This is a genomic window from Corynebacterium sp. HMSC08D02 (assembly GCF_001807505.1).
GTDB lineage: Bacteria > Actinomycetota > Actinomycetes > Mycobacteriales > Mycobacteriaceae > Corynebacterium > Corynebacterium pseudogenitalium.
Map to the genome: position 1 here is coordinate 1 of NZ_KV789255.1, position 54,427 is coordinate 54,427.

56 protein-coding genes, 1 tRNA gene, 1 pseudogene and 1 riboswitch (1 of these 59 cut by a window edge) are annotated in these 54,427 nt (G+C 62.1%); of the genes and pseudogenes, 23 read left to right on the forward strand and 35 right to left on the reverse strand.

From position 1 onward, the window contains the following. Positions 1-99: 99 nt before the first annotated feature. From HMPREF3170_RS08925 to HMPREF3170_RS08940, 4 genes are all read right to left on the reverse strand, one after another. On the reverse strand, positions 100-606 hold the full coding sequence (locus HMPREF3170_RS08925; protein WP_070479206.1) for a GNAT family N-acetyltransferase: 507 nt from the start codon (positions 604-606) through the stop codon (positions 100-102). 129 nt (positions 607-735) lie between these two features. Then, on the reverse strand, positions 736-1,386 hold the full coding sequence (locus tag HMPREF3170_RS08930; protein WP_070479208.1) for a DUF3239 domain-containing protein: 651 nt from the start codon (positions 1,384-1,386) through the stop codon (positions 736-738). Positions 1,387-1,396: 10 nt separating this feature from the next. Further along, positions 1,397-3,049 carry a DNA repair helicase XPB gene (locus HMPREF3170_RS08935; protein ID WP_070479209.1) on the reverse strand — a complete coding sequence of 551 codons (1,653 nt, stop codon included), beginning with the start codon at positions 3,047-3,049 and terminating at the stop codon, positions 1,397-1,399. A 16-nt stretch (positions 3,050-3,065) separates the two neighbouring features. Then, the gene (locus tag HMPREF3170_RS08940; RefSeq protein WP_070479211.1) at positions 3,066-5,141 is read right to left on the reverse strand and encodes a helicase-associated domain-containing protein; all 2,076 of its coding nucleotides are present in this window, start codon (positions 5,139-5,141) and stop codon (positions 3,066-3,068) included. A 53-nt stretch (positions 5,142-5,194) separates the two neighbouring features. On the opposite strand from HMPREF3170_RS08940, the gene HMPREF3170_RS08945 reads away from it, so the two are divergent. Beyond that, positions 5,195-5,389 carry a hypothetical protein gene (locus HMPREF3170_RS08945; protein ID WP_070362866.1) on the forward strand — a complete coding sequence of 65 codons (195 nt, stop codon included), beginning with the start codon at positions 5,195-5,197 and terminating at the stop codon, positions 5,387-5,389. Positions 5,390-5,509: 120 nt separating this feature from the next. Here the strand turns inward: HMPREF3170_RS08945 and HMPREF3170_RS08950 are convergent, their stop codons facing one another. Next, positions 5,510-6,160: a resuscitation-promoting factor Rpf1 domain-containing protein gene (locus HMPREF3170_RS08950; RefSeq protein WP_070479212.1), complete on the reverse strand. Its 651-nt coding sequence runs from the start codon at positions 6,158-6,160 to the stop codon at positions 5,510-5,512. 9 nt (positions 6,161-6,169) lie between these two features. Further along, positions 6,170-6,347, reverse strand: a riboswitch (cyclic di-AMP (ydaO/yuaA leader). A gap of 237 nt (positions 6,348-6,584) precedes the next feature. Between HMPREF3170_RS08950 and HMPREF3170_RS08955 the strand changes: the two genes are divergently transcribed. Then, positions 6,585-6,968, forward strand: coding sequence for a cold-shock protein (locus tag HMPREF3170_RS08955; RefSeq protein WP_070362863.1), 384 nt, complete (start codon positions 6,585-6,587; stop codon positions 6,966-6,968). A gap of 3 nt (positions 6,969-6,971) precedes the next feature. On the opposite strand, the gene HMPREF3170_RS08960 is transcribed toward HMPREF3170_RS08955, so the two are convergent. Further along, positions 6,972-7,478: a DUF2771 domain-containing protein gene (locus HMPREF3170_RS08960; RefSeq protein ID WP_070479214.1), complete on the reverse strand. Its 507-nt coding sequence runs from the start codon at positions 7,476-7,478 to the stop codon at positions 6,972-6,974. A 10-nt stretch (positions 7,479-7,488) separates the two neighbouring features. After that, positions 7,489-8,274, reverse strand: a complete 786-nt coding sequence (locus tag HMPREF3170_RS08965; RefSeq protein ID WP_070363560.1) for a glutaminyl-peptide cyclotransferase — start codon at positions 8,272-8,274, stop codon at positions 7,489-7,491. Between the two features lie 47 nt (positions 8,275-8,321). Between HMPREF3170_RS08965 and HMPREF3170_RS08970 the strand changes: the two genes are divergently transcribed. After that, complete coding sequence (locus HMPREF3170_RS08970; protein ID WP_369822037.1) at positions 8,322-8,993, forward strand: DUF3027 domain-containing protein; 672 nt, start codon at positions 8,322-8,324, stop codon at positions 8,991-8,993. Between the two features lie 4 nt (positions 8,994-8,997). Here HMPREF3170_RS08970 and HMPREF3170_RS08975 read toward each other — a convergent pair whose 3' ends face one another. Continuing rightward, complete coding sequence (locus HMPREF3170_RS08975; RefSeq protein ID WP_141742260.1) at positions 8,998-9,699, reverse strand: hypothetical protein; 702 nt, start codon at positions 9,697-9,699, stop codon at positions 8,998-9,000. A 135-nt stretch (positions 9,700-9,834) separates the two neighbouring features. Between HMPREF3170_RS08975 and HMPREF3170_RS08980 the strand changes: the two genes are divergently transcribed. Both HMPREF3170_RS08980 and HMPREF3170_RS08985 read left to right on the forward strand, forming a co-directional pair. After that, entirely contained in the window at positions 9,835-11,292 is a 1,458-nt protein-coding gene (locus HMPREF3170_RS08980; RefSeq protein ID WP_240492729.1) for an NCS2 family permease, read from the forward strand. Between the two features lie 9 nt (positions 11,293-11,301). Beyond that, positions 11,302-12,141 (forward strand): TrmH family RNA methyltransferase, encoded by an 840-nt coding sequence (locus HMPREF3170_RS08985; RefSeq protein ID WP_070479343.1) that lies wholly within the window; start codon positions 11,302-11,304, stop codon positions 12,139-12,141. Here HMPREF3170_RS08985 and HMPREF3170_RS08990 read toward each other — a convergent pair. Genes HMPREF3170_RS08990 through serC form a run of 3 tightly spaced genes read right to left on the reverse strand, consistent with a single transcriptional unit; the run spans position 12,101 to position 15,067 of the window. Next, the gene (locus HMPREF3170_RS08990) at positions 12,101-12,949 is read right to left on the reverse strand and encodes a DUF6928 family protein (protein WP_070479217.1); all 849 of its coding nucleotides are present in this window, start codon (positions 12,947-12,949) and stop codon (positions 12,101-12,103) included. The genes HMPREF3170_RS08985 and HMPREF3170_RS08990 overlap by 41 nt on opposite strands. A gap of 9 nt (positions 12,950-12,958) precedes the next feature. Beyond that, positions 12,959-13,885, reverse strand: coding sequence for a septation protein SepH (gene sepH, locus HMPREF3170_RS08995; protein ID WP_070479219.1), 927 nt, complete (start codon positions 13,883-13,885; stop codon positions 12,959-12,961). A gap of 54 nt (positions 13,886-13,939) precedes the next feature. Next, positions 13,940-15,067 carry a phosphoserine transaminase gene (gene serC / locus HMPREF3170_RS09000; protein ID WP_070479220.1) on the reverse strand — a complete coding sequence of 376 codons (1,128 nt, stop codon included), beginning with the start codon at positions 15,065-15,067 and terminating at the stop codon, positions 13,940-13,942. 269 nt (positions 15,068-15,336) lie between these two features. Between serC and HMPREF3170_RS09005 the strand changes: the two genes are divergently transcribed. The 3 genes from HMPREF3170_RS09005 to HMPREF3170_RS09015 all read left to right on the forward strand — a co-directional run bounded on the left by HMPREF3170_RS09005 (position 15,337) and on the right by HMPREF3170_RS09015 (position 17,937). Beyond that, entirely contained in the window at positions 15,337-16,632 is a 1,296-nt protein-coding gene (locus HMPREF3170_RS09005) for a citrate synthase (RefSeq protein WP_070362855.1), read from the forward strand. Positions 16,633-16,731: 99 nt separating this feature from the next. Further along, on the forward strand, positions 16,732-17,091 hold the full coding sequence (locus HMPREF3170_RS09010) for an FKBP-type peptidyl-prolyl cis-trans isomerase (RefSeq protein WP_070362854.1): 360 nt from the start codon (positions 16,732-16,734) through the stop codon (positions 17,089-17,091). A 9-nt stretch (positions 17,092-17,100) separates the two neighbouring features. Then, positions 17,101-17,937, forward strand: a complete 837-nt coding sequence (locus tag HMPREF3170_RS09015) for an aldo/keto reductase (protein ID WP_070362853.1) — start codon at positions 17,101-17,103, stop codon at positions 17,935-17,937. An 88-nt stretch (positions 17,938-18,025) separates the two neighbouring features. On the opposite strand, the gene HMPREF3170_RS09020 is transcribed toward HMPREF3170_RS09015, so the two are convergent. The 5 genes and pseudogenes from HMPREF3170_RS09020 to HMPREF3170_RS09040 all read right to left on the reverse strand — a co-directional run bounded on the left by HMPREF3170_RS09020 (position 18,026) and on the right by HMPREF3170_RS09040 (position 22,853). Beyond that, entirely contained in the window at positions 18,026-18,832 is an 807-nt protein-coding gene (locus tag HMPREF3170_RS09020; protein ID WP_070479222.1) for a DUF1906 domain-containing protein, read from the reverse strand. A 19-nt stretch (positions 18,833-18,851) separates the two neighbouring features. Continuing rightward, the gene (locus tag HMPREF3170_RS09025) at positions 18,852-20,018 is read right to left on the reverse strand and encodes a YibE/F family protein (protein WP_070479223.1); all 1,167 of its coding nucleotides are present in this window, start codon (positions 20,016-20,018) and stop codon (positions 18,852-18,854) included. Positions 20,019-20,068: 50 nt separating this feature from the next. After that, a pseudogene (locus tag HMPREF3170_RS09030) lies at positions 20,069-21,558 on the reverse strand (gluconokinase). 21 nt (positions 21,559-21,579) lie between these two features. After that, positions 21,580-22,119: a YceI family protein gene (locus tag HMPREF3170_RS09035; protein WP_070479225.1), complete on the reverse strand. Its 540-nt coding sequence runs from the start codon at positions 22,117-22,119 to the stop codon at positions 21,580-21,582. A gap of 95 nt (positions 22,120-22,214) precedes the next feature. Continuing rightward, on the reverse strand, positions 22,215-22,853 hold the full coding sequence (locus tag HMPREF3170_RS09040; protein WP_070479227.1) for an esterase/lipase family protein: 639 nt from the start codon (positions 22,851-22,853) through the stop codon (positions 22,215-22,217). 20 nt (positions 22,854-22,873) lie between these two features. On the opposite strand from HMPREF3170_RS09040, the gene HMPREF3170_RS09045 reads away from it, so the two are divergent. Continuing rightward, on the forward strand, positions 22,874-24,091 hold the full coding sequence (locus tag HMPREF3170_RS09045) for an alpha/beta hydrolase (protein WP_070479228.1): 1,218 nt from the start codon (positions 22,874-22,876) through the stop codon (positions 24,089-24,091). Between the two features lie 50 nt (positions 24,092-24,141). Then, on the forward strand, positions 24,142-26,517 hold the full coding sequence (locus HMPREF3170_RS09050) for a bifunctional lysylphosphatidylglycerol flippase/synthetase MprF (protein ID WP_168161640.1): 2,376 nt from the start codon (positions 24,142-24,144) through the stop codon (positions 26,515-26,517). Between the two features lie 69 nt (positions 26,518-26,586). On the opposite strand, the gene HMPREF3170_RS09055 is transcribed toward HMPREF3170_RS09050, so the two are convergent. From HMPREF3170_RS09055 to HMPREF3170_RS09075, 5 genes are all read right to left on the reverse strand, one after another. Beyond that, positions 26,587-26,659 (reverse strand) — tRNA-Arg (locus tag HMPREF3170_RS09055). 80 nt (positions 26,660-26,739) lie between these two features. After that, positions 26,740-27,021, reverse strand: coding sequence for a mycoredoxin (locus HMPREF3170_RS09060; protein WP_070362845.1), 282 nt, complete (start codon positions 27,019-27,021; stop codon positions 26,740-26,742). After that, on the reverse strand, positions 27,018-27,509 hold the full coding sequence (locus HMPREF3170_RS09065; protein ID WP_070362844.1) for a dihydrofolate reductase: 492 nt from the start codon (positions 27,507-27,509) through the stop codon (positions 27,018-27,020). Before HMPREF3170_RS09065 ends, HMPREF3170_RS09060 begins: the two co-directional genes overlap by 4 nt. Then, complete coding sequence (locus tag HMPREF3170_RS09070) at positions 27,509-28,309, reverse strand: thymidylate synthase (protein ID WP_070362843.1); 801 nt, start codon at positions 28,307-28,309, stop codon at positions 27,509-27,511. Before HMPREF3170_RS09070 ends, HMPREF3170_RS09065 begins: the two co-directional genes overlap by 1 nt. Further along, entirely contained in the window at positions 28,306-29,082 is a 777-nt protein-coding gene (locus tag HMPREF3170_RS09075) for a 3'(2'),5'-bisphosphate nucleotidase CysQ (protein ID WP_070362842.1), read from the reverse strand. Before HMPREF3170_RS09075 ends, HMPREF3170_RS09070 begins: the two co-directional genes overlap by 4 nt. 77 nt (positions 29,083-29,159) lie before the next feature. Between HMPREF3170_RS09075 and HMPREF3170_RS09080 the strand changes: the two genes are divergently transcribed. Next, complete coding sequence (locus HMPREF3170_RS09080; RefSeq protein WP_070479232.1) at positions 29,160-33,791, forward strand: ATP-dependent helicase; 4,632 nt, start codon at positions 29,160-29,162, stop codon at positions 33,789-33,791. A 14-nt stretch (positions 33,792-33,805) separates the two neighbouring features. Here the strand turns inward: HMPREF3170_RS09080 and HMPREF3170_RS09085 are convergent, their stop codons facing one another. Together HMPREF3170_RS09085 and HMPREF3170_RS09090 are read right to left on the reverse strand one after the other, a co-directional pair. Beyond that, a complete protein-coding gene (locus HMPREF3170_RS09085; protein ID WP_070479233.1) occupies positions 33,806-35,236 on the reverse strand; it encodes an HNH endonuclease signature motif containing protein in 1,431 nt (476 codons plus the stop codon). A gap of 75 nt (positions 35,237-35,311) precedes the next feature. Next, positions 35,312-35,539, reverse strand: a complete 228-nt coding sequence (locus HMPREF3170_RS09090; protein WP_070479235.1) for a hypothetical protein — start codon at positions 35,537-35,539, stop codon at positions 35,312-35,314. A gap of 10 nt (positions 35,540-35,549) precedes the next feature. Here HMPREF3170_RS09090 and HMPREF3170_RS09095 point away from each other — a divergent pair, with 10 nt between their 5' ends. Then, positions 35,550-36,377 carry a DNA-formamidopyrimidine glycosylase family protein gene (locus HMPREF3170_RS09095; RefSeq protein WP_070479345.1) on the forward strand — a complete coding sequence of 276 codons (828 nt, stop codon included), beginning with the start codon at positions 35,550-35,552 and terminating at the stop codon, positions 36,375-36,377. Here the strand turns inward: HMPREF3170_RS09095 and HMPREF3170_RS09100 are convergent. The 3 genes from HMPREF3170_RS09100 to HMPREF3170_RS09110 form a co-directional block, all read right to left on the reverse strand. Continuing rightward, the gene (locus tag HMPREF3170_RS09100) at positions 36,322-36,960 is read right to left on the reverse strand and encodes a DedA family protein (RefSeq protein ID WP_141742262.1); all 639 of its coding nucleotides are present in this window, start codon (positions 36,958-36,960) and stop codon (positions 36,322-36,324) included. The genes HMPREF3170_RS09095 and HMPREF3170_RS09100 overlap by 56 nt on opposite strands. Before the next feature lie 67 nt (positions 36,961-37,027). Next, positions 37,028-38,668, reverse strand: a complete 1,641-nt coding sequence (pgi, locus tag HMPREF3170_RS09105) for a glucose-6-phosphate isomerase (RefSeq protein WP_070479237.1) — start codon at positions 38,666-38,668, stop codon at positions 37,028-37,030. A gap of 72 nt (positions 38,669-38,740) precedes the next feature. After that, complete coding sequence (locus tag HMPREF3170_RS09110; protein WP_070362837.1) at positions 38,741-39,034, reverse strand: chorismate mutase; 294 nt, start codon at positions 39,032-39,034, stop codon at positions 38,741-38,743. 61 nt (positions 39,035-39,095) lie between these two features. Between HMPREF3170_RS09110 and pcrA the strand changes: the two genes are divergently transcribed. Next, the gene (gene pcrA, locus HMPREF3170_RS09115) at positions 39,096-41,426 is read left to right on the forward strand and encodes a DNA helicase PcrA (protein WP_070479238.1); all 2,331 of its coding nucleotides are present in this window, start codon (positions 39,096-39,098) and stop codon (positions 41,424-41,426) included. Here pcrA and HMPREF3170_RS09120 read toward each other — a convergent pair whose 3' ends face one another. Both HMPREF3170_RS09120 and HMPREF3170_RS09125 read right to left on the reverse strand, forming a co-directional pair. Next, complete coding sequence (locus HMPREF3170_RS09120; RefSeq protein WP_070362835.1) at positions 41,427-42,116, reverse strand: M23 family metallopeptidase; 690 nt, start codon at positions 42,114-42,116, stop codon at positions 41,427-41,429. It abuts the gene before it with no gap. Between the two features lie 307 nt (positions 42,117-42,423). After that, a complete protein-coding gene (locus HMPREF3170_RS09125) occupies positions 42,424-43,140 on the reverse strand; it encodes a M23 family metallopeptidase (RefSeq protein WP_070479240.1) in 717 nt (238 codons plus the stop codon). Positions 43,141-43,372: 232 nt separating this feature from the next. Between HMPREF3170_RS09125 and HMPREF3170_RS09130 the strand changes: the two genes are divergently transcribed. From HMPREF3170_RS09130 to purH, 3 genes are read left to right on the forward strand one after another with little or no spacing between them, the layout of a single operon-like run. Further along, positions 43,373-44,638: a cell division protein PerM gene (locus tag HMPREF3170_RS09130; protein WP_141742263.1), complete on the forward strand. Its 1,266-nt coding sequence runs from the start codon at positions 43,373-43,375 to the stop codon at positions 44,636-44,638. Positions 44,639-44,653: 15 nt separating this feature from the next. After that, a complete protein-coding gene (purN, locus tag HMPREF3170_RS09135; RefSeq protein WP_070479243.1) occupies positions 44,654-45,247 on the forward strand; it encodes a phosphoribosylglycinamide formyltransferase in 594 nt (197 codons plus the stop codon). Beyond that, positions 45,244-46,770, forward strand: coding sequence for a bifunctional phosphoribosylaminoimidazolecarboxamide formyltransferase/IMP cyclohydrolase (purH, locus tag HMPREF3170_RS09140; RefSeq protein ID WP_070479245.1), 1,527 nt, complete (start codon positions 45,244-45,246; stop codon positions 46,768-46,770). The genes purN and purH overlap by 4 nt, the downstream gene beginning before the upstream one ends. 158 nt (positions 46,771-46,928) lie before the next feature. Here the strand turns inward: purH and rpsR are convergent, their stop codons facing one another. Genes rpsR through rpmB form a run of 4 tightly spaced genes read right to left on the reverse strand, consistent with a single transcriptional unit; the run spans position 46,929 to position 47,902 of the window. Beyond that, complete coding sequence (rpsR, locus tag HMPREF3170_RS09145) at positions 46,929-47,180, reverse strand: 30S ribosomal protein S18 (RefSeq protein ID WP_070362830.1); 252 nt, start codon at positions 47,178-47,180, stop codon at positions 46,929-46,931. 12 nt (positions 47,181-47,192) lie between these two features. Further along, entirely contained in the window at positions 47,193-47,498 is a 306-nt protein-coding gene (gene rpsN, locus HMPREF3170_RS09150; RefSeq protein ID WP_070362829.1) for a 30S ribosomal protein S14, read from the reverse strand. 3 nt (positions 47,499-47,501) lie between these two features. Next, positions 47,502-47,666 (reverse strand): 50S ribosomal protein L33, encoded by a 165-nt coding sequence (gene rpmG, locus HMPREF3170_RS09155; RefSeq protein ID WP_070362828.1) that lies wholly within the window; start codon positions 47,664-47,666, stop codon positions 47,502-47,504. Further along, the gene (gene rpmB, locus HMPREF3170_RS09160) at positions 47,666-47,902 is read right to left on the reverse strand and encodes a 50S ribosomal protein L28 (RefSeq protein WP_070479247.1); all 237 of its coding nucleotides are present in this window, start codon (positions 47,900-47,902) and stop codon (positions 47,666-47,668) included. Before rpmB ends, rpmG begins: the two co-directional genes overlap by 1 nt. Before the next feature lie 374 nt (positions 47,903-48,276). Between rpmB and HMPREF3170_RS09165 the strand changes: the two genes are divergently transcribed. From HMPREF3170_RS09165 to HMPREF3170_RS09195, 7 genes are all read left to right on the forward strand, one after another. Continuing rightward, positions 48,277-48,549: a type B 50S ribosomal protein L31 gene (locus HMPREF3170_RS09165; protein WP_038589209.1), complete on the forward strand. Its 273-nt coding sequence runs from the start codon at positions 48,277-48,279 to the stop codon at positions 48,547-48,549. Between the two features lie 19 nt (positions 48,550-48,568). Next, positions 48,569-48,742, forward strand: coding sequence for a 50S ribosomal protein L32 (gene rpmF / locus HMPREF3170_RS09170; RefSeq protein WP_070362826.1), 174 nt, complete (start codon positions 48,569-48,571; stop codon positions 48,740-48,742). Between the two features lie 102 nt (positions 48,743-48,844). Further along, positions 48,845-49,543, forward strand: a complete 699-nt coding sequence (locus tag HMPREF3170_RS09175) for a response regulator transcription factor (RefSeq protein ID WP_070362825.1) — start codon at positions 48,845-48,847, stop codon at positions 49,541-49,543. After that, positions 49,540-51,123 carry a HAMP domain-containing sensor histidine kinase gene (locus tag HMPREF3170_RS09180; protein WP_070479248.1) on the forward strand — a complete coding sequence of 528 codons (1,584 nt, stop codon included), beginning with the start codon at positions 49,540-49,542 and terminating at the stop codon, positions 51,121-51,123. Before HMPREF3170_RS09175 ends, HMPREF3170_RS09180 begins: the two co-directional genes overlap by 4 nt. 83 nt (positions 51,124-51,206) lie before the next feature. Beyond that, complete coding sequence (locus HMPREF3170_RS09185; protein ID WP_083290956.1) at positions 51,207-52,415, forward strand: S1C family serine protease; 1,209 nt, start codon at positions 51,207-51,209, stop codon at positions 52,413-52,415. A gap of 64 nt (positions 52,416-52,479) precedes the next feature. Next, positions 52,480-53,049, forward strand: a complete 570-nt coding sequence (locus HMPREF3170_RS09190) for a MogA/MoaB family molybdenum cofactor biosynthesis protein (RefSeq protein ID WP_070362823.1) — start codon at positions 52,480-52,482, stop codon at positions 53,047-53,049. A gap of 48 nt (positions 53,050-53,097) precedes the next feature. After that, complete coding sequence (locus HMPREF3170_RS09195) at positions 53,098-53,283, forward strand: hypothetical protein (protein WP_141742264.1); 186 nt, start codon at positions 53,098-53,100, stop codon at positions 53,281-53,283. Positions 53,284-53,288: 5 nt separating this feature from the next. Here HMPREF3170_RS09195 and mscL read toward each other — a convergent pair whose 3' ends face one another. The 3 genes in view from mscL to HMPREF3170_RS09210 are tightly spaced (at most 53 nt apart) and all read right to left on the reverse strand, a layout consistent with a single transcriptional unit that may run on beyond the window. Further along, complete coding sequence (gene mscL / locus HMPREF3170_RS09200) at positions 53,289-53,693, reverse strand: large-conductance mechanosensitive channel protein MscL (protein ID WP_070362822.1); 405 nt, start codon at positions 53,691-53,693, stop codon at positions 53,289-53,291. Positions 53,694-53,746: 53 nt separating this feature from the next. After that, the gene (locus HMPREF3170_RS09205; protein WP_070362821.1) at positions 53,747-54,352 is read right to left on the reverse strand and encodes an SAF domain-containing protein; all 606 of its coding nucleotides are present in this window, start codon (positions 54,350-54,352) and stop codon (positions 53,747-53,749) included. A 35-nt stretch (positions 54,353-54,387) separates the two neighbouring features. After that, on the reverse strand, positions 54,388-54,427 hold the 3' portion of the coding sequence (locus HMPREF3170_RS09210; RefSeq protein ID WP_070479252.1) for a 5-formyltetrahydrofolate cyclo-ligase. It continues 536 nt past the right edge of the window; 40 of the gene's 576 nt are visible here — the last part of the coding sequence; its start codon lies beyond the right edge, outside the window — the gene reads right to left on this strand; the stop codon is at positions 54,388-54,390.

Consider the following 54,427-nt stretch of genomic DNA (forward strand, 5'->3'; position numbering starts at 1 on the left):
TGGTACCCACCGCACTCTTTTTTGTGCACCCACAACAAACAAACGGGGATGTATCTAGAGAGGCTCGCGTCGAGAACCCCGCCGCGTTGAGTTGAGAAGTCAGGAGAGGCGGTATACCTCGTAATCGTTCGGTACACCCGCACCATGGACGTGCTGGAATCCGAGCCTCAATGCTAAACCGATCGATGCCTCATTAGTGGGGTCGATGATAGCGATGACTGGAAGCTGCGGGAAACGTTCCTGTGCATTGGCAATCGCCGCAGATGCAGCCTCCTTTGCGTATCCCTGGCCCTGAGATTCAGGGGCGAATCGGTAATAGAGGTTGAGTACCTGTTCACCGGCTTCCTCACTGTGGCGTACTCCAGTAAACCCGATGGTTGTTCCGTCAATCGTGGACACTACGTAGTAGCCAAGACCCTGTTCATCCCAGTTTTCTTGCCATGTGCGCGCCAACTTCTCTGCCTCTTTGCGGTTTTTCATCGCGAGGTCGGGACGGTGTTGATAGGTGCGGGCGTCGGCGTGGATCCTAAAAATGGCGTCTATATCTTGGTCCGTGGGAGGAGTGAGGATAAGGCGAGGGGTGCGAAGGGGAAAAGCATCGTTCATCTTGGGTCTCCGTTCAAAGTGTTAGGCCTCTCAGGCTACCTGGCCTCAATGGCTGAGGCATGGTGCAAGCAATACGCCCCAGGGGACATAAGCATTCCCTGGGGCGTACGCAGAGGCGAGGATGTCGGCCTAAAAAGCTATGAGCTCATTTCTAGACTTCTTGACTAGATCCTCGTCGCGGATAGCTTGCTTGAGGGCGCGCCACTGATCGTCGGGGATGTAGTCCGTGGCTTGTTTGATAACTTCCTCTGAAGGGGTGCCCCACGCGATTGGCATCGGAGTAATCGTTGCCCAGTGTGCCTTGTCGCGGGATGTGCGCTGGCCTCCCACAGCGACGCACGGAACTGCAGCGCCAACCTTAGGAGTGACGCCGGGGATCCGTTGCACCACAGTTGAGGTGAGCGCCCACTCGGCAGGGGACTGCTGGTCAACGACTGTGTTTACTAACGCGGTGAGGGTAACTGTGGTGCCCTTGTCATCGGTGATGACAGCGGGAGAGAGGGGGTTGGCGTCGTAAATTGCTTGGGTACGTGGAACCGCGCGAGGAATAGCAAGACCGACGATCAGCATGATGGTGCCGAAAAAGATAAGGGAGAGGGATCCGAGTAGGCGCCAGGGGGAGGTCGGGTCGACGAGGAACCAGACTATGACGCCCGCGATGAGGCAGACGACGAACAGAGCGATGCTTGAGGTAACGAGGTTCTTGGTATTTCGAATAAGTTCGTTGTGTTCTTTGGCGTATTCTTCGTCGACGTTGAAGCGGAATGGTTGTTCAGTCATAGGCCACAGTCTATAGGCCGCGTTTGAGGTCTGAGGCATCCATGATGCGATAAGCGTAGCCCTGTTCGGCGAGGAAGCGTTGGCGGTGCATGGCGTACTCGGCGTCCAGGGTGTCTCGTGTGACCACGGTGTAGAACAAGACCTCACTGCTGTCCGGCTTGGGTCGAAGGAGTCGGCCGAGGCGCTGGGCCTCTTCCTGGCGGGAACCGAACGTGCCTGAGACCTGGATTCCCACGGCTGCCTGGGGGAGGTCGATGGAGAAGTTCGCCACCTTCGATACGACGAGGGTGCGGATTTCGCCCTGGCGGAAGCGCTCGAAGGCTTCTTCGCGGGCTTTGGTGCTGGTGCGGCCGTCGATGAGTGGGGCGTCGATCTGCTGCGCGATGTGGCGCAGGTGATCGACGTAAGCTCCGATGATGAGCGTCGGTTCGCCCTCGTGGCGGGCGAGAATGTCCTTGACCGTCGAGAGCTTGGCTGATGCGGTGGCGGCCAGGCGGTAGCGCTCGCGTGCGGAGGCCGTCGCGTAGCTGAGGCGCTCTTCTTCCGTGAGCGTGGTGCGGGCCTCGATGCATTCGGCGGTGGCGATGAAGCCTGCCATTTCGAGTTCTTTCCAGGGGGCGTCGTAACGCTTGGGGCCGATGAGGGAGAAGACGTCGTCCTCGCGGCCGTCCTCGCGGATGAGCGTTGCGGTCAGGCCGAGACGGCGGCGGGACTGGAGGTCGGCCGCCATACGGAAAACGGGGGCAGGGAGGAGGTGGACTTCGTCGTAGATGATGAGGCCCCAGTCGGTGGTGTCGAAAAGCTCGAGGGCGCGGTATTCGCCTTTCGTTTTCCGGGTGACGACCTGGTAGGTCGCGATGGTGACCGGGCGGATCTCCTTCTTTTCGCCGGAGTACTCACCGATTTCTTCCGGGGTGAGCGTGGTGCGGCGCAGCAGCTCATCGCGCCACTGCCGCCCGGCGACAGTGTTGGTAACGAGGATGAGCGTGGTCGTCTCTGCCTGCGCCATCGCGGCGGCGCCAACGATGGTTTTGCCCGCACCGCACGGCAGGACCACCACGCCTGAGCCGCCCTCCCAGAATGCTTGGGCGGCGTACTGTTGATAGTCGCGAAGCTCCCAACCGTCAAAGTCGAGCGCGATTGGGTGGGATTCGCCGTCGACGTATCCGGCGTGGTCCGCCACCGGCCAGCCCGTCTTGATCAGTTCTTGTTTGATGCGCCCGCGCGCGGACGGGTGTACGCCTACCGTGTGCTCGTCGAAGCGCTGGCCAAGAAACAGGATGATGTTCTTGTTGCGCGTAATCTCATCCAGGATTGGGGGCTCTTCCGTGGTGAGGATGAGCCCGCGTTGTGGATCATTGAGTAGGCTGACGCGCCCGTAGCGCGCCATCGTCTCCGCAATGTCGATGAGGAGCGACTGGGGGACGGGGAACCGGGAATAGCGCTCGAGGACATCGATTGCGGTCTCGGCGTCGAAGCCGGTGGCGCGGGCATTCCACAGCGCAAGTGGGGTGATGCGGTAGGTATGGACGTGCTCGGGGGCGCGCTCGAGTTCAGCGAATGGGGAAAGCGCTGCGCGTGCTTTCGCTGCGTCCGGGTGCGCGATTTCAAGCAGTACGGTTTTATCGGACTGCACGATCAGTGGGCCGTCCCCAAACGTCATTGTTGGACCTTTCTTTCTACACCAGCGTCACAGTCGTGACGCGCCGCAGTGGTATGCGGATCACGCGCTGCGTGGCCGTGTCCTGCGCATCAATGACGCCGACACTCACCGTCAACGGGATGACCGTTAGGGTGTGCTGCGCGCCCTGCGAGTCCGCGTACTCAACCTTGACGCGGCGACGGGCGCGGGCTGCTGCACGAAGCATATCAGTCGTTGACGTTTCGCTGACCCCGGAAGGTTGGCTCGTATCCGAGTTGAGGGCGGCAACAATCTTATCGACGTCCCCTTCGCTCAGAGAGGCGGTTCGGGGAAGCGAGGACGGTGTTGCTCGCACCAGTGTTGGTTCCTCCGCAAGCGTGATGGAGGCGCCGTGGTCGTCTTCGGCGGTTGGCTGCAGGCCCGCGGCTTGCAACTCGTGGAGCAAGCGTGGCAGCGGAAGCGGGCTGACGGCGACGGTCGGCGCCAGGATCCGTAGATCGGCGTGCTCGGCCGCCACGGCGAGGAGGGCAGGGTCGGCGCAGCGGATGTAGCTCAGCGCGCTGCCGGCGCGGATTGCGCCGTGGGTGCGGGAGAGATCATCGATAAGGAAGGTGATGGCCTGCGGAACCTCGCCCATGATGTGCTGTTTCAACCATGTGTGCAGTGAGTCGGCGTCGTGCCCACGGTCGAGGGCGCGCTTCAGGGAGGCGTCGCTGATGCGCCACATGCTGGCAAGGCCCGGCGATTCAAGGTCGGCGATATCTTCGACGACGGCGGCGGTCGCCGCATCGAGCGGCCCCGGGGCGAGCAGTGTCATGTCGCCCTGCGCGATGAGCTGCGAGACCTCCGCGGGGACGAGCTGCTTCGTGGCCTCGACGACGTCGCCGTCGTTGAGAAGTGCAAGCAGCGGTGTCGACGGCGAGCTCCCCACGCCGCCAATCGCGCCGACGAATGCGGCTTCGGCGATGGTGGCGTCGATAAGTTGGGGCGAGAAATTCGCTGCCATGAGCGGTACGTGGAACAGTAATCGGGCCTCTTGGTCGGGGCCCGCGTACTCGACGATGCGCCTCCGGGCGTGCCTGACGTCGGGGTTGTGGGTGGGCTCGGAAAGGAGGCGGTGCTCCGGCGTCTTGTCGGTGCGCCAGGGCGAGGCGAGCCAGCCGGCGAGGAGGATAGCCCACTGGTCGGCGAGCGTGGCGTCCAACCAGGAAAGAGCGTCGTGGGTGGCCGCGAGTACGTCGGCCTCGTCGGTGCTTCCACGGCCGAGAAGGCCGGCGGATTCGCCCGTGGTAATGAGGAGCGCAGGATCGAAACCGAGGGCCTGCGTTAACCCCGCATGTGCGCGGACTCCCAGGGAGCCGTCCTTGTTCAGTGCGACCGGGGACTCAAGTAACAGGAGCAGCAGCTGGCGGAGCTTGCGCACCGCGTCGAGGCCCGCGCCAGTCGCGTTGCGGTCGATCGTCGGCTGATCTGGATCGTTGACGGCAGGGGCGTGCTCGGGGAACTCGCGCGGTGGCAGGCCACGGAGGACGTCGCGGACGGGGCGAGGTAGGCGGACCGTTGTGGCGTCGACGCGGATGAGCAGCCCTTTCGCAATGAGTGTTGCAACTGGCGTCGTGGGATCCGCGTCCGCCGCGGCGGCCCTCGTCGTGCCGACGGAACCTGACGCCGCTAGCGTATCCAGCACTGAGCGCTCGCGGGCGCTGAGTCCTTCCAGCAGCCCGTCGAGGTTCGGTGGGGCCTGGTCCCCGAGGCGCCAGCCCGACGGCAGCGCGGAAAGTGCCCCTGGTGCGACCTGTACAGCAGTATCCGGGCCATAGATGAGCGCCATCGCACGGAGACGCTCGGCGGCCCCGGGAACACGCGCTGCTGGGACACTGTTGGTGTCGACGGGAGAGAGCTCGGCGCCGACGTCCCCGAGCGCTTCCAGAAGTCGCAACTCGGCAGCGTTGAGACGGCGTAACGCTCGTGCTGCAGACCCAGCCAGCGACAGCCGCGTCCCCAGCGAACCCCAGGATGGCGGGGTGGGGTAAAAGGCGTCTGGCCTGAGATAAATGAGCTCCCGGAGTTGTTCGGGGCGCATCGTGCGGAGCGCTTCCTGGAACGTAGTCATAGCGTTGGCTAGTGTACGTGCGATTTTTGCCCAGGCGTGAAAGAATAGTACGCATGGCTAAAGACGTAGAGAAGATCGGTCGCGCGAACCCGGCGTGGCCCACCAACACCCCTGGTAATGGTTCGCCTGTCACCGAGCTGTCCTCGCAGCTTACCGGTGCATCTAGCCCGTTTGGGGACGAGCTCGTGCTCCCACTCCCAGCGGAAGAAATCGGGTACGTCCACCCAACGACGCGAATCAACCGCTAAGTGTTCAACCTTTCGGCCAGCCCTGAAAGAGTGGGCTGGCCAGTCCCTATGCCCCTTTCATAAAGCAAAACAAACGTGCCCGCCACAAGCTTTCTGCGGCGGGCACGTTCTATTGAGTGCTTAGCGGTTCAGCAGTGCTGCGCCGATAGCGGCGAGATCGCCCGAGCGAACAGCGTTGATCAGTGCAGCGTTCTGGCTGTAGAACGCATCGTAGTTCGCGCGGTTCGCAGCGTAGGACTGCTGGATGTGCGCCGGAATCGCGAAACCATAGTTGCTCAGGGAGCTGCCGAGCTGACGGTACAGGGCGTCAACTGGGTTCTCTGCCTGGCGCTGGGCTGCGTCCGGGGATGCAACGGCAGCGCGTGCAGGAGCAGGTGCCGGTGAGACAGCCTGTGCGTCGCGATTTGTCGCAGCGGAGTTCAGTCCAAGGCGAGCGGAGCATGCAGGCCATGCGCCCCAACCCTGCTGTGCCAGGGTGCGCTCTGCAACGATGATCTGCTGCTCACGGGATGCCAGGTTCGCGGTTGGAGCGAACTGGCCGCCACCGAATGCCTGCCAGGTGGACGCGGAGAACTGCAGGCCGCCGTGGTAGCCGTTGCCGGTGTTGATTGCCCAGTTGCCGCCGGACTCGCACTGTGCGAGACGGTCCCAGTCGGAGTCAGGCGCTGCCGTGGCCTCTGGGGCCATCAGTCCAGCGAACGCCGCGGTTGCGGCTGCGCCGGCGAGTGCCTTCTTGGTCAGGGAAGTGGTCTGCTTGGAATGGCGTCCCATGAAAATACGATGTCCTCTCTTGTTGTCGCTTGCGAAGTAAGCTGTCGGGTTCGGGCTGAGGTGCCCCGGTTGCAGTAGCAACTTCACCCCAAGGAAGCTCCGGGAGGGGAGTTTCCGAAGGTTGGGTCCTCCGCTTCTGTTCTTTGTGTAATTGTGCGAGGCGAACAGAACTCAGCGTGCCTCGTTTTCTTGCTGCGGGACAGCCTAACGCTTTATAACGATTTAGTCACGCTCCGGGCACTTTTTGGGGTCGGTGTCGCGGATGTGGGGAGGCAGGTAGGGCCGTTTGGCCTGTTCACGAGCAAAATTAGCGCGAATGTGATTTGTGGCACTTTCTTTCGTGTTGGGGCTCGAACGGGCGATACGACTATGATGGATAGCCACTGCTGAGTCTGCATAGAGAACAGAGAAGGAACGAAGACTAATGCCAATTGGAAAGGTGAAGTGGTTCGACGCCGACAAGGGCTTCGGCTTCGCATCCAACCCTGGAGACGACGACGTATTTATTTCTAAGTCGGTGCTCCCGGATGGTGTGGATGAGCTTGTGCCTGGACAGCGCATCGAGTTCGACTTTGCCGCAGGCCGAAAGGGCCCGCAGGCGCTGCGCGTCGCCATCTTGGAGACGCCGAAGCGTCGCCCCGTGCACCGTAGGAAGCCAGAAGAACTCGGAAGCATGCTTGCCGATGTGATGACGCTCATCGAGTCCGACGTGCAACCGGCGTTGACGGCTGGGCGCTACCCTGAGCGCAAAGAGGCTCGACAGGTTGCGGGCATCCTGCGCGCAGTGGCGAAGGAGCTTGACGCCTAAGCGTTATTCAAACGCGACCGACCATGTGGCGACCACCGGGATTTCTTCCCCGTGGTCGTCATTTTTTACGGCCAGCGTCGAGACTTCAGCAACGAGGAGTTTTGCCCCGCCTTCTTTGACGGCAGGAGCGGTCTCTTCGGTGGTCTCGCCAGCCTGGTGGAGGCGCTCCTCGTTGGCGGAGGGGTCGTCGTAAATGAGGAGGAGGCGCCAGCTGCCCGCAGCGATGTCTGGGTCGATGCGGAATTTGAGTTCGTCGGAGCCACCACGTGTGAGTGCCGGTGGCTCACCGCCGTCACATTGTTCATCGAGGGGGCAGAGCGTGTAGGGGGCGATCTCGTGCTCGCCGTCGGATGCAGTGACGTGAATCCGAAGGTCTTCTACGGGAAGACCTGGCTGCGAGCGCTGCCAGGTCATGAACGCGTACACCCCAGCGAGCAGGATAGCGACGGCGAGAACTGTCGCACCGAGTTGGAGTGCAAGGCGAGAGGAAGCACGGCGGGAAGCAGTCATGAGCGAAATTCTACTGGGACGGGACCAGCCGGACGCGGTAGAGGTCAGGCCAACGCTTGCCGGTGAGGTAAAACTCGTCGGTGCCAGGGATATGCGCGATCCCGTTGAGCACATTGTTTATGTCTTCGTCGGCGTTGTTGGGAAGAGACGACGCATCGATCCTGGCCGTGACGTGGCCGGAGGTGGCGTCGATACGCACGATGTCGGTGGTTGTGAAGATGTTTGCGTAGACGTCGTCGCCGACGCACTCCAACTCGTTGAGACCCTCGACGGGTTTGCCTTGGTCGGTGACTTCGAACCGCGCAAGCTCGGCGAGCGTGTCCGGGTCCATGCGGCGCAGCTCGGCGGAACCGTCGGAGAAAATAAGTGCATCATCGGTGGCGCACAGCCCCCACCCTTCGCCGTCGTAGTGGGCGGTATCGACAGTTGCTAGGGACGCTGCATCGCGGCGAAACGCGGTGCCCTCCTGCCACGTCAGCTGCCAAACCGAATCTCCGACGCGGGTCATGCCTTCGCCGAAGAACACGTCCGGCAAGGCAACCTCGCCCAACACGTCGCCTTCTGTCGTGAGCCGATACATGCCGGACGCTCCATATTGGCCGGTACTGACGAGGAGCGTGCCGTCCTCATCGACTTCGAGGCCCTGGGTGAACAGGGCAGGGTCGTAGTCGTAGCGTTGTACGATTTCGGGTTTCAGCTGCTCCACCTCGGTGGCAGCTTCATCGCAACCACTCACGGTGAGCAGCACCAAAGGACACATCAGGATGGACCAAAACCGTCGGGAGTGAACACGCATACGTCCATCATGCAGCATTTCCCCAGAAATGGGCCATAATGGAGAGCGTGTCTCAGAACAAGAACTCTTCACCACTGCTGAGCGACAAAGCAATTGAGGTCGCGCGAGAGGCCATCCTCGAGATCGCGGAAGGCGAGGTCGGCGCGCACATCGGTGTCGCTGGGCTCTCGAGCAACGTGGCCACGCACCGCTTCGAAGCGAGCGTGCCTGGCTACAACGGGTGGGAATGGAACGCGGTCGTCGCGTGTGCCACGGGCTCAACATGGGTGACCGTCAACGAGGTCGCGCTCATGCCGGCTCGCGACGCGCTGCAGGCGCCGGACTGGGTGCCGTACTCCGAGCGTCTTCGCCCCGGCGACCTCGGCCCCGGCGACATCATGGAGCCAGCGCCTGACGACGAGCGCCTGACCACAGACTCCTTTGCAAAGGATGCAGTGACGTTCCCAGGCAGGGAAACTGACCACTACCTCACGCAAGAAGGCCTCAATGCGGCGAAGACGCGGTGGCGGAAGGGCAAGTTTGGCCCTAATTCTGCGTTCGCCGAGCAGGCAACGCTGCACTGCCGGACCTGCGCGTTCTACATTCCAATGGAGCACCCAGTGGGGGAGAACTTCGGAGTGTGCACCAACGAATACTCAGCTGATGGCCGCATCGTCGCTGCATCCTACGGCTGCGGTGCACACGCGGATACCAAGGCGCCGCGCCACGACGGGAAGTAACCCGCTAGAGCAGTGATGCCCGCAGCTGCCGGGTTTCATTGATCTCGCGGTGCGTCGGCAGTAAACCGCGCGAAATCATTCGGGGGCCAGGTTTGGGTGTGCCGTACTCCTGCCATTGCTCGACAAGCCGGGCACCCTGCACAGCATCGACGGCCCACGTCTCCTGGTGCATCAGGTCGAAGAGTGAGAAGCCGTCGTGCGCCTCATGCGTTTCGACGCCCGCCTCCTCCAACACACGCACAACCCCCTCCAGCGCGTATGATCCAGCGGTAGCAGGGTGCCCGGAGAAGACCGCCTGCGTGGCGCTTGGAAATGTGATCAGTGGTTGGAGGAGTGCGGAGATGATGCGGCCGCTGGCGTCGGCAAGCAATCCGTCGTTGGTGCCCAGCGTTGCCGATGCGTGCAACTGCCACCCGAGGTCCGGCCCGTGCCTGTTCGGCTGCGCGCGCTGATCCCGGATTGGCTCCGCGAACATGGTGATCTCCGTGGAGGGCGCAGGCGCCGGGCGAAGCGTCAAGGACACATGGTCTCCCCTGACGTGGACGACTGCTTTGCGAGGGCCCATAACCTGGCTGACCGTAACGCGGAGGCGTTCAAACTCCGAGTGCGGGATGCCGCAGCCGCGAAGCTTCGAAGTGAGCAGATCCGCATCTGCAACCATGCCTTGCGAAATGACAAAGCTGAATACATCCACTTTGGGCTCCAAGTCGAAATTATTAGGAAGTGTGTGCACTAAGGTAAAAGTCTATTGCAGGCTTTTGGCAGATAGATTTCAGCCGATGCATGCAACAACTTTGCTCTCTTTCATAACTTCCTCAACGAACTAAAGGGGATCTTCGCAGTGAGTATTCCAAGCGAATCTTCAACGAAGCAGCCCGCTAGCGGGCTTGATAAATTCTTCCATATCAGTGAGCGAGGCTCGAGCGTCGGCCGCGAAATCCGCGCCGGTATCGTGACCTTCTTTGCGATGGCGTACATCGTGCTCCTGAATCCTTTGATCCTGGGCACGAGCCCCGACCGCGAAGGTGTCGTGCTTGGTATCCCGCAGGTAGCTGCGGTGACGGCCCTTGCCGCCGGTGTGATGTGTATCTTGTTCGGCGTTATTGCTAAATATCCGTTTGGTATTGCTGCGGGCCTTGGCCTGAACACACTCGTTGCAGTGACACTCGTTGGGCAACAGGGCCTGACCTGGCCAGAGGCCATGGGCCTCATCGTGATTGACGGTATTATCATCTGCATTCTTGCGATTTCCGGGTTCCGTACCGCCGTCTTTGAGGCCATCCCGAACTCGATGAAGGTGGCAATGAGTGTCGGCATCGGCATGTTCATCGCGATGATCGGCTTGGTGGACGCCGGGTTCGTGCGCCGCATCCCTGACGAGGCACACACCACTGTCCCGGTGCAGCTGGGCTTCGGTGGTTCGATCGCCTCGTGGCCGACGGCTGTGTTTGTCATCGGCCTGCTCATCTGTGGCTTCATGGTGATCCGGAACATTCCGGGTGGGCTGTTCATCGGCATCGTCGCGACGACGATCATCTCGATGATTGTGGAGTCCTTCGTCGGTGCAGGCTCGTCCGCTGAGAATGACCACGGCTGGTCGCTCGCGGTCCCTGCGCTTCCGGATTCTTTGGGTGGCATCCCGGATCTGTCCCTCGTGGGCAAAATCGACATGGTTGGTGCCTTCGTTGAGGTCGGTGTCGTCGCCGCCAGCCTCCTGGTCTTCACCCTCGTGTTGGCGAACTTCTTCGACGCAATGGGCACCATGACGGCGCTAGGCCGCCAGGCCGGCCTGACCGACGAGAACGACAACCTGCCAGGCATGAAGAAAGCCCTTGTTGTTGAAGGCTTCGGCGCAGTAGTCGGTGGCGCGTTTTCTGGTTCCTCGAACACGGTGTTCGTGGACTCGTCCGCCGGCATTGCTGACGGCGCCCGCACCGGCCTCGCAAACGTGGTCACCGGCATCCTGTTCCTGCTGGCGATGTTCCTCACCCCGCTGTACGAAATCGTCCCAATCGAGGCCGCCGCACCGGTCCTCGTCGTGGTTGGCGCGCTGATGATGATGCAGGTCAGCAACATCGACTGGACCCGTTTCGACGTTGCCTTCCCGGCCTTCTTGACCATCATCATGATGCCGCTGACCTACTCGATTGCCAACGGCATCGGCGTCGGCTTCATCGCGTTTACCGTGATGGCGCTCTTCGCTGGCAAACGCAAGGACATTCACTGGATCATGTGGCTGATTTCTGCGCTGTTCCTGATCTATTTCGCACAAGGACCGTTGATGTCGCTAATCTCGTAAAGCGTGAGCATAGTTATCGACGACCCCTCCGACCCCCGGCTTGACGATATCCGCGACCTGAAGCACTCAGACCGCGAGAAAGGCCTGGTGTTTGCGGAGGGGCCTCTTGTTGCGGGACGCCTTGTGGAGTCCCGCTTTCCTGTCCGCGCGGTGTTCGGCTTCGGTGGCCGCCTCCAATCTTTTTTGGAGCAGTACGGCGAGCGCCTCAAAGCGGAAGGAATACCGGTCTACGAGATCAGCCGCGCAGTGATGGGGGAGGTCGCCGGCTACGACATGCACCGTGGGCTGTTAGTCTCCGCGGATAAACCCGAACCGCTGAGCGTCGAAGACGTCGTGGCAGATGCCCGCACCCTGGTAATTCTTGAGGGAGTAGGGGACCACGAGAACATCGGCTCCATCTTCCGCAACGCCGCCGGCATGGGCGTTGATGGCGTGCTGTTCGGTGCCGCCACCGCCGACCCGCTCTACCGGCGCAGCGTCCGCGTATCGATGGGCCATGTGCTTCGCACCCCGTTTGCGCACTTTGGCGGCACCCCAACCACGTGGCAGCGCGAGCTCGCACAGCTGCAGGAACAGGGCTGGTGGCTGGTGTCACTGACCCCTGCGGACGATGCCGTGTACCTCTCAGAGGCACTTAACGATCACGAGAAGGTGGCATTTCTCGTCGGCGGGGAAGGCCCTGGGCTCACGCAGCACGCAATGCGTGCGACCGATGTGCGCGCGAAAATCCCCATGGCGCCCGGAACGGATTCACTCAACGTGGCCACGGCTGCGGCGATTGCGTTCTACGAGCGCCAGCGCGACCTCATCAGCCGCGGTCTGCGTGGCGGATTTTCTCCGCAATCGTAGCCTTCAGATCGCGGGCGCGGCGACGTAGCCCGCGGCCAACGCGCTTTGCTGCTGCGACGGAGGCGTCGGCAAGCTCGGAAAACTCGTCACGCTCTGCCTCTTCGTCGTGCTGCTCGTAATCGTCGTACGTGTTGGTCTGCTCGGCGAACTTCGCCGCTACCTCGTTGACAGTCTTGGTGCGTGGGGCAGGTGCCTCGACCTTCGGCTCCGGGCGGCCATCCACCGCGTAGCCGATGATGTGCACATCCGGACCGCCCTCGCCGACCTCGATACCCAACCACGCGCGCTCAGCCTCGCGCATCAGCGCTGGCGGCTCGAACGGTAGCGAAATGCCGCCGAGCTGGGGTGCGGTTTCCCCGGCCCAGTACGGGGCCTCGAACGGGTCCGGCAAGCCGACGTCCTCGAAGACGTGGTCGCGGGTGGCAGAGAACGCGCGGCGCAGCGTCTCACCCTGGTAGTGGGCGATCGCCGCGTAATCCGAATCGGTGCCTTCCGCGTAGACGTAGGTGTCAGCGCTAGGCAGTGCGGTGCGTAGCGCCTTGGCGGTTTCGCTGATGCGCTCGGCGTCCGTGACAAAGAAACGGACAACCGCAACTCCCGGGTACCCCGCAATGTAATACTCGTCCACACCAGGAACCGAGGAACGATTCAGCGGGAACTGGCCAATCGGGGTAATAGGCCACGCCGGGTTAACCTGTGCGAGCAGCTTCCGGCCGAACCCACGGTCCGCCTTCGGCTCGCCCTCGAGCACCTCCTCCGGGTGTGCGACGTTGACAAACCAGCAGGTAACCACGGCGTTATAAGACATAGCGGGGCCCTACTTTCGCGGCCGCTTCGTGTTTGTTCGGACCCCCAACAGGACATCTTCCCAGTGCGGAGTTACAGCTTTTCGACGCCTCTTCTGCGGCTGCGGTGCCTCATCCGGGTGCTGCAAGAAGTCACCGGTCGCGATTGCATCCTCGTCCGAAGCAGCGGGGGCATCGGTGGCGTCTTCGCCCTCATCGACGTCTTGATCGATAGCCGTGAGTGAACGAACTGGCTGCACAAAATCCGGGTCTGTGAGGTCTGCAGCGATGGAGTTTCGCGCCTCCGTCGTCGGTGCGGAACCCATCTGACGGTGGAAGGACCACAGGGCCTCGTTTTCGCTCAAGCCTGCCTGCCACCGGACATGCACCACCCAATCATCGCCGGGCTCACGGGTTGCGTCCCAGGTGGCATCGCTAAGCGAATGCCCGCGGGCAGCGAAAGCGGTGGCGAGGATTTCGAACAGCGTCAGCTTCGCTGGGCCGTCCTCGCGCATCGGGTGCGACTGCTTTGCGGCCTCGGCAACCTGCGAGCGCTCCAGGAGCACCGGGTGGGCGTACGGGTCGATCCGGCTTTCAGCTACCCCCATCTCCTCAGCCAATTCGGACGGCTGGGTGCCGGAGCGGATGCGCGCCTGGATCTGGTTCGGGCGCATCGAAAGCGGGGTGGAGTACAGCGGGTCCGGTTCCGGCAGGCTGCGGGGCTTCTCCTCGGAGGCTGTCTCTGTAGCGTCCTCGGAGTGCTCATCACCGTGTGCATTGTCAGCGTCTGCGGATGGTTCCTGCGCGTCCGGTGCAACCTCAAGCTCAGGCTTGGTGGATTCCTCCTCAGCCACGGCCTGCATCTCGGAACGCGCGAGCTGGTAACGGATGCCCTCGTCATCTCGGAGGACGAAAAAAGTCTCCGTGGACTCCTCATCCATGAGGTACAACTCGCGCATGTGGCTCCTTTCCGCTGACAAATACCTCCACCAGCTTAGCCCATTTGTTCTGGACTACTTCTGGCCCACGCCCTGTTCGATTAGATAGTCAATAGACTTGGTCAGGTGCTTGACGTCCTCGGACTTGATTGCAGGGAACAGACCGATGCGCAACTGGTTGCGGCCAAGCTTGCGGTACGGCTCCGTATCCAGGTAACCATTCTGGCGAAGCGCCTTAGCCAGCTCAGCTGCGTCGATGCGCTCGTCGAAATCGATCGTACCGACGACCTTGGAACGGGCAGCAGGGTCCTCGACGAACGGCGTTGCAAACTCGTGGTTGTCAGCCCACTTGTACAGCAAGGAGGACGAAGCCGTCGTGCGAGCAACCATCGCATCCAACCCGCCGAGCTCGTTCATCCAACGAACCTGCTCCGCCAGCATCAACAGAGGGCTGATTGCCGGGGTGTTGTACGTCTGGTTCTTCCGTGAGTTATCGACGGCCGTCTGCAAGTTCAGGAACGCGGGGATGAAGCGGCCAGACGCCTGGATCTTTTCAATGCGCTCCAGGGCGGCTGGGCTCATCACGGCGAACCACATGCCGCCGTCAGAAGCGAAGCACTTCTGCGGCGAGAAGTAGTAGACGTCCGCCTCGTGTACATTGACGGGGAGGCCGCCGGCGCCGGAGGTAGCGTCGATAACTACGAGTGCATCGGTGTCCGGGCGGCGAACAGGGACCATCGCGCCGGTGGAAGTCTCGTTGTGTGCCCACGCAACGACGTCGGCGTCGGCGCCGTCGAGCTCGTGCGGCGAAGGTGCGGTGCCGGGTGCGGAATCCACGATCTGCGGATCAGCCAGCCATGGAGCGGCGGCCGAGGCCTTCGCAAACTTTCCAGAAAACTCGCCGAACGTCAGGTGTGCAGACTTCGTCTCGATGAGGCCGAAGGTAGCGGCGTCCCAAAAGGCGGTCGCACCTCCGAGCGAAAACACGATTTCGTAGCCTTCCGGAAGGCTGAAGAAGTCGTGCAAACTTTGGCGGACCTCACCCACAAGATTCTTCACAGCTGGCTGGCGGTGAGAGGTACCAATGATGTCCGCGCCCTTCGCGATAGCCTCGAGCTGCTCCGGGCGAACCTTTGAAGGGCCGCAGCCAAAACGCCCATCGCTAGGAAGCAGAGCTGGGGGAAGAACCGGAAATGTTTGCATGACAGCCTTTCCTGTAACAGGGGGTAGAGAAACTTGACGACGCCACTCGCGTCTCACTGCATCTTATTACCCAACGACGCGCCCGGGGCGCCTTTCGCCAGCTCTTTTCCGGATACTTGAAAATCGAACAAATGGGGGTGTGGTGGTCAATAGATTTATTGAGTTGTGTCGGGCGAGTCACATTTTTTGCTAGCATTGCGGGAGTAAATTGCAACCTCCTTGCATCCCGCAAGGAATAGGGTTTCCGAAACTTCTGAGAAAGGTTTGCTATGGCTTCTGAAGGTCAAGACAAAGCTGTACTTCACTACCCAGGTGGCGAATTCGAAATGGACATCAAGTCCGCCACCGAGGGCAACGACGGAGTGGTGCTAGGCAACCTCCTCGGGGAGACTGGGCTTGTCACCTTCGATCCGGGCTACGTGTCCACTGGCTCGACCGAGTCGAAGATCACCTACATCGATGGCGCCAACGGCATTCTGCGTTACCGCGGCTACGACATCGCTGAACTGGCGCAGAATGCAACGTTCAACGAGGTGTCGTACCTCCTCATCAATGGCGAGCTTCCAACGACGGATGAGTACAAGAAGTTCAACTCCGAGATTCGTCACCACACGCTTCTCGACGAAGACTTCAAGGCCGCGTTCAACGTCTTCCCGCGCAACGCACACCCAATGGCGGTGCTGGCGTCGTCCGTGAACATTCTTTCTGCTTACTACCAGGACCAGCTGGATCCGCTCGACGAGGAGCAGCTGGACAAGGCAACCGTTCGCCTGATGGCGAAGGTGCCGATGCTGGCGGCGTACGCATACCGTGCATCCCGCGGTAAGCCGTACATGTACCCAGACAACTCGCTGAACGCACGCGAGAACTTCCTCCGCATGATGTTCGGCTACCCAACCGAGCCGTACGAGGTTGACCCGATCCTGGTGAAGGCTCTGGACAAGCTGCTGATTCTGCACGCAGACCACGAGCAGAACTGCTCCACCTCCACGGTCCGCATGATTGCTTCCGCGCAGGCGAACATGTTCGTCTCCATTGCAGGCGGCATCAACGCGCTGGCAGGCCCGCTGCACGGTGGTGCAAACCAGGCTGTGCTCGAGATGCTCGAGGACATTAAGGACAACCACGGCGGCGACGCCACCGACTTCATGAACCGCGTGAAGAACAAGGAAAAGGGCGTCCGCCTGATGGGCTTCGGCCACCGCGTGTACAAGAACTACGACCCACGCGCAGCGATCGTCAAGGAGACCGCACACGAGGTGCTGGAGCACCTCGGTGGCGACGAGCTCCTGGACCTGGCGATGAAGCTTGAGGAGATCGCGCTGAAGGACGACTACTTCATCTCGCGCAAGCTCTACCCGAACGTAGACTTCTACACCGGTCTGATCTACCGCGCGATGGGCTTCCCGACGGACTTCTTCACCGTGCTCTTCGCCATTGGCCGTCTCCCGGGCTGGATCGCACAGTACCGCGAGCAGCTGGCGATGAACTCCAAGATCAACCGTCCACGCCAGATCTACACCGGCTACACGAAGCGCGACTTTGTGCCACGTGACCAGCGATAATCTCTAGCGTTCACCGCCGGGTACGTATCTTCCTTTATACTTTGGGGATATGTACCCGGCGGTTTCGCCATGAATGAACGACGCAAGGAGTATTCACGTATGGAAAAGCCCACGATTGAGGTACCTGAAGCACCTGCCCCAACGGACCTTGTCATCGAGGATCTCGTAGTCGGCGACGGAGCCGAAGCTGTAGCAGGCGGTTATGTGCAGGTGCACTACCTGGGTGTTGACTATGCAACCGGTGAAGAGTTCGACTCTTCGTGGGACCGCGGCGAGGCCGCGGAGTTCCCGTTGGCTGGCCTCATCGCGGGTTGGCAAGAGGGCATCCCGGGGATGAAGGTTGGCGGTCGCCGCAAGCTGACGATTCCGCCGGAGAAGGCGTACGGCCCTGCTGGTGGCGGCCACCCGCTCTCCGGCCTGACGCTGGTGTTCATTATCGACCTGCTTGACGCGCGCTAAGGATTCGATATGCGCATTCCAGTGACAACACTCAACGACGGTTATGATTTTCCGCTGCTAGGTCTGGGCACTTACAAGCTGCAAGGTGAAGACTGCGTCAACATCGTGCGGCGAGCTATTGAGTTGGGCTACCGCCACATCGACACTGCCTCCTTTTACGGCAATGAGGAGCAGGTTGGGCGCGCGGTCGCCGACGCGATTGCGGCCGGTGATGTGACTCGCGAAGAGCTATTCATCACCTCGAAGCTATGGAACGATGACCAGACTCGTGCAGCGGAAGCCTACGAGGAGTCGCTGCAGCGGATGGGGCTCGAGTTTATCGATCTCTTCCTCGTGCACTGGCCGTGGCCGCAGCACGGGACCTTCGTGCAAGCGTACGAATCTTTGGTGCAGCTGCAGGGCATGGGCCGGTTGCAGTCGGTAGGCGTGGCGAACTTCTATGAAGAGGTGCTCGATGAGATCATCGCGCACACCGGCGTCGCGCCAGTGCTCAACCAGGTGGAGCTGCACGCAGGGTTTACTCAGCAGGAGCTGCGCGCCTATCACCAGGAAAAGGGGATTGTCACCGAGGCGTGGGCGCCGCTCGCGCGAGGCGCGAACCTTGACGATCCGGTGTTTACTCGCCTCGCCGAGAAGCACGGCCGGACCCCGGCGCAGATTGCGCTCGCGTACGTGATGAGCCTGGGATGCTCGGTTGTGCCGAAGACGGCGAATCCAGTTCGCCTCGAGGAGAATCTCGGGGCGGTCGAGGTCGAGCTTTCGCAGGAAGATATCGCAGCGCTCGACGCGTTGAGCGGCGAGCGGATGTCGAATGACCCGCGCGAGTTCCCGGGAGACCCTAGCTAGCACAAACGCAAAGACCCCGGTGCGGCGAGCCTTTACGCTCTGTGCACCGGGGTTTTGCCATGTCCTGGTGACGCTACTTTGCGTGATGCTACTTCGGCAGCAGCGCGCGCCAATCAAAGCGTGATGAAAGCTGGGAGCTGCCCAGGTCGCCAAGGGTGAAGCCGGGGCCACGTCGCCCAGGGGTCCACTGGCCCCAATCGGCGCTGTAGACGTTGTTGATGTCCACCGTGACGCCGTCGATCACTCCGGTCCACTTTGCTTTCTGGTGGATGTTTGCGCGCGGGTGCAGTTTGCCGCCGGAGCCCCAGTCGTGCTGCCAGAAGAACGAGCCGATGCCGTCCTCGATGCACCACTGGATCACGTTGATGTTTCCGTATACACCGGTCTGGTAGCCGCCAAGCGTCAGCGCCGCGGAGAACGCCCGGAGGTAGGGGCGGATCTGGTTCAGGTACTGGGAACGCGAGGGGTTGTCGTCGATCGCGATGTAGATCGGGCGGCCGGTTGGGCCGCCGGCGGAGGCGTGGAGGCGCATCGCCTCCGGTGCGTGGCGGGCGGCAGCAGCGGCGCCGCCGAGCCAGTCGGCGGTCTCGGCACGGCCGAACTGGTAGACGGACGCCGTGGCGAGGTCGTTCGCGGCGAAGTCCTGTGTTTCGCCCAGCGTGACGGGCTTGCCCAGCATCCAGTTCGCGCCGGGGCGGCGCTCCGACACGTAGCGGACAGCGCCGAGGTGCCCGGCGGCCTTTACTGCGCGACCGGACGGAACCCCGCCCGCGTAGTCGATCACAGTGCCGAGGACGCGGCCCTGGGCGTGGGCTTGCGCGGTGAAGCCAAGGGTTGCGCTCGCAAGTGCGAGTGCGGTGGTTTGAAGGAAGCGGCGTCGATTAAAAGTAGTCACACCCGTAACTCTAGCAACATTACTGTTGGGGTTGGGGAGCTCGGATTGTCCACGCGGCAATCGCCGTGGTGATCGGCACTGCCAGGACCAACGCGATCGCGCCGATACTCGAGCGCATGATCTCGGTGGCCACCACGTCGGAGGTGAGCACCTGGGTCAGCGGCCGGTCGGCGACCTGGAGCAGCATCGACAGGGGGAGGGCAGCGCCCATGTACGCCAGGACCAGGGTGTAGACCATCGACGCAATGTGGTCGTGGCCGACCTTCATAGCGGAGGCGAACACGGCGCGGGGCCGCGCGTCGGGCGAAGTCTCGTAGAGCTCCTGCACCGTTGAAGCCTGCGCAATGGTGACGTCGGTGAGCACGCCGAGGGCACCGATGATGAATCCGGCGAGCATGATGCCTGGCACTTGCACCTGGGGGAGGTACATGTGGATGAGGAGGTTGTTTTCGTCGGCAAGGCCGCGCAGCTGCGTCGTATCGATGGCGAGGCGCGCGGCGAGCGCCGCGAGCCCCAGCGCGGTCAGGGTGCCAGCCAGGGCTGACGCGGATTTCCAATTCCTGCCGTGCACAACAAAGATGACAGGGAAGAGCACCGCGGCCCCCGTGACCAGCGAAAGTCCGACCGGACTGTAGCCGAGCAGCAGTCCGGGAACCAGGAAGCCGAAGATGACAAGCAACGTATACAGTAGGCCGAAAATCGCGCGCACCCCACGCCATGCCCCAACCACAACGACGACCAGCAGCGTGAGCGCGAGCCACAGCCCAAGCGGTATCGAGCGATCCATGTCAAGGAAGGAGTACGAAGTCTCGGGGTTGCGGTGCACCGAGAGCACCACACGGTCACCGACCGAAAGCTCCGGGGTACCCGGCTGCTGCGCTGTCTCGATCGTGGTGGTGCCTCCGGACTTGAGCTCTACGCGCAGGAAGTCGCACTCAGGGTGGTTCGGCGTTGCGACGCCACCACAGGGAGCCACCGAGTGCTCAATGACGGTTGCCTTGACGGTTTCCGCCGTTGACGTCTGGGTCTGCTCAAACCCGGGCAGGACCTCCGGTTGCTTGCCGCCCGGCCACAGTAGGGCGAGGCCCACTACCGTGGCGATGCCCGCAATCGCGAGGAACGCTACTAGCGCGCCGCGTGCCGTGCGCAGCGGAGATGGCGAGGACTGAGTTGCGTGGCGTGCCAACGGGGCTCCCTTGTGAGATCAATACTGGGACAATCAGACTGATTGTAGAGCTACTGTGCAACTAACGTGCGGTACGCAGCCTCGAAGCGGTCGCGGAGCTCCCTGAAGTACTCGGCGTGTGCATCCACGTTGCGGTGCCCTTGGCCGAACGGCGGGGTCGCTCTCTTTACTTCAGGGGCGATGTCTTCCAGCGCGATGAGCACGGTGCCGCGCAGGGTGGCGCGCTTCATCTCCAGGGGGACGACGTCGCAACCAAGCGCATCGGCGAGCACCGACAGCCACGCCGGGTGGTCGGCCGTGACGCGCCCGGAGGCGACCACGCGCTCGGGGAGTGCGCCTGCCTCCTTGAGCTGCTCGTAGACGCGAAGATACGACATCGCGATGCCTTCAAACACGCCCCGCCACAAATCGGCCGGTGTAGTTGCCGCGGTGATGCCCAAAAGCTGCGCTTGCGCGCTCGCGGCCCAGCCGGTGGAGCGCTCGCCGGTAAAGAACGGCAGCACAAGCGGGGCGCGCCCTGGCCCGGAGGAAAGCACCGCGGCGATCTCATCCGGGGCCACCGGCTGGATGGTTTCCTCGAGCCAGGTGACGGCACGCCCGACATCGTTGAGCGCGCCGCCCAAGATGGCCTTGTCTCGCGCGATGCGGTAGCACCACAGTCCCTCTGGGATGCGAGCTGGCACCTCCGGGAGGATGACGCGCATCGCGCCGGAGGTCGCCGCGGCTACCGCGATAGTGTCGGGGCCGGTCGCGCCGGGGCCGACATTGGACGGCCAGCCGTCTGGGATGCAGTGGAACCACGCAACCCCATTGAGCGCGGGCCACGCGGTGTCATCCGGGTAGTCGGGTTCGTCGGGGAAGCGCAGCGGCTGGATCATGTCGTGCGGGATGTCGATGGCGTCGAGAATCTCGGTGTCGAGCTTCCCCGTGTGCGCATTGGCGACGCCCGACCACGCCGCGGTAGAGACGGCCAGGCCATGGATGCCCGCGAGCTTGTGGTACACGTACTCGCCGATCGTCATGATCGTGGCTGCGCGTGCAAACTCGGGCAGCTGCTCCTTTGCCCAGGCGAGGCGCGCCGGGTGGTAACTCGTGTGGAGGCGCACGCCGGTGCGCTGGTGGTACTCGGCCTCGTCGATTGTGTTGCGGAGCTGCTCGACGTAGTCGCGGGATTGCGAGTCCGCGTAGGTGTACAGCGGGGTCAGGGCGTCGCCGTGGGCGTCGACAAGGAGGAGGCTCGAGGCGAACGAGTCCATGCAGATGGCCTCAATGCGCAGGTCATGCGCTGCGGCGAACGCGACGGTGTCGTCGATAACCTTGCGGACCTCGGCGACGACCTGGTCGGCGTCGATGGTGCTCGCGCCGTCAGCGGTGGTAGTAAACGCGTGCGCAACGCGCTGCTTCGCGCCCTTGACGGGGCGGCCGGTGGCGTCGTAAAGGCGCCGCGGCTCGCGGTCGAGCCGACGTCGATGCCGAGGACGTACGGCCCGCGGGAGTCCTGTACGGGGACCGACATGGTTGGGATTTTGGTAGCGCTCATACCCCGATGGTACGGCAGGGACTAGGCGCTCTGCTTGATCGTGGAGCCCTCAATTTCAATGGCGACCTTCTCACTCACGAGCATGCCGCCCGAGTTGAGCGGAGCCTGGAAATCGATACCGAAATCGGTGCGGTTAATTGACGTGCTGGCCTCGAACCCGATGCGCGTGTTACCGAACGGGTCCCCCTCGACGCCGAAGGTCTCAACCTCGAACGTGACTGGCTTCGTGGTGCCCTTGATGGTCAGATCACCCGTGACGGTGCCGTTGCCGGCATTATCTACGTTGAATGCCGTGGAGGTAAACGTCATTTCCGGGTGCTTCTCCACATCGAAGAAGTCCTCGCCGCGCACGTGTGCGTCGCGGTCCTCGTTTCGGGTATCGACGCTCGCGGTCCGGACCGTGCCCTGTGCCGTGCTTGCTGCCAGATCGTCGGTGAGCGTGATGGTGGCGTCGTGGTCGGTAAACTCGCCGCGGACCTTCGTCACCATCGCGTGGCGGACGGTGAAGCCGATGGAGGAGTGTGCCGGGTCGAGCTTGTATGTACCGGTGAGCTGAGACATGATTCCTACTTTCGTTGACGTGTCATCAATAATGATTGCAGGTGCGAGTGTAGGTGATTATTGGTGGCGTATCAACAATTTAGGGTTGTTGCTGCTCAGCTGTGGTCGGAAGGGACTACCCTGAGCGCCGCCAGGATCTCATTCGTCCGCAACGCCAGCGCCGCATGCGATACACCAGACACCTCGATCACGTCTCCCCACCGTGACGACCACGCTGGAACAATGCGGTCAGCATCCGAAACGATAGAGACGATTTCGGTACCGGAAGGGGCCACTGGCTCCTCCCGGAAATGCTCCAATTCGACGAACGCGTCGCCAACCACTGCCCGAACAAGTCCAGGCGGAAACAGACGCGCAATGCCGTGCGTGCCACGCCACGAGGCTCCGAGGCCCACGATCGTGCCGCAGCGCGCGGCGATTGCGCTCAGCTGAACAGCCCTCAGCCCGATCAGCGCGCCATACGAGTGCCCCACAACATCGACCTGCTGGGCAGCCAGGCTGTCGAGGAACGCCGCAATCTCTTGGGACGAGGCGTCGATACCTGCCGTTGCCCGATGGCCGTAGCCAGGCGCAATCAACCCAATCCCATGTTTTTCCAGTTCGTGTGCAAGGCGGCGGAAGACAAAAGGGGAGGAGCCAGTGCCATGGAGGGCCACAACGATGCGGCCTGTTGTCTGGGAGTTCGCTGTTGAAGGCGATGGAAGTATCCGTGGCACGTAGGAAAGCAACGCCATAGCGTCTTAAACTACTCGCCGTGGATGCAATCCGTTCGTTATCCGTGGTCAGCACAGGCGCGACCTGGGCGATCTACCTCTCCTTAGCTGCTTCCGTGGTTGTCGCGTTGTGGTACGGCCGTCAGCACCGGCGCATTGCACTCGCAATCGCGGCAGCGCTGCTCGCAGCAGCGTACCTGTTGCTCACGGTGTGGCCGAAGCCGTTCCCGGATGCAATTCCGTGGCACATCTACGCCAGCTGTGCAGCTGCCGTGTTCGTGGTGGCGACCATCTTCTTGGCGCCGCGGTGGCGGTGGCGCCTCGCCCCGCTCGCAGTGATTCCTTTGATGCTGGCGTACCTCGCGGTCAACCTTGTTTATGAGCAGTACCCGACCCTCGGGTCCTTCCGCCCGGTCCCGGTCACCGTGTCCATGAATTTGGATCAGTTCCGCGAAACGACGACCGCCCCGACCCTCGACGGCAGGGAAGTGGGCGCCCTAGTGACCCTGCCTGCCCCACCGCTGCGCGATGCAATTGTGTACGTTCCGCCCGCCTACTGGCATGGCGAGCACCTACCAGTCCTCGTGCTGCTCGCAGGAAGCCCCGGCAGCCCAATCCGGTGGTTTGACGAAGGCGGGGCGCAACAGACGCTCGACGACTACCAAGTTGCACACGACGGCGTAGCCCCGATTGTCGTCAGCGCGGACGGTACAGGAACAACCACCGGGAACCCCGGGTGCGTGGATGGCCCGGATCTGCAAATCCAGACCTACCTTGCCCAACAAATCCCGCAGCTGGTCAAAGAGAATTTCCGTGTGAAAGAAGACCAACGCACGTGGGCAATCGGTGGGTTAAGCTACGGCGGCACGTGCGCACTCCAAGTGATTACCAACGATCCCACGGCCTACGGGACGTTCCTCGACTATTCGGGTGAGGCGGAACCGAACCTAGGCGGGCACCAACGGACCGTCGACGTGCTGTTCGGCGGCGACGAGGCCGCGTTCCAATCCGTGAACCCGGAAACGCTCCTTCAGGAAGCAATCGGGACGGCGACCTACAAGGGAATCGCTGGCAGGTTCGCCGCCGGCAAGCGTGACCAAGAGGCTATGGCAGCGCTTCCGCACCAAAACGAGCTCGCGCAGAAAGCCGGGATGAGCACCACATTCCGCTCGCTGCCAGGTGGACACAGCTTCGAAGTGTGGCGAGTGGCGCTACGCCAAGACATTGACTTCGTTGCTCAACGCGGAGGAATTCAATGAAACACTTGATCAGCACCTGTTTGAGGAAAGTTCCAGTCACGCTCGGCCTCTTGAGTATCGCTTGGGCTGCGTATTTAGCCTGCGTATTGTCGGGTGCGGCCCCGCGGGAGGCTTTCGGATTGCGCCTTCCCGTTGATCCCGACCTTTGGCACTGGGCCACCGCAGGGCTGACCGCAGGTAACCTCGTCGGTCTCATCCTGGCCACTGTCGCAGCGCTGCTATTCGCAGTTCCAGCCGAGGTGCGACTTGGCTCTGCTCGCTTCGCGGTTGCGGCGACGGCTTCCGAGTTTGTAGCGCTTCCTTTCGGCTTCATTATCGGTAGTGCCATCGAGCGAGCAGGCTTTAACCTGTGGGGCCCAGACCTTGCCAACGAGACCTTTGTGTCTCCGGTCGCGTGGATCTTCGGGCCCGCCGCATTCGCCACTGCCTTCATGGGCGTGCTGTGGCGACGCCGCCTCCGCCTCGTGTTGCTTGCGATGATGACGACCCTTGTACTCTACGACGGCTCACTCTCAGGCGTCGTTGCACTTGTCGCCATTGTCGCAGGGACCGTCGCTGGCGTCCTTGTCACGGACACAGGTACGCCACGCAGAATGTCGCTGCGGGAAGCACGGGTCCTGGTGGCTGCCCTGTTTCTCAGTGTTGCAATCGGACCAGTTATCACGGCGATCAACCCCGCTGCACAGGGGCCTTTCGCAGGAGTGAGCAAGCTGATGTGGGAGCCGACAGTCGCAGGGCATTTAGTAGCCCAGCGGTGCGCTGACGCCACATCCGTCGCCTGCGCGGAAGCGATGGCGGTAAACAGTCAACATGGCCTCGGTCCCTTGCTGATGAATGCCTTGCCTATCGTTTTGTCAGCCATCCTTGCGCTGGGGCTCGTGCATGGCAGGAAACTGGCATGGTGGGCAGCCGTCCTCGTCAGCGTTGGATCCATTGCGGTGATCTGCTGGCAAACAATCGGTGGGGGAGCAGACGGCTCTACCGCTGTGAACACAATACTGGTAGTTCTCCCGTGGCTGGTCACCATTGCAGTCCTCATTGCCACTCGCCGCCGGTTCACGGTTCCGTCCAACTGGTACCGTGGCGCGGCGATCATAGGAGGGACGTGGTTAGCAACCGCAGCACTGTGGACCTGCGGAGCCTGGGTTGTGCGAGACGGCATCCTCGGAGGAGCGTCGATAAGCGCGCTGCTTGCTGAGCTGCCGAACAGGTACCTCCCACCCGTGGTAGCTGTGCTGGCTCCAACGCATGCGTTCCCCATCAGCTCCGTGGCGTGGATCTTCTACGAATGGGTGGGAATCATATTCTGGATTACCGCGCTGATTGCACTGTTTGAGGTGCTGTCCGCGCCGCCGTCCGAAGCACACGCGCAGGACCACCAGCGAGCCCGGGAGATTCTGGTCCATGGGTCCGGTGACCACCTCGCGTGGATGGGGCTGTGGGAAAGAAACCGCTACTTTTTCTGCGGGACGGACTCCGGCGACGGAGAAGGCGTCGTCGCGTACCGCGTCTCCTACAACGTCGCTGTCACGGTCGGAAGTCCCGTGCACCGAGGCACGATGACAGAAGAAGCCGTTGCCAGTGCGTTTGAAGAGTTCGCCGCACGTCAAGGCTGGAGAGTCGCGTGGTATTCAGTGCCCGGCACCTTTGCTCGCCCCGACTTCCGACGCATCCACGTCGCCGAAGAATCCATGTTGTTGACGGATAACATCGAGTTCAAAGGCAAGAAATTTCAAAACATCCGAACCGCGCGCAACCGCGCAGCAAAAGAGGGAGTGCGCGCCGTGTGGACTAGCTGGGCCGAAAGCCCAGTGGAAATGCGTGAGCGCATCGTCGCGCTCTCAGAACAATGGGTCGCGGATAAAGCACTTCCAGAAATGGGCTTCACCCTGGGAGGGCTCGACGAGCTCCGCGACCCGGACACCAAACTCCTCCTCGCAGTGGGCGACGACGGCAGCCTGCACGCAGTAACAAGCTGGCTGCCCGTCTACGAGGGCGGCGCCCTCGTCGGCTACACCCTTGACTTCATGCGCCGCGACGCGAACGGGTTCCGGCCAGCCATCGAATTCCTTCTCGCGGAAAGCGCCCGGATCGCCGCCGAGCAAGGACTTGGATGGGTCTCCCTCTCCGGAGCGCCGCTGGCTCGAACGGATGCGCCGGAATCACTCGTAGAAATCATCCTGGATAAGGCCGGTGCGACGATCGAGCCACTCTACGGCTTCCGCTCACTCGCTGCCTCGAAGCACAAATTCCACCCAACGCACCAAGGCTGGTACCTGCTATACGAAGACGAAATGTCACTCGCCAATATCTCGCTGGCAGTCATTCACTGTTACCTGCCGGACATGAAGAAGTCGGACATGATGACCGTGGTCAAGGAGTTCCTGGGCCGGCCAAATCTTGCGCAAAGAGGGCAGATAAGTTAGTGCATTCGCGTTCTTTGCAGAAATGCGAAACCCCCGCAGCCTATTTGCGCAGGCCGCGGGGGTGTTTTGCGCCCCAGAGAGGATTCGAACCTCCGACACCGGCTTTAGGAGAGCCGTGCTCTATCCCCTGAGCTACTGGGGCAACTCGACTAACAGTACCGCAGGACAGAAGTGATGCCAAAGTCGCGGGCGCCCGCGACGGCATCGCTATTTGCCCGGGTGTTAGGCCTCTTCGCCCGTCAGTTCGCGCAGCTTCGCGCGAACAGCGGACGCGGCAGGGTTGGTCGCGTGCGTGCCGTCAGAATAGAGGACGGTGGGGACGACGCGGTTGCCGTCGTTGACGGACTCGACCCATGCGGCGGCGTCCTCGGCGCCTTCGGCTTCGACGTCAACGACGTCGTAAGGGGTTTCGGTACGGTCGAGGCGCTCGCGAAGCTTCTTGCAGAACGGGCACCAATCGGTTGCGAAGATGGTGACGTGGGAAGAGGTTTCGGGAGTGGTCATGATTTTGGGCCTAACCTTTCGAGGCGTTGGTACTTGAAACGGGTGCCATTGGCGGAGGTTTGCCACGGTCCATCAGAAACGATAGCGAAGTCATCGGTGACGCGGGGCGCGCGGACGGCGGACGCTCCGAGCTTGTCTGCGACGTGGACATCGACGATCGTGCGTTCAATGACGTCTACTTCGTCGATGGTTGCTTCGTAAATCTGGCCACCGCCGATGATCCAGGCGGACGTCTTCAAATCTGGGATGTCGCGGGACACGAAGGCGCCGTCGGACCACTCGCCGGGCTCGCGCGAGGACAACACATGGTTTGTTCTGCCCGGCAGCGGCTTGATGGGGAGGTGGTCCCAAGTCTTGCGCCCCATGATGATCGGGTGGCCCAGCGTGATCTCCTTGAAGTGGCGCAGGTCCTCAGGCAGGTGCCAGGGCATGCCCACGCCGTCGCCGATGATGCCGTCGATGCTTTCGGCCCAGATCGCGCCCAGCATTAGACGGACACCTGCGCTTTGATCGTCGGGTGCGGGTCGTAGCCGACGACTTCGATGTCGGAGAAGTCGTAGTCAAACAGCGACTCTGCCTTCCGCAGCTTGAGCTGCGGGTAGGGGCGAGGCTCGCGGGAGAGCTGCTCGCGCACCTGGTCGAAGTGATTGTTGTAAATGTGGCAGTCGCCGCCGGTCCAGATGAGTTCGCCGACCTCGAGACCTGCCTGCTGTGCAAACATGTGCGCGAGCAGCGCGTAGGAGGCGATGTTAAACGGCACACCCAAGAACATGTCGGCGGAGCGCTGGTACACCTGCAGGCTCAGCTTGCCGTCAGCTACATACAGCTGGAACAGCAGGTGACACGGCAGCAGCGCCATGTGCTCGAGCTCGGAGACGTTCCACGCGGACACCAGGTTGCGGCGCGAATTGGGGTCGTCCTTCAAAAGCTCGAGCGCCCGTGAAATCTGGTCGACGTGCTGCCCATCGGGGGTGGGCCAGGAACGCCACTGCACGCCGTAGACCGGGCCGAGCTCGCCATTTTCGTCGGCCCACTCGTTCCAGATGCGCACGCCGTGTTCCTGCAGCCAGGTCACGTTGGAGTCGCCGCGGAGGAACCACAGCAGCTCGCCCACGACGCCCTTGAAGTACACCTTCTTGGTGGTCAGCAGGGGGAAGGACTCGGAAAGGTCGTAGCGCAGCTGGCGGCCGAAGACGCTTCGCGTGCCGGTGCCGGTGCGGTCGCCCTTATCGGTGCCGTTTTCCAGGACGTCGCGCAGGAGGTCTTCGTACGGAGTCACCAGGCTCACTTCGCGACGACCCCTTCGAAGGAGCCGTGCTCGTCGTAGTACTTCGCGCAGGCTTCCAGGATGTCGTCGGCAAGCTCCGGACGGCAGATGAGCAGGTCCGGGATGTAGGTGTCCTTGTTGTTGTACTTCAGCGGCGAGCCGTCGAGGCGCGAGCAGTGCAGGCCCGCAGCCATGGACACACCAACTGGTGCTGCCTGGTCCCACTCGTACTGGCCGCCGGCGTGTACGTAGGCGTCGAAGTCACCGAGCAGGACGTGCATTGCCTTCGCGCCTGCGGAGCCGACCGGGCTGGTCTCGAAGCCGAGGGCGTCAGCAACGAACGGGGCGATCGCCGGCGGGCGGTTGCGCGACATAGCGATCTTCTTTGCGAACGGCCCCGAGACGTGGCGCACGTCGGAAGACTTGAAGACGACGCCAAGGTCCGGCAGACCTACCGCCGCGTGGGTCGGGACGCCGTCCTCAACGAGCGCGATGTGCACGGCCCAGTCCTGGCGGCCGGTTGCGAACTCCTTGGTGCCGTCGAGGGGGTCAACGATCCAGACGCGGTTGTTGCTAAGGCGGGAGTGGTCGTCGGCTGCCTCTTCGGACAGAAATGCATCGCCCGGGCGGTGCTGCTCAAGCACGCGCGCGATCCAGTTCTGTGCCAGGTCGTCGCCGGCTTCTCCAAGTTCACGTCCGCGGAGAAGGCCAACACCGCGAATACCCTTGAGGATCTCGCCGGTGCCTTGCGCGATTAAGTTTGTCAGCCGAGAGTCTGAATACTGAGCAGTCATGGCTTCGACTTTAGCGCGAAACCAGCCAAAGGAACCATTTCTTTTCGCCTGCCTGCACTATCTGTATTCTGGCGGGCATGGCCAAAGGAATCCTCGAACGCTTCAAACCGCAGGTCGCGACCTGGTTTGAAGAAGTATTCGAGGCGCCAACGCCAGTGCAGGAGCAGGCGTGGGCCACGATTTCCGACGGCGGCAACGCCCTGGTGGTAGCGCCTACCGGTTCCGGTAAGACGTTGGCGGCCTTTTTGTGGTCGTTGAATTCGCTCGTGGAGCGCGACGGGCAGCAGGCCCTGCCAATCGATGGGGCGAACGCCAGTAGCCACGGAGGCGTGCGCACCTTATATATCTCGCCACTGAAGGCCCTTGGTGTGGACGTCGAAAATAATTTGCGGGCCCCGCTCGGCGGGATTGGGCGCGTGGCGCAGCGCATGGGGCTGGACATGCCGGATGTTTCGGTGGCGGTGCGCTCGGGTGATACCTCGCAAGCGGAGCGGTCTCGCCAGGTGCGCAAGCCGCCGGACATCCTGATTACCACGCCTGAGTCGTTGTATTTGATGCTGACGTCGAAGGCCGCGGGCATCCTGCGGACCGTGGACACCGTGATCGTGGACGAGATTCACGCGCTCGCGGGCACGAAGCGCGGCGTGCACCTGGCGCTGTCGCTGGAGCGGCTCGGCCGCCTCGCGGGGGACTTTCAGCGCATCGGGTTGTCTGCGACGGTGCGCCCGCTGGAGGCCGTGGCGGACTTCCTCGGGCCTCGTACGACGATCATCCAGCCGCCGGGGGAGAAGCGCTGGGACCTCGCGGTGCGGGTGCCAGTTGCTGATATGAGTGACCTGCCGGTGCCGGAGGAGGCGTCGACAATTGGGGACGCCATCGTCGACGACGCGCTGGACCTCGAAGGGGAGACCGCGGCGCTGATGCCGCCGGCGCCGAAGTCGATTTGGCCGCACATCGCGGAATCGGTGTACCGGGAGGTCATGGCGCACCGCTCGACGATCGTCTTCGTGAACTCGCGGCGCACGGCGGAGCGGCTCACCAGTCAGCTCAACGAGCTGTGGGCCAAGGAGCACGACCCCGAGGCGCTCAGCCCCGCTACTCGACGCCCCCCTGCACAGCTGGGCAAAGGGGTCGACCTCGCGGGGGAGGCGGCGCCCGTGATCGCGCGGGCGCACCACGGTAGCGTGTCCAAAGACGAGCGGGCCACGACGGAAACCATGCTGAAAGAGGGCACGCTCAAAGCGGTCGTGTCGACGTCCTCGCTGGAACTCGGCATCGATATGGGTGCGGTGGAGCTGGTGATCCAGGTGGAGTCGCCGCCGTCGGTCGCCTCCGGGCTGCAGCGTGTCGGGCGCGCCGGGCACACGGTGGGCGCGATCTCGCACGGCTCGTTCTATCCGAAGCACCGCTCCGACCTGGTGCAAACGGCCGTGACCGTGCCACGGATGCGCGACGGGCTCATCGAGGAGCTGCGCACGCCACGCTCCCCGCTGGACGTGCTCGCCCAACAGACGGTGGCCGCGGTAGCAGTTGAGGACCTCGAGCTTGATGACTGGTACGAGACCGTCACCCGCGCCTGGCCCTACCGCAACCTCGACCGGGATGTATTCAACGCCGTCATCGACCTGGTCACCGGCGTGTACCCCTCGACGGACTTCGCGGAACTGAAACCGCGCGCCTGGCTCGACGGCACCGTGCTCAAGGCGTTGCAGGGCGCGCAGCGCGTCGCGGTCACCAACGCCGGCACCATCCCGGACCGTGGCATGTTCGGCGTGTTCCTCGTCGGCTCCGAGGCCGAAGGCGGGGCGCCGCGCCGCGTCGGTGAGCTCGACGAGGAAATGGTTTACGAGTCCCGCGTCGGCGACGTGTTCACGCTCGGGGCGACGAGCTGGCGCATCGAAAACATCACGCGCGACCAAGTGCAGGTCTCGCCTGCGCCGGGGCATACTGGCAGGCTGCCGTTTTGGTCGGGAGAGGGCGTTGGGCGCCCGTACGAACTCGGCAAGGCGCTCGGCGCGTTCAGGAGGGAGGTGCGCGGCGGAGCGGGCGTCGATAATTCGCTCGATGCGTACGCGCGCGACAATCTGCGGGCCTACCTCGAGGAGCAAGAGGAAGCCACCGGCGTGCTGCCGGACGAGACGACGCTGGTGCTCGAGCGCTTCACCGACGAGCTTGGGGACTGGCGCGTGGTGCTGCACACGCCATTCGGCAAGGGTGTGAACGCCGCGTGGGCGCTGGCTGCCGGGTGGCGGATCGCGCAGGAGACCGGGATGGACGCCCAGGCCGTGGCTGGCGACGACGGCATCGTCCTGCGCCTGCCCCAAGGCGACCACGAGCCCTCCGGGGCCCTGTTCCAATTCGACGCCGACGAGATCACCGACATCGTCACCGAGCAGGTGGGAAACTCCGCCCTGTTCGCTTCCCGGTTCCGCGAGTGCGCCGCCCGCGCCCTCTTGCTGCCGCGCCGCAACCCCGGCAAGCGCGCGCCCCTGTGGCAGCAGCGCCAGCGCGCCGAGCAGTTGTTGGATGTGGCCCGGAATTACCCATCGTTTCCGATCATCCTGGAAACGGTGCGCGAGTGCCTCCAGGACGTCTACGACCTGCCCGCGCTGCAAGAAGTGATCCGTGACCTGCAGACGCGCCGGGTTCGCATCGCTGAGGTGACCACGCAGCAGCCGAGCCCGTTCGCCTCCTCGCTGCTGTTCAACTACACCGGCGCGTTCATGTACGAAGGCGATACCCCGCTCGCGGAGAAGCGGGCGGCGGCGCTCGCGCTGGACCCGTCGCTGCTGGCCAAACTGTTGGGCACCGTGGAGCTGCGCGAGCTGTTGGACCCAGAGGTGATCGCCGAGGTCGACGCGTCGCTGCGCCGGGTCGGCCGCGCCGAGACACCGGAGCAGTTCGCCGACACCCTGCGCCTGACCGGCCCGGTGCCTGTGGACGAGCTCGCGGTGTACACCTCGGTGCCGCTCGCGGGGGTGGAGGCGTCGCTCGGGCCACGCGTGATGCGGGTGCGCATCGGCGGCAGGGAACACGTTGCGCAGGCGCTCGACGCCCCACTGCTGCGCGATGGCCTTGGCGTGCCGGTCCCTCCCGGGGTGGCAGCGCAGGTGGCCACCATCCCCGATGCGCTCTCCCAGCTCGTGCGTCGCTGGGTGCGCACCCGCGGCCCCTTCACGCTGCGCGCGCTTGCCGATGCCTTCGGGCTCGCGCTCGGCGCTGCCTACGCGGTGCTCCAACCGCTTGTCGACGCCAACTCCGTCATCGAGGGGCGCTTCCGCCAAGGCGTCGACGACCAGGAGTACGTCGCGCACGAGGTCCTGCGCGTGATCCGTTCCCGCTCCTTGGCGGTCGCGCGGGCGCAGGCCCGGCCGGTATCGGCGTCGGCGTACGGGCGTTTCCTGCCAGCGTGGAGTAACGTCGCCGCGGCGGGAACGGTGCCTCCCTTACGCGGCGCCGACGGGGTGTACTCCGTCATCGAGCAGCTCGCGGGCGTGCGGCTGCCGGCCTCTGCGTGGGAGTCCCACATCTTGCCGTCGCGGGTCGGGGACTACTCGCCGATCATGTTGGATGAGCTGACTGCCTCTGGCGAGGTTATCATTGTGGGCGCTGGGTCGGCGGGGGCGAACGATCCGTGGATCATGCTGCTGCCGAGCGACTACGCCGCGCAGCTCATGCCACAAGTCGACCCGCCGTTGCTCTCGCTCACGCAGCAGCACATCATGGACACGCTCGCAGCCGGTGGCGGCTACCTGTTCAGCGACCTGCTCACGCCAGTGACGACTTCTGAGGAGCTACGCGAATCCATGTGGGACCTTGTCGAGGCCGGCCACGTTTCACCGGATTCCTTCGCGCCGCTGCGCGCACGCCTTGCCGGTGGTAAGGCCGCGCACCGCGCGAAGCGGCGACCGTCCCGCTCCCGCATCCGCTCCGGCAGGACCTCGTTTACGCAAACCGCCCCGCCAGACATGGTGGGACGCTGGGCCGCCACCCCGCAGCCCGACACCGACCCGACCCGGCGCTCGCTCGCGCTTGGGGAGGCATGGCTGGATCGCTACGGGGTGGTGACCAAGGGCGCCGTCGTCGCAGAGAATGTCATCTGCGGCTTCGCGTTGGCGTACAAGGTGCTCTCCGGGTTCGAGGACTCCGGCAAGGCGCTGCGCGGCTACCTCATCGAGGGGCTTGGCGCAGCGCAGTTCTCCACCCCTGCGACGATTGATCGGCTGCGTGGCCAGCAGGACAGCGACGACGTCGCCGGTTGGCCATCGGGTGCGCGTGAGCCAAAGGTGTACGTGCTCGCCGCCACCGACCCGGCCAACCCCTACGGGGCCGCGCTGCCGTGGCCCGTGACCGGCCCGACCAGATCGGCAGGCGCGATGGTGGTGCTCGTGGACGGGCTGTTGGCGGCCCACATCACCCGTGGCGGCAAGAAGCTCACCACCTTCTTCGAGACCTTCCCGGAAGGCATCGAAGATCCGCTACCACTTGTCATCGACGCACTATCGGATGCCGTCGCCGCCGGGAGGATGCGCCAGCTCAACGTCGAAACCGTCAACGGCGAGCCCGCGTTCCGGCTCCGCGATCTTGGCGTGGCGGTGACGCACAAGGGCGTAAGAATCGGAGGCAAGCAGGCCGCGCCTCCGAAGCGGCGCGGACGCAGCATGACGGAGGCCCTAGGGGATCTGGACGGGCTCTCCTTCGACGATTAGTGTTTCGGCTGGGTTTAGGGTCGCAGTATCACGCGAGGCACCGGCCGGTGAGTAGTCCCCGGTGGCCCTGCCCGCATCGCCCGTCTCTTCCGGATGCGGTTAACTGCCGAGTGCATGGCGGGGTCCGAGGTGTTGGTCTGGCGGGTGCCGTCGGCCTTGACCAGCACCGCGGTGCCGGTGTTGGGGTCGTAATCCATGTAGCCCTTGTTGAAGGAGCCGTCCCGGTGGTCGTTGTTGCACCGGTGGTGGGTGGGGCACAGGCCGGTGAGGTTGGTGATGTCGGTTCCGCCGTGGCGCAGCCAGGAAATGATGTGGTGGGCTTCGCACTCGCTCATTGCGGTGGTGCAGCCGGCCCAGGAGCACACGCCCTGGATAGCAAACATGGCGATGCGTTGCCCAACAGAGGCGAGCCGCTTGGACCTGCCCAGATGCAGCGGCACGCCGGTGATTCCGTCGACGGTGAGCAGGAAGTCAGACGTGCCATCCATGCCGAGGCGCACGAGTTCGAAGGCGTCCAGCTCCACGCCGACGTTGGTTTGGAACAGTGTGGTGGCGTCGGCGTCGGCGAGGTCGTCGAGAGTCACTGAGACCACCACGGAGGCGGCGCCACCGTTGGTGGTCTGCTCGCCGTGCTCGTATTGGCGCATGATGGCCATGAACTGGTCGTAGCGGCGCTGGCCACGGGTGCGAGGATCGCGGTCCTGCTGGCGATCGGGCGGGATATTGGAGTTTGGCGCAAGCCCCTTGTCAGTCAGCGCCTTGTAGAGCGCGTAATCGCCTGCTGTCATGTCCAGGCGCACGTAATAGGTGCCATCGGAGTTTTCCCTGCCCAGGGTGGCCTCGCGCTTCTCAAAGCCCGCGTTGGGGTTCTTCTTCGCGTGTGGCCGGTTCGCCTTATCCACGAGGCGCTTGACCGTGAGGCGAAGGTCCTGCTCGTCTCGGGTCTTCGCTTCCTCCATGGCGTGGGCGTAAATGCTCATGTGCTCGCCCTCGGCGGCCTTGAGCAGCCTGTCGGTCTCGCGCCGGATGATGTCTTGCTTGGCCGCCGGAACCGCGTCGGCGTGGCGGCGAGCTTGGACCTGGTCTTTACGACGCCGCTCCGCCTCCTCCACATCGAGCAGGCCGCCACGGTCCGGCTCCGTCACCGGAGCGAACATCGCCTTGGCGCGCGCGAGCCGGTTGTAGGCCTCGCCCCTGGAGATGCCTAGCTTCTCCATGAGGTAGGCGTCGGGATAGTTGGCGCCGACGAGTTTTCCGGCGTCGGCGATAGCGCAGACCTGCGCGAAGGCGGCGTCGATGTAGGCCTTCTTGTCAATCGCGTGTTCGAGGCGTACGATGTCTTCGGCGATGGCGGAAAGGCGGAGGGAGGAGGGGTCGTCGAAAAGCGTGCGCAGCTGATCCAGGCCGTTAATGACCTGGTCAACGAGCTTGGTCACGTCGTTCATGTCCCCTCCTTCAAGTAGCTAAGGGCGAATATACAGACGTGTCAGACATGAAAAAATGAGATTCGAACAAAGATTCTAAATCAGTTGCTTGACCAGGTGTGCTGCCGCGGCCAGGCCGATGCGCGGGTTCGCCACGCGCACGTCTTTCACGGCGCGAACAAACTCGGCTTCGGGGTCGGTGCCGGTCTCTGCCAGCACACCCCGCGCCCACTCGGTGGCGGCATCCATGTCGGGGAAGAACCCGACGAGCGACTCCTCCGGCGTGGGGCCGTAGTTGAAAAGGTTTTGTAAGAAGCGGAACATGGATACCACTATGCCTGAAGGGGATTCCGTCTATCAGCTGTCAAAGCGCCTGCAGTGGATGCAACACCGTGAGGTCACTGCCACGAGCATCCGCGTGCCGCGTTTCGCCACCGTCGATTTCACCGGCATGATCTGCGAGCGCGTCTGGCCCTACGGCAAGCACCTCTTCATGGAGTTTTCCCGCGAAGGCCACGAATCACAAGTGCTACACACGCACCTAAAAATGGAAGGCACATGGGCGATCCATCGTGCGGGCACCCGCTGGCGCAAGCCCGGCCACACCGCCCGGGTGGTGCTGCGCCTCGCGGACGCGCCGAAGCCTGATATCGAGCTCGTCGGGCATTCGCTGGGCCTCGTCGATGTGTTCCCCGCGCGCGAGTACCCGCAGCGGATGGGCTACCTGGGCCCGGACATGCTGGCACGCGACTTCGACCAGGAAGAGGTCGTGCGTAGGATCAGCGAGCACCCGCACCTCGAGATGGGGCGCGCGCTGCTCAATCAGCGTTTCGTCGCGGGCATCGGCAATGAGTACCGCGCAGAAATTCACTTCATCGCTGGTACGCACCCGTCGCGCACGGTGGATGAAGTGGACGTCGAAAAGCATGTGGCGATCGCGCGGCGCCTCATGTGGGCAAACAAAGACTCCCCGGTGCGAGTGACCACAGGGATCAAACGCGCCGGGGAGACCAGCTACGTATTTGGAAGGAACAACAAGCCGTGTCGGCGGTGCGGCACGCTCATCGAGAAGGGGTTTCTCGGGGGAGCGGGAGACTTAGAGCGAGTTATTTGGTGGTGCCCTCAGTGCCAGCCGCCTTCTCCTTCATGGAGCGGCGAATGAAGTACGCCAGGAAGCCGAGCATGATCAGGATCAGCAGGACGTAGACCACGGTCGAGTACGTATCCACGTAATGGGAGACCGTCTCCCAGCTTTCGCCGAGGTACATGCCGAGCGTGATCAGGATTGCGTTCCAGATTGCGGAGCCGAGCCCGGTCCACAGGGCGAACATCGCGAGGTTCATGCGGTCCAGGCCTGCAGGAATCGAGATGAGGGAGCGCACCCCCGGAATCAGGCGGCCGAAGAAGACTGAGGATCGGCCGTGCTTATCAAACCACTCGAGGGACTTATCGACGTCTGACGCCTTCACCAACCACATCCAGTCAGCGATTGCGCGCAGGCGCTCGGCGCCCAGCCAGGCACCGAGGCCGTAGAGAAAGAACGCGCCCGCGACGGAACCCATCACCGACCAGATGAACACCGCCGGGTAGCTCAGCGAGCCCTGCGCGACCGTGAAGCCGGCCAGCGGCAGCACTACCTCGGAGGGGATCGGTGGGAAGACGTTCTCCAGGAAAATTGCTATCCCGACGCCGGGGGCGCCGAGAAGCTCCATCAGGTTGACAATCCAGTCGATGATGGCTTGCACGTTCACTCCTTAGTTGTAGGTAAAACAACTGCCTATCTTGCCCTACTAAGGAGTGATGCACCAAGCGCTAGCGACGGTTTTCGCGGTACCAGCCAATCAGTGCGTCGGTGGAAGCATCGCCGGTTGCTGGAGTTTCTTCGCCCGCGACTGCCTTGGCCAGGTCGTTTGCCTGCTGCTTGCCGAGCTCGACGCCCCACTGGTCAAACGAGTTGATGTCCCAAATCACACCTTCGGTGAACACGATGTGCTCGTAGAGCGCGATGAGTGCGCCGAGCGTGAACGGGGTCAGCTCCTCGGCCAGGATAGTTGTGGTCGGACGGTTGCCTGGCATGACCTTGTGCGGGGCCAGCGTGGCGTCGACACCCTCGGCCTCGATGGCGGCCTGGTCCTTGCCGAACGCGAGCACCTTCGTCTGTGCGAAGAAGTTGCCCATCAGCAGGTCATGCATGGAGCCTTCGCCGGTCATGGTCGGGAAGTCTTCCTTCGGGGTGGCGAAGCCGATGAAGTCCGCCGGCACGAGCGAGGTGCCCTGGTGCAGCAGCTGGAAGAATGCGTGCTGGCCGTTCGTGCCTGGCTCGCCCCAGAAAATCTCGCCGGTGTTGTAGGTCACCGCGGTGCCGTCGTGGCGCACGGACTTGCCGTTGGACTCCATGGTCAGCTGCTGCAGGTAGGCAGGGAAGCGGGAAAGGTCCTCGAAGTAGGGCAGGACGGCGTGCGTCTCGGCGTTGTAGAAGTTGCGGTACCAGACGTTGAGCAGGCCCATCAGCACCGGCACGTTCTGGGAGAACTCGGTGGTGCGGAAGTGCTCATCCATGGCGTGGAAGCCCTCGAGCATGCGCATGAAGTCCATCGGTCCGATGACGGCCATCAGGCTCAGGCCAATCGCGGAGTCCATGGAGTAGCGGCCGCCGACCCAGTTCCAGAACGGGAACATGTTCGCGGTATCGATGCCGAACTCGGCGACCTTTTCCGCGTTCGTAGACACTGCGACGAAGTGCTTCGCCACAGCGGAGGGGTCGCCGTCGAACTGCTCGATGAGCCAGCGCTTCGCCACGTGTGCGTTGGTTAGGGTCTCCTGGGTGGTGAACGTCTTCGATGCGATGACGAACAGCGTCTCTTCAGGGTTGCAACGGTCGAGGACTGCGGCGATGTCCGCCGGGTCGACGTTGGAGACGAACTCTGCGGTAATGCCCGCGGTTGCGTAGGCGCGCAGCGCCTTGGTTGCCATCGCAGGGCCCAGGTCCGAACCGCCAATACCAATGTTGACGATCTTCTTGATGGTATGTCCGGTGTGGCCCAGCCATTCGCCGGAGCGAAGCGCCGATGCGAAGTCACGCATCCGGCCCAACACCTCATGCACGTCCGCCGCTACGTCTTGGCCGTCGACCTCAAGGTTGGCCTCTACCGGAAGGCGCAGTGCCGTGTGCAGCACCGCGCGGTCCTCGGTGTCGTTGATATGCTCGCCCGCGAACATCGCGTCGATCTTGGTGCGAAGCTGTGCGGTATCTGCGAGGGAGACGAGCGCATCGACGACGTCGGCGTCGATAAGCTGCTTGGAAAGGTCAACGTGCAGCCCTGCTGCGTCGAAGGTGAGCTTCTTCGCTCGGTCTGCGTCGCGGTCGAAGAGCTCGCGCAGGGTCGTATCAGCCTTGGAGGCGTGGAGCTTTTCCAAGTTAGACCAGGCTGGCGTGGCGGTGATATCGGACATAGTTCCTCCTTGAAACGGATGGTTGTCTGCCTTGATATGGTACTACGAAAGTTGGGGAGTGTGTTGTTGGGGCTAGCCCAGCTTTCCGCGTCCCAGGCGCAGCAAGATATTTGCCAGCGCCGGGCCTTCCTCCCCAAGCTCATCGCGGAATTGGTTAATGATCGCGACCTCGCGGGTGTGCACAAGCTTCGTGCCGCCCGACCCCATCCGCGTCTTGCCGATCGCCTTCGACACCTTGGTGCGACGCTTAATCGCGTCCAAAATCACACGGTCGAGGCGGTCAATCTCTTTGCGGTACTGCTGGATCTCCGCATCGGAGAGCGGATCGTCCGTCCCGGACGGCATGCGGATTTCGAAGTCACTCATGGTTGCTCATTATGCCACTGCTCCAGCGGTTGTGTCCGGGGTGTGAGTTAGGGTGTGTGACATGAATGATCTGACGCTAGGACTCAACCCCCAACAGGAAGCCGCCGTGCGCCACAGCGGCTCGCCTCTTCTAATTGTCGCGGGCGCTGGGTCCGGCAAAACCGCAGTGCTGACCAGGCGCATCGCATTCCTACTGCAGGAGCGAGGCGTCGCGCCCTGGCAGGTCCTGGCGATCACATTTACCAACAAGGCCGCCGCGGAGATGAAAGAGCGCGTCGAGGCGCTGATCGGGCCGCAGACCGAGCGGATGTGGGTGGCAACCTTTCACTCGATCTGCGTGCGGATCCTTCGCCAGCAGGCCCAACTCGTCCCCGGGCTGAACACGAACTTCAGTATCTATGATGCCGACGATTCCCGCCGGCTGCTCTCGATGATTGCTAAAGAGAACAATCTCGACCTGAAGAAGTTTTCACCCCGGGTGCTCGCGAACGCGATCTCGAACCTCAAGAACGAGCTCATCGACGAGCAGCAGGCGGCCGATGACGCGCAGCGCACCCACAACCCATTCGACTCCACTGTTGCCAAGGTGTTTGCTGAGTACCAGCGCCGCCTGCGCTCGGCAAACGCTGTCGACTTCGACGACCTCATCGGGGAGGTCGTGCGGATTTTTAAGGAGCACCCGCAGGTTGCGGATTATTATCGACGCCGCTTCCGCCACGTACTCGTGGACGAGTACCAGGACACGAACCATGCGCAGTACGAACTCATCCACACCCTGGTGGGCAAGGGGCCTGAGGCTTCTGAGCTTGCCGTAGTCGGCGACTCCGACCAGTCCATTTACGCGTTCCGTGGCGCGACGATCCGCAACATCGAGGAGTTTGAGCGCGACTACCCCGACGCAACCACCATCGTGCTGGAGCAGAACTACCGCTCGACGCAAACCATCTTGGACGCTGCCAACGCGGTGATTTCCCAGAACACCGGTCGGCGCCCGAAGAAGCTGTGGACGGACCACGGCACCGGCGACCAGATCGTCGGCTACGTCGCGGACAACGAGCACGACGAGGCTCGGTTTATCGCTGGCGAGATCGACCGGCTCACAGACAGTGGAGTGCCCTACTCCGACATCGCGATCATGTACCGCACCAACAATGCATCGCGTGCGTTGGAAGACATCTTCATTCGCACCGGGATCCCGTACAAGGTGGTAGGCGGCACGCGCTTCTATGAGCGCAAAGAGGTTCGCGATATCGTGGCCTACCTCAAGGCGCTAGAAAACCCGGACGATACGGTCAGCCTGCGCAGGATTATTAACGAGCCAAAGCGTGCCATCGGGGATAAGGCGCAGTCCACGGTGGCGCTGTACGCGCAGACCTACTCGGTGAGCTTCGGCCAAGCGTTGCGGGTGGCGGCCGACGGAGGCATTGACGCACTGGGTACGCGCGCGAAGAACGCCATCAATGGTTTTGTCACCATGATGGATGAATTGCGCGAGGAAATGGCAGCGGACCAGCGAGAAGAGGCTGGCAACACTGACCTCGGGGAGCTGGTCTCCACGATTCTGGACGTCACCGGGTACAAAGCGCAGTTGGAGCAGTCGAACGACCCACAGGACGCGACGCGCTTGGACAACCTAAACGAGTTGGTGTCCGTCGCGCGCGAGTATTCCTCGGAGTCTGCACTGCAGCTGGCGTACCTCAGCGACGAGGAAATTTCGGAGATCTTCGACGAGGGCGAACCGCTGCCAGGAACCCTGCAAGCCTTCCTGGAGAAAGTGGCGCTCGTCGCTGACGCCGATCAGCTTCCTGAGAACGATCAGGGCGTAGTCACGTTGATGACGCTGCACACCGCAAAGGGTCTTGAGTTCCCCGTCGTGTTTGTGACTGGGTGGGAAGACGGGCAGTTCCCGCACCTGCGCGCCTTGGGGGATCCGGCGGAGCTCGCCGAAGAGCGTCGCCTGGCGTATGTCGGCATCACCCGTGCGCGCAAGCGCCTTTACCTGACGCGCGCGATGGTGCGGTCCTCATGGGGGAGCCCGGTGACAAACCCGGCGAGCCGATTCCTTGGGGAGATTCCGCAGGAACTCATCGATTGGAAGCGTGAGGAGCCCACGTATTCTTCGGGCTCTTCGCATTCACCGTGGTCAACTGGTGGCCGGAGCCGCAGCAACGGGTTTGGGCGGTCGCAGTCGCGCGGCGGTAGCAGCAGGACCAAGGTGAACAAGGACCTGCAACTAGCGGTCGGGGACCGGGTCAACCATGCAAAGTACGGCCTGGGTACCGTACTGGCCGTTGATGGCACGGGCGTGCGAGAAACCGTGACGATTGACTTTGGTTCCTCCGGGACAGTCCGCCTGATGCTGATCGGCGGCGTCCCGATGGAGAAGCTCTAACTACTGGATGCGGATACCTGCCTGCGCGAACCACGGCACAGGGTCTACTGGTGTCACGCCATCTGGGTGGATCTCGAAGTGGAGGTGCGGCCCGGTGGAGAAGCCTTCGTTGCCGATCTGCGCGATCTGCTGGCCGGCCGTCACGCGTTGGCCGACGCTGACGTTGTAGACCGCCATGTGGCCGTAGACGGAGACCTCGCCGCCGTCGTGCTTGATTACGACCCAGTTGCCGAAGCCCTGGGCCGGGCCGGCGTTGATGACGGTGCCATCCATCACGGCGTAGATCGGGGAGCCGAGGTTGTTCGCGATGTCGATTCCCTGGTGGACTGTGCCCCAGCGTGGGCCGAACCCGGACGTAAACGTCCCCGTTGCCGGGGTGACGACCGTGCGGCCATCGGCGGTGCGGCCACGCTGGTAGCGGACGCCACCGTTCGCGCCTTCCTGCTGGAAGGAGAGACCGAGGTTTTCCTGAATGACGCGCGGGTCGTACACGAGTGAGTACTCTCCGACGCGCAGGGTTGCACCGCTGTCCAGAATCGTGTCTGCTGCTTGCGCAACAGCCTTCACGGCCTGATTGTGGTCAATCGGAGCGCCGTTCAGCGTGAGACCTACAGCGTTCGCAGGGGAAGCGGTGAGAGTGAGCATGGACGCAGTCGCGACGGCAAGTGCCGAAAGTACTGTGCGATTCATACGGAGAAGCAACCTTTTCTAAAAAATCCGGGTGGCCACGCTGCAGCCACATACAGCGAAAAAACTTAGTCACCTCCCGTGGGCTTAGCAATGCGTAACTGCAGGTAGGGAGGGAAAAGTATGTTCGAATGTTTCTAGAATAACCGCAAACTCGCTGGCTGGGCGCCCGTGACGAATGTGACAGATGGGAACAATGGTGCCAATGTGGTTTATGGCGGGGGTAGGTGACGGTACCCCCGGCTGGTGTGTCGAAAAAGAAAAACCGTCGCAACTCATGTACGAGTCACGACGGTTTGAAGCCTTGGGGTTAGAGCTGAATACCTCGCTCTGCGAGCCACGTCGCCGGGTCAACAGGGGTGTTGCCGTCGGGATGAATCTCGAAGTGTAGGTGGGAACCTGTCGAGAAGCCCTGGCTACCCATACCTGCGATGAGTTCTCCGGCGTGCACAACCTGGCCAACGGTTGCGTAGAGGGAATCCATGTGGCCGTATACGGAGACAGAGCCATCCTCGTGTCGGATGCGGATCCAATTACCGTAGCCCTGTGCCGGGCCGGAGTCGATGACGGTGCCGTCCATGACGGCCAGGATTGGGGTGCCATTCACGTTGGCGATGTCGACGCCAGAGTGGAAAGAGCCCCAGCGTGGGCCGAAACCGGAGGTGAACACACCCTCAGCTGGCTTCACAACCAGCGGTGCGCGAGCGGCTTCATCGGCGCGCGCGACCTCCTCGGAATGTGCGACTGCCTTCACGAGCTGATCCGCAAGGTTCTCGACCGGCTTGTATTCCGCGATAGCGAGAATCTGTGGCGCAGCCTCATCGGTCAGTGCCGTGAGCTGGTCAGTGTCTGCGGCGAGGGTGTAGTTGCCAGCTTGCTGGGAGCCATCGCCCTGAAGCGCAGCTGCAGCAGCGCCAGAGAGTCCAGCAGTGGAGACGGCGCCAGTGGCAACGGCAACCATTGCGACGCGACCCTTGTTAGGGGACTGCTTGCGGTGCTTGCCAGCTGATTTCGTTGAGTGGAGCATGGACCCTCTTTAGACTTCCCGTTGGTTACAGAACTGTAACGTTTGTAACCTTCCTGTTATCTACGAGAGGTAACTGTAATGAATCGAATGCGCTAAGGCAAGCTATAACCTGAGTATTTCTTAATCGTTTTCTTTGCGTATTACGTTACATCGCCTAAAACGCCAGGCAGTGAGTGGAATGCGGTAGTGTCGAACGGCAGAAAACGGTCAACCAATGGCAATATAAGGCGCAATGTCGAAGAAAACAAGACCTCAATCATCACCGGTGGACCGCTCCTCGCGGGGCAGCGGTCGCGGTTTCCTGAGTAATGCACGGCGCGGTGCGAAGTGGGCGTCGAAAAGAAAGCCTGATGCCGACACCGTTCCGCCGGAGGAGCGCACCTGGAAGACGCGTATTCGGACGTACCTCCCTTATATAGGTATCCCGACGCTCGATGTCATCCTTGGCATCGTTGCAGTCTGCGCCGCGACGCTCCTGATTGGTGGATGGAAGACTGCGTACCTGCCCGCCGCAATCGGGCAAACATGGTTCGCCCTTCACGGCGTATCCCTCACGATCGACGGCGTGTACTTGTCTCAGGTGCCGCTGCTTCCAGCCATTGGGATCGTGGTCCTCATGGCGTGGCGAGTACGTGCCGCAACTGCGAAGCAGGTCAGCATCTTGGATCTCGCGGTGATCGCTGGGCTGGTGATTGTGCTGCCGCTACTCGCAAGCGCGATGGCGCTGTTCATGGTGTCTGACGCCTCCGCAGTCTTCGCGATAGAGCCACCACCCGCATGGCAAGCGCTAGTGCTACCGCCTTGCATCCATCTCATCGGCTTCCTCTTTGGTATTCGGCATGTGCTTTGGCAGGCCCTCGCCACCACGGTCCGTGTGCCGGTGGTGGCCGTCGATACGGCCCGCGCTGCGAGCCTGCTTCTCCTCTTTCTATGCGCGGGGAGCGGACTTGTGCTGCTCCTCGTGCTCGCCGCGCGCTACCAGAGCATTGGCGAAGCCTACGCGGCATACCCCAACTCCGGGTGGGGGAGCGCCATCATGCTGCTCCTCCTGAGCATCTTGTACCTTCCGAATGCTGTCGTGGGCACGCTCGCAGTGCTTCTCGGCGGTTCCTTCCACGTCGGCAGTGGGGAAGTGTCGCTTTTCGACGTCCTCTCCGTCCCCTTACCCCCGTTCCCACTCTTCGCGACAATCCCTGCGACAGTCGCGCCGTGGGCAGCCGTCCTCCTCGTCGTGCCCGTGACCATCCTGTGCGCGTTCTTCGTGCGGCGGACGTCAACGATGGTAGAAGTCGCCGCCATTGGCTCGTGGAGTGCAGCGATGTTCGCCGTCTGCCTCCTACTCGCGCGTGGGCACGCGGGGGCGTACGGCGTCGTTGGCGCTGACCTAGCTTCCGCAGTGCTTTTCCTCTTTATATGGACCGTCGGCGTGGGCGGATTGGTGTGGCTTGTGCGCTTTGTGCGAACTTTCTTGAACCGCTCACACGCGGAAGAAGAATGACTACACTGATGAACCGTGAGTGCTGATAAAGCTTTATCTGTGGCCGTCCTTGTTTCTGGTACTGGAACGCTCTTGCGGGCGATTATGGACTACCAGGACGCCCACCCTTGTGCATACCGTGTTGACCTAGTTGTTGCGGACCAAGTGTGTCCGGCAATCGAGAGGGCGAAGAACGCAGGCATCCCGACTGCAATCGTAGAAATGGAAAAGGACCGCGACGCGTGGAATGCCCACCTTGCGGAAACCGTCTCTAGTTGCAGCCCGGACCTTGTTGTTTCCGCAGGGTTTATGCGCATTTTGGGGCGCCCATTCTTGGATGTCTACGAAGGTAAAACAATTAACACTCACCCTTCGCTCTTGCCTGCTTTCCCAGGAGCGCACGCGGTGCGCGACGCCCTCGCTTACGGCGTCAAGGTCACCGGCTGCACCGTCCACTTTGTCGACGACGGGATGGACACAGGCCGCATCATTGCGCAGCGCCCCGTGCTGGTGCAGCCAGGGGATACGGAGTCCTCGCTGCACGAACGGATTAAGCAAGAAGAGCGCCGTCAGGTTACTGAGCTACTAGCTACTGCTTCGATACATGAAGGAAAGGTCACTTTCGAATGAACAACGAACGCACACCTATTCGTCGAGCGCTCGTGAGCGTGTACGACAAGACCGATCTTGAGCCGCTTGCAAAGGCGCTCCACTCGGCCGGTGTGGAAATTGTCTCTACTGGTTCGACTGCTAAAAAGATCGCCGCAAGCGGTGTGCCCGTCACCGAAGTATCGGAAGTCACCGGATTTCCAGAGGTACTTGAAGGCCGCGTGAAGACGCTGCATCCACACGTGCACGCAGGCATCCTGGCAGACCTCCGCAAGGACAGCCACAAGCAACAGCTCGAGGAACTCGGAGTTGCACCGTTCGAGCTCGTTGTGGTCAACCTGTACCCATTCGAGGAAACGGTTGCGTCCGGCGCGGAGTTCGATGAATGCGTCGAGCAGATCGACATCGGCGGTCCTTCCATGGTCCGCGCAGCAGCGAAGAACCACCCATCAGTGGCGATCCTGACCTCCCCGGACCAGTACCAGCTGGCGCAAGAAGCAGTTGAGCAGGGTGGATTCACCCTCGAGCAGCGCCGCGAACTGGCGGCTGCGGCGTTCGCGCACACCGCAGAGTACGACGCCGCCGTTGCAGACTGGTTTGCGGAGCAGCTCGGCGACGACGAGGACGGTGCGCTGCGCTACGGTGAGAACCCGCACCAGGCGGCAAGCGTCATCAACGAGGGCTGGGGCCTTGCCGACGCCACCCAGTACGGCGGCAAGGAAATGAGCTACAACAACTACCAGGATGCCGACGCCGCGTGGCGCGCAGCCTGGGACCACGAAGAACCGTGCGTCGCAATCATCAAGCACGCCAACCCGTGTGGCGTCGCAATATCTGAGGTATCCATCGCTGACGCGCACCGAAAGGCGCACGCCTGCGATCCTGTATCTGCGTACGGCGGCGTCATTGCAACGAACCGCGAGGTCACGCTCGAGCTTGCCGAGCAGGTCAAGCCAATCTTTACCGAGGTCATCATCGCGCCTTCCTACGCGCCGGATGCACTCGAGCTGCTGCAGACCAAGAAGAACCTTCGCATCCTCGAAGTGGAGCCAGGCCAAGACACCGAAGAGATCAAGCAGATTTCCGGCGGCTTCCTTCTCCAGGAGCGCGACGCGTTCCAGGCCGAGGGCGATAACCCAGAAAACTGGAAGCTAGTGGCAGGCGAAGCCGTCGACGACGCAACCATGTCGGACCTCGTGTTCGCGTGGCGTGCAGTACGCTGCGTGAAGTCGAACGCAATCCTCGTTGCGCACGACGGCGCTACCGTCGGCATCGGCATGGGGCAGGTCAACCGCGTCGATTCGGCGAAGCTGGCCGTCGACCGCGCTAACTCGCTCGACGAAGGCCGCAACCGTACCAACGGTGCCGTCGCCGCCTCCGACGCGTTCTTCCCATTCGCAGATGGATTCCAGATCCTCGCGGACGCCGGAGTGCGTGCCGTCGTGCAGCCTGGTGGTTCCATCCGCGACGAGGAAGTCATTAAGGCCGCAGAAGACGCTGGCGTCGCAATGTACGTGACCGGTACGCGCCACTTTGCGCACTAGTATCGCCTAACCCGAGACATACTGAAGGCCCCCACGGTCGTGGGGGCCTTTTGTCGTGTCGTGCGTCAGCTTCAACAGGGCATGAAAAAACTCCCGCGCCTGGAGGCCAGGGGCGGGAGTTCGTCGAAAGACTCTACGCTGTTATCGTCAACCGAACTTTAGCGGCTGGTGAACGGCAGAAGAGCCATCTCGCGTGCGTTCTTCACCGCAGTAGCAACTTCACGCTGCTGCTGTGGGGAAAGACCGGTAACACGGCGGGAACGGATCTTGTGACGATCAGAGATGAACAGACGAAGGGTGTCGAGGTCCTTGTAGTCGACCTTCTCGATGCCCTTGGCCTTCAACGGGTTCTTCTTCGGGCGGCGGGACTGCTCCATGCGCGCCTTGCGATGGTTATTATTGCGCTTCATTGGTCATCCTCCTTACCACGAAGACTTACGGACGCCAGGCAGCTCACCGCGGTGAGCCATCTCGCGCATACGGACACGGGAAATACCGAACTTACGGAGGTAACCACGTGGGCGACCATCGCGGGAGTCGCGGTTGCGCACGCGAACAGGGGAGGCGTCGCGAGGCTGGCGGTTCAGCTCAAACTGAGCGTCCAGACGGTCCTCGTCAGAGGTCTCCGGGTTGCGGATGATTGCCTTCAGCTCGTTACGACGCTCAGCGTAGCGAGCGACGATCTCCTTGCGCTTTTCGTTCTTGGCGATCTTGGACTTTTTAGCCATAACTTATCGCTCCTCGCGGAATTCGACGTGCTTGCGAACAACCGGATCGTACTTCTTTAGGGAGATGCGATCTGGGTTGTTGCGCTTGTTCTTACGGGTTACATAGGTGAAACCTGTGCCCGCAGTGCTCTTCAGCTTGATGATCGGGCGAATATCGTTGCGTGCCATTAGATCTTCTCACCTCGTGCACGGATCTTAGCGACGACGGACTCAATTCCGTCGCGGTCGATGACCTTCAGACCCTTCGTGGAAACGGTCAGAGTGATGGTACGGCCCTCGGAGGGCAGGTAGAACCGGCGCTTCTGTACGTTGGGGTTCCAACGACGCGAGTGGCGGCGGGGCGAGTGGGAGACGGTCTTGCCGAACTGTGGCTTCCGTCCCGTGACCTGGCAATGTGCCGACATGGGTTGACTTCTTTCTCTTCTGCCGCCCACGCACTGATCACTGAAAAGTTAGATACGGAAATGCGGAGTGAGGGTCCGCGACAAAGTATCTGAGTAATCGGTTGACGTAGGCGTATACGTGTACTTCGACAACAGCGAGAGTCAACAATACACGTCCAGCAAGGAAATGCATAATTCTATTTCGCACACCTACCGGTTGTTTGTCGGTGGCGTTGGTGGAACTTGATTATGTAAAACCGGATTCACCCTGTAATATGTGCAAAGTTGTCCAGTGAACAGCTGGGCGGACATGAATCATTCGCACCCAACTCAGGCACGATCCCCAAGTGGGGAACCGACCTGAAGTATCAATCCTGAGGGAGACGAACTCACATATGAAAAAGGATATCCATCCGGATTACCACCCGGTAATCTTCCAGGACGCGAACACGGGCCACAAGTTCCTGACGCGCTCCACCAAGACCTCCGACCGCACCGATACCTGGGAAGACGGCAACGAGTACCCGCTCATCGTCGTTGATGTGACCGCTGAGTCCCACCCGTTCTGGACCGGCGCACAGCGTCTCATGGACACCGCTGGCCGCGTTGAGAAGTTCAACCAGCGCTTCGGCGGTATGGCTCGCCGCAAGAAGAAGACCGCAAAATAGGGCGTAAGGAGAAACAACAATGGCAACCCCTAAGTTTAAGAAGTCCCGCGCGAACACCCGTATGCGTCGTTCGCAGTGGAAGGCTGACAATGCGCCGCTGATCACCGCGAAGGTTGACGGCCAGGAAGTACGTATCCCACGTCGCCTGCTCAAGGCTGCACAGGCTGGCTTGATTGACGTCGAGCAGTTCTAAAAGCGCCTTACTATAAGCGTTCGCCGGGCCCAACGGGCCCGGCTTTTTCATCTTTCTGACAGTCCGGTGTTAAAAGTGTCTCAGATAGGCAATAATGGGCGTATGAAGATTCTTGTTGCCGATGATGAGCAAGCCGTTCGTGAATCCCTGCGGCGTTCCCTTCGCTTCAACGGGTATGATGTACTGCTTGCTTCCGACGGCGAAGAGGCGCTCGACGTCATCCGTGACGAACAGCCCGATCTGACGATTCTGGACGTGATGATGCCGAAGATCGATGGGCTCGACGTGTGCCGCACATTGCGCTCCTCGGGATACGATCGTCCTGTGCTGATGCTTACAGCGCGAGATGGAGTCGCGGACCGTGTGGCGGGCTTGGATGCCGGCGCTGATGACTACCTGCCGAAGCCTTTCGCGCTTGAGGAGCTGTTGGCACGCGTACGCTCGCTGCTGCGCCGCGCTCAGGCAGACGCCATCCAGTCGCAGTCTGCTCCGAAAACAAAGTACGAGTTTGAGGACTTGTCTGTAGAGACCGATACCCGCGACGTCTTCCGCGGCGACCGCGCTATTTCCTTGACCCGTACCGAGTTCGCGCTCCTTCTCGTTTTGATTGAGAACCCACGCAAGGTGCTGTCGCGCCAGCAGATTCTTGAAGAGGTGTGGGGATACGACTTCCCGACGTCCGGCAACGCCTTGGAGGTCTACATCGGGTACCTCCGTAAGAAAACTGAGGCGGGCGGGGAGCCTCGCCTGATCCATACGGTCCGTGGGGTTGGCTACGTGCTTCGGGAGACTGCACTGTGATTTTGCGCCAGTCGGCGGATCACTTTGAGCGCACTACGGGCATGTCCCTTGAGGGGGTGGATCGCCAAGTGTCGGCAGCCGAGCAGGATCTGGAACCCCCGCGTCCGAACCTGCCGACGATCCTGTTCGATACCTATATTCGTGGTGCGTACCTCGGGTCGGAGATGACGCTTCGCCAGCAGCTTGCGGTGCTGACAGGCGTGCTCGTGGCCCTTACGATTTTGGTCACGGCATCGGTGAGCTACTGGGCGTCGTCGACGTCGATTATCGGCATGATGGACAACGATCTGCGCACGCAGGGCGCGATGCTCGCGTACGACTCGCAGGAAATGTCCAGCGATGAGGAGCTGGCGGCTGAGGTCGAGACTTTTCGACGCCGCAACCCTCACATCCTCGCCACGGCTTCACGCGCGGAGTCGAACCGGTTCGTGGGAGATGAAATTCCCGTGGGTGGGGACTTTGCTCGAATGAACTACGGAGCGGACGTCTCCGCACGCACCCTGCACGGTAACCGTGTGCTGGTTACAAGGCTGGATGATGGAACAGTCGTGGCCCTGTCGAAGGCGGTCGACCCGACGCGTCAGCTGCAGCGCAGTATTGCCGCGGCGCTGTTGGTGCTGCTCAGCTTGGGCTGGATAGTGTCGACGCTGGTGGCGTTCCTGGTTTCGAGTTCCGGTATGCGCCCGCTGCGTAAATTGCACCTTGCGCTGAAGGAAGTGACCAGGACGAAGGAGCTGAAGCCGCTTCCGGTGCAGGGCCATGATGAGATGGCGCGTATTACGAACGCGTTTAATGACATGATGGCTTCGCTGCAGGATTCGCGCACCAGGCAGGCACAGCTTGTTGCCGACGCCGGCCACGAGCTGAAAACGCCGCTGACCTCCATGCGTACCAATATTGAGCTGCTCATGATGATGTACTCCGCTGATCGGCAGGATCAGATTAGTGCGGAGGACCGCGCCGATCTTGAGCGGGATGTGCTGGCGCAGATGACAGAAATGTCGACGCTGATCGGAGACCTGGTGGATCTCGCGCGGGAGGATTCCTCGAACGTTGAGTTTGAGGAGATCCGCCTGGATGTGATCCTGGAGGAGGCTGTGCGGCGTGTTGAGCGTCGCCGACCTGACGTTACGTTCCAGTTCAACGCTGACCCGTGGCTGATTATGGGTGATCGGTTCGCGATGGGCCGCGCTCCGCTGAACCTGATCGACAACGCGGCCAAGTGGTCACCGGAAGGCGGAACGGTAAGGATTTCGTTGAAGGCAGCGAAGAAGTACGCAGTGTTGGTTGTCGACGATTCCGGCCCGGGCATTGCTCCGGAGGAACGTGAGCGGGTTTTTGAGCGCTTCTACCGTTCGGCGGAGTCGCGTTCGATGCCTGGTTCGGGCTTGGGGCTTGCGATCGTCAAGCAGGTGATGGACCGGCATGGTGCCCGGATCTTCGTGGAGGAGTCGGATGACCACGGGGCGCGCTTCCGTGTGGTCTTCCCGGGGAAGGCTCCGGATGCTGATGAGGATTTTTATCTGGAAGAAGAAGGCATCGAAATTCCGCGATTGCCGAACAAATCCCAGCTCAGCTAACACAGTGAACATTCAGGAAACATTGCGAGAGAACGAGTTTACTTTTTAGTGCTACCACAGTGGCGTCGTGCATACTACTGCACATGACGAACCCGTATTCACCACAATCAAATACGCCACAACAAAACCCGTACGAGGCCTCCTATCCACAGGAGGCCTCCCCGGAAACCGCATTCGTGCAGTCTGCACCGCAGCAAAAGCAGCGGCGTGGGCTGGGGGCGGCTACAGTGGCGTGCTCCGTAGTGCTTTCGCTGTTGGCCGGCGCCGGCGCCGGGTACGCAGTCGTCGCTGCGAACGATAACGGCGAACAGCAGCACTACAACGCACTTGAGAACCCGAGCCTCGCATCGCCAGAGACTGCGCCTGATGGCTCCGTTGAGCAGGTTGCGGCCGCAGTGCTGCCTTCGGTTGTATCCATCACTGTGGCGACGCCGAATGGTATCGCGGAAGGGTCGGGGTCGATTATTTCCTCCGACGGCTACATTTTGACGAACCACCACGTGATCGGCGCTGCGGCGACCGAACGGTCCGAGATTCAGGTGGTGTTCAACGACGGCTCGAAGCACTCGGCTACGTTTGTAGCGTCGGACGTCAACACTGATATTGGCGTGCTGAAGGTTGATGGCGTCGAAAATCTCCCTGTGCTTGACTTCGGCAACTCGGACGAGCTGAAGGTTGGCCAGCAGGTTGTCGCAGTTGGTTCTCCACTTGGGCTCTCGGCGACGGTAACCAGTGGCATCATCTCGGCGAAGAACCGCCCGGTGCGTGCGGCCCAGGGCGGTGGGGAGAGCTCGTTGATGGACGGGCTGCAGACAGACGCTGCGATTAACCCCGGTAACTCGGGTGGCCCGCTCGTGGATATGCAGGGGCACCTGATCGGGATGAACTCGGCTATTGCTTCGCTCTCGGCAGGCGGCTTTGGTGGCGAGCAGTCGTCGGGCTCGATTGGTCTCGGGTTCGCGATTCCGTCGAATTTTGCCAAGCGTGTCGCGCAGCAGCTCATTGAAACCGGCAAGGCGTCGCAGCCGATGTTGGGCGTCCGCGTTTCGATTCGCGGCACTCGTATCGACGGCGCCGTGGTCGCCGGAGTTGAGCCTGGTAGCCCAGCAGAAAAGGCCGGTATCCGAGAAGGTGATGTGATTACCAAACTGGACGGTCGGCTGATTGATTCAGCGGATGCGTTGATTGCGGCGACGCGGTCGAAGGACTTCGGGCAGGTTGTTCAGCTTGAAGTCTTGCGGGAGGGAGAAGAAGCTCCTCATTCCGTAGATGTAACCCTGAGCAACGGGTAAGTTTTGAAGCAAACAATGAAAATGAAACTGTGCGATTTCGCAACGACACGACAGGAGACCTGGCATGCCAACGACAGAAGTATTGCTTGACACGGTTGGGGAGCCCGACGAAGCATCGCTGAAGGCCGCAGAGCTCGCCGAGCAGACTCCGACGCCTCCTGCGGCCATCGCAGTGCTGGTTGGGGACCGCCGATACAGCTCAGAAGGGGATACCACGGGTGACATGCTCGTCGAGTTGCTCAGCGAGTTCGGGTTTACCGTTGACGCGGTGGTGCACGTCAATTCGAGCGAGGCGGAGATCCGCAAAGCGATCGAAACCGGTGTCGTTGGTGGGGTTGACCTGGTGCTGACCGTCGGTGGCACTGGCGTCGGGCCACGTGATACGGCGCCAGAGGCGACGAAGGCCGTGATCGACAAGAACGTGCCCGGTGTAGCGCAGGCGGTTCGTTCGTCGGGCCAGGCGTGTGGAGCGGTGGATGCCTGCACGTCGCGCGGTGTGTGTGGCGTCTCTGGTTCGACCGTCGTGGTAAACCTCGCCGCAAGCCGCCAAGCGATACGCGACGGCGTATCGACGATCGCACCACTAGTCCAGCACCTGATCGGCGAGCTGAATACCTACTCCGTACAGGCGTAATCAGGAACGATGGCGAGCATGAAAAAGCCGCGCCACCAGCGGAGGCGCGTGGAGCGACGGTCGGAAGCAGAGTACGACCGTAGTCCTGAACGCACGCAACTATTTGGTGACGCGGCTTCTGGGCGGACGGGCTATGATGCCGGGCGCAGCGTCGATATCGACGGCGACGGCGAGCCAGAACTCACAGGCAAAGCCTTTTATGAGTACGAGCGACCACCCCATTACGGAGAATAGCAGTACTACTGCTGCGCGGGCTTCTCGGAGAGCAGGTCGCGGATTTCGGTGAGCAGCTCGGTCTCGGTCGGAGCCGGGGCGTCTGGCTGGATGCCGCGCTTATGCTTCTGCATCTCGTCGAGCTTGTTCATCGGAGCGACGATCACGAAGTAGACGACTGCCGCGATCAGCAGGAAGTTAATCGCTGCAGTGATCAGCGCGCCGAAGTCGAGGAAGGTTGCGTCGTTGCCGGAAATGATGTGGAAGCCAAGGCCGGAGTAATCAGCGCCACCGACGGAAGCGATCAGCGGGTTGATGATGTTGTCGGAGAAAGCGGTAACAACTGCGGTGAACGCAGCACCAATAACAACACCGACTGCGAGGTCAATAACGTTGCCGCGCAGAATAAAGTTCTTAAAGCCCTCAAGCATTAGGGTCTCCTTTGTAAGGTTTGGATTTGGACCTAAAAACTATAGGCAACAAACTATCGTGTGGTCAATACAACTGTTAACGGGTCCGTCAGTGATGCGGCCGCAACGTTGGCTGCATCGACACTGCGCAGCAGTACCAGGATTGACCCCTCCTCGTTCGTCGTGACCACCCTTCCGCCACGCGCAATAACTCGCGGGCCTGGCGCGACCACGTCTACGCCGGCGCCGTGATGCAGCATCGGGATGAGCTCCGGTTCCGCGAGCGTGACCGGAACCATGGTGAAGTCGTGCGGGTCGTCATCGCTTTCGATCAGCGAAGCTTTAAGGTCCGGTCCGACAAGACGGGTGTTGGTAACTACTTCGTTCGCGGATGCGCCAGCCGCGAGGACCTGTCCGACGGCGAGGTCTGTGCTGCCCAAGGCGTTTGCGGGAACAACAGAGGGCGGCAGCCTGCGAAGCTCCACGTCCGCCGTGGTGAGCACTGTGCCGGCCTCAACGTCGCGGGCGAAGACAACAGCGGGTGGGTCGGCGGAGCGGGCGTCGAAAAGTATGCTTGCGCCTGCTACCAGCAGTAACACGACGGCGATCGTGCGGCGCACTGTGACGGTGCGGTGGTAGCCGGGCATGCGGAGGTCGCGAAGGAATGAGGCGGGCTTCATGCGTCTTTAGACGCGGGTGTGGCCCGGAAGGTTCCCTAGAGTTGGAAAAATCCGCGGTCTGTCACGATTGCATCG

Excerpts from the sequence above, each read along its gene's own strand:
- HMPREF3170_RS08925 (WP_070479206.1), bottom strand. The coding sequence starts at position 606 with ATGAACGATGCTTTTCCCCTTCGCACCCCTCGCCTTATCCTCACTCCT.
- HMPREF3170_RS08930 (WP_070479208.1), bottom strand. The coding sequence starts at position 1,386 with ATGACTGAACAACCATTCCGCTTCAACGTCGACGAAGAATACGCCAAA.
- HMPREF3170_RS08935 (WP_070479209.1), bottom strand. The coding sequence starts at position 3,049 with ATGACGTTTGGGGACGGCCCACTGATCGTGCAGTCCGATAAAACCGTA.
- HMPREF3170_RS08940 (WP_070479211.1), bottom strand. The coding sequence starts at position 5,141 with ATGACTACGTTCCAGGAAGCGCTCCGCACGATGCGCCCCGAACAACTC.
- HMPREF3170_RS08945 (WP_070362866.1), top strand. The coding sequence starts at position 5,195 with ATGGCTAAAGACGTAGAGAAGATCGGTCGCGCGAACCCGGCGTGGCCC.
- HMPREF3170_RS08950 (WP_070479212.1), bottom strand. The coding sequence starts at position 6,160 with ATGGGACGCCATTCCAAGCAGACCACTTCCCTGACCAAGAAGGCACTC.
- HMPREF3170_RS08955 (WP_070362863.1), top strand. The coding sequence starts at position 6,585 with ATGCCAATTGGAAAGGTGAAGTGGTTCGACGCCGACAAGGGCTTCGGC.
- HMPREF3170_RS08960 (WP_070479214.1), bottom strand. The coding sequence starts at position 7,478 with ATGACTGCTTCCCGCCGTGCTTCCTCTCGCCTTGCACTCCAACTCGGT.
- HMPREF3170_RS08965 (WP_070363560.1), bottom strand. The coding sequence starts at position 8,274 with ATGCGTGTTCACTCCCGACGGTTTTGGTCCATCCTGATGTGTCCTTTG.
- HMPREF3170_RS08990 (WP_070479217.1), bottom strand. The coding sequence starts at position 12,949 with ATGTCTTATAACGCCGTGGTTACCTGCTGGTTTGTCAACGTCGCACAC.
- sepH (WP_070479219.1), bottom strand. The coding sequence starts at position 13,885 with ATGCGCGAGTTGTACCTCATGGATGAGGAGTCCACGGAGACTTTTTTC.
- serC (WP_070479220.1), bottom strand. The coding sequence starts at position 15,067 with ATGCAAACATTTCCGGTTCTTCCCCCAGCTCTGCTTCCTAGCGATGGG.
- HMPREF3170_RS09005 (WP_070362855.1), top strand. The coding sequence starts at position 15,337 with ATGGCTTCTGAAGGTCAAGACAAAGCTGTACTTCACTACCCAGGTGGC.
- HMPREF3170_RS09010 (WP_070362854.1), top strand. The coding sequence starts at position 16,732 with ATGGAAAAGCCCACGATTGAGGTACCTGAAGCACCTGCCCCAACGGAC.
- HMPREF3170_RS09015 (WP_070362853.1), top strand. The coding sequence starts at position 17,101 with ATGCGCATTCCAGTGACAACACTCAACGACGGTTATGATTTTCCGCTG.
- HMPREF3170_RS09035 (WP_070479225.1), bottom strand. The coding sequence starts at position 22,119 with ATGTCTCAGCTCACCGGTACATACAAGCTCGACCCGGCACACTCCTCC.
- HMPREF3170_RS09040 (WP_070479227.1), bottom strand. The coding sequence starts at position 22,853 with ATGGCGTTGCTTTCCTACGTGCCACGGATACTTCCATCGCCTTCAACA.
- HMPREF3170_RS09060 (WP_070362845.1), bottom strand. The coding sequence starts at position 27,021 with ATGACCACTCCCGAAACCTCTTCCCACGTCACCATCTTCGCAACCGAT.
- HMPREF3170_RS09065 (WP_070362844.1), bottom strand. The coding sequence starts at position 27,509 with ATGCTGGGCGCGATCTGGGCCGAAAGCATCGACGGCATCATCGGCGAC.
- HMPREF3170_RS09075 (WP_070362842.1), bottom strand. The coding sequence starts at position 29,082 with ATGACTGCTCAGTATTCAGACTCTCGGCTGACAAACTTAATCGCGCAA.
- HMPREF3170_RS09080 (WP_070479232.1), top strand. The coding sequence starts at position 29,160 with ATGGCCAAAGGAATCCTCGAACGCTTCAAACCGCAGGTCGCGACCTGG.
- HMPREF3170_RS09085 (WP_070479233.1), bottom strand. The coding sequence starts at position 35,236 with ATGAACGACGTGACCAAGCTCGTTGACCAGGTCATTAACGGCCTGGAT.
- HMPREF3170_RS09090 (WP_070479235.1), bottom strand. The coding sequence starts at position 35,539 with ATGTTCCGCTTCTTACAAAACCTTTTCAACTACGGCCCCACGCCGGAG.
- HMPREF3170_RS09095 (WP_070479345.1), top strand. The coding sequence starts at position 35,550 with ATGCCTGAAGGGGATTCCGTCTATCAGCTGTCAAAGCGCCTGCAGTGG.
- pgi (WP_070479237.1), bottom strand. The coding sequence starts at position 38,668 with ATGTCCGATATCACCGCCACGCCAGCCTGGTCTAACTTGGAAAAGCTC.
- HMPREF3170_RS09110 (WP_070362837.1), bottom strand. The coding sequence starts at position 39,034 with ATGAGTGACTTCGAAATCCGCATGCCGTCCGGGACGGACGATCCGCTC.
- pcrA (WP_070479238.1), top strand. The coding sequence starts at position 39,096 with ATGAATGATCTGACGCTAGGACTCAACCCCCAACAGGAAGCCGCCGTG.
- HMPREF3170_RS09120 (WP_070362835.1), bottom strand. The coding sequence starts at position 42,116 with ATGAATCGCACAGTACTTTCGGCACTTGCCGTCGCGACTGCGTCCATG.
- HMPREF3170_RS09125 (WP_070479240.1), bottom strand. The coding sequence starts at position 43,140 with ATGCTCCACTCAACGAAATCAGCTGGCAAGCACCGCAAGCAGTCCCCT.
- HMPREF3170_RS09130 (WP_141742263.1), top strand. The coding sequence starts at position 43,373 with ATGTCGAAGAAAACAAGACCTCAATCATCACCGGTGGACCGCTCCTCG.
- purH (WP_070479245.1), top strand. The coding sequence starts at position 45,244 with ATGAACAACGAACGCACACCTATTCGTCGAGCGCTCGTGAGCGTGTAC.
- rpsR (WP_070362830.1), bottom strand. The coding sequence starts at position 47,180 with ATGAAGCGCAATAATAACCATCGCAAGGCGCGCATGGAGCAGTCCCGC.
- rpsN (WP_070362829.1), bottom strand. The coding sequence starts at position 47,498 with ATGGCTAAAAAGTCCAAGATCGCCAAGAACGAAAAGCGCAAGGAGATC.
- rpmG (WP_070362828.1), bottom strand. The coding sequence starts at position 47,666 with ATGGCACGCAACGATATTCGCCCGATCATCAAGCTGAAGAGCACTGCG.
- rpmB (WP_070479247.1), bottom strand. The coding sequence starts at position 47,902 with ATGTCGGCACATTGCCAGGTCACGGGACGGAAGCCACAGTTCGGCAAG.
- HMPREF3170_RS09165 (WP_038589209.1), top strand. The coding sequence starts at position 48,277 with ATGAAAAAGGATATCCATCCGGATTACCACCCGGTAATCTTCCAGGAC.
- rpmF (WP_070362826.1), top strand. The coding sequence starts at position 48,569 with ATGGCAACCCCTAAGTTTAAGAAGTCCCGCGCGAACACCCGTATGCGT.
- HMPREF3170_RS09175 (WP_070362825.1), top strand. The coding sequence starts at position 48,845 with ATGAAGATTCTTGTTGCCGATGATGAGCAAGCCGTTCGTGAATCCCTG.
- HMPREF3170_RS09185 (WP_083290956.1), top strand. The coding sequence starts at position 51,207 with ATGACGAACCCGTATTCACCACAATCAAATACGCCACAACAAAACCCG.
- HMPREF3170_RS09190 (WP_070362823.1), top strand. The coding sequence starts at position 52,480 with ATGCCAACGACAGAAGTATTGCTTGACACGGTTGGGGAGCCCGACGAA.
- mscL (WP_070362822.1), bottom strand. The coding sequence starts at position 53,693 with ATGCTTGAGGGCTTTAAGAACTTTATTCTGCGCGGCAACGTTATTGAC.
- HMPREF3170_RS09205 (WP_070362821.1), bottom strand. The coding sequence starts at position 54,352 with ATGAAGCCCGCCTCATTCCTTCGCGACCTCCGCATGCCCGGCTACCAC.